This window comes from Glutamicibacter protophormiae (assembly GCF_014647495.1).
Lineage (GTDB): Bacteria > Actinomycetota > Actinomycetes > Actinomycetales > Micrococcaceae > Glutamicibacter > Glutamicibacter protophormiae.
On sequence record NZ_BMPH01000003.1, the window covers coordinates 339,623 to 383,299 of the forward strand.

A 43,677-nucleotide genomic window follows, 5' to 3' on the forward strand; every position below is an offset into this window, starting at 1 on the left:
GCCGCCCCTCGCGCACCAACGCTTCGAGCTATAACGTCGAAGACGTGGACCGCTTATGCGACCAGCTGATCGACTACTTCGAGAAGGACGTGCCGATGGCCGTGGACACCGTACGTCGTGTGGAGTTCCGCTCTGCCACCGGCACGGAGGGATACGAGGAATCCCAGGTCGACGCGTTCCTCGACCGCGTGGTTGAGCTGATGGCTTCGATCGACTAGCACGGCACAGTTTCACAGGCCGCCGCATGCCCGGTTCCTACCGGGCAGGCGGCGGCCTGTTGCATCGCTGCGTGGGCTGTGGGCAATGGTCCACGCCGGCGAAGCGGCTCAGAAGACCGAGTCGCGGTCCGGGACATGCAGCCGGGCCATGATGCGGTCCGTGTTGGATGGGATGCTGCGCGCGGTGGCCCGGGAGACCGCGATCATCACCACGAACGCCAGCGGGACGCTCCAGGCCGCCGGCTGGCGAAGCATGTGGAACCACAGCGCATCGACTTCCGACAGCAGGCTGGAGACGATCAGCGACAGGCCGCAGGCGATCGCACCGGCCAGCATGCCGGCAATGGCGCCGCGGGCGGTGAGCGAGCGCCACCAGATTCCCAGCAGCAGCAACGGGCAGATGGTCGAGGCAGTGAACGCGAAGACGTTGCCGATGGCTCCGGCCAGCGCCAGGGAACTGGTCACCACGGCGATGAACACCGGCAGTGCGGTGGCCAGCACGGTGGAGATGCGGAAGCCCCGCACGGTTCCGGCAAAGAATTCCTGGGACAGCGCCCCGGCCAGCGAGACCACCAGCCCGGAGGTGGTCGACAGGAACGCGGCGAAGGCGCCGCCGACCACGATCGCGGTCAGCGCGTCGCCGAGGAACCCGTCCAGCACCGCCGAGGGCAGCAGCAGCACCGTGGCGTCGCTCTCCGCGCTGCCGCCCAGCTGCGGGGTGTAGAGCAGTCCCAGCACGCCGAGGGTGGTGGGCAGCAGGTAGAACACCGAGAGCAAGCCCAGCACGATCACTGTCGTGGAACGCGCCGCCTGCCCGGTGGGATTGGTGTAGAAGCGCACCAGCACGTGGGGCAGTCCCAACGTGCCGAAGAGCAGGGCGAGGATGATGGAGATGGTCTCGTACAGGTTCAGCCCGGCCACCGCTTCGAGCTGCGTCGCGATGCTTTCAAGGCGCGCGGTGCTGGACTGTTCGGGAATCACCTGGATGAGCAGGAAGATCGTGGGAATCACGAGTGCGGCCAGCTTGAACCAGTACTGGAAGGCCTGGACAAAGGTCACCGAACGCATGCCGCCGGAGACCACCGTGATGCACACGACCGCAGCCACGATCACCGGGCCGAGCCAACCTGGCAGGCCGGTGGCGATCGAGAGGGTCAGCGCCGCCCCGTGCATCTGCGGAACGATATACAACCAGCAGATCACCACCACCAGGTAAGTGGTGATCTTGCGCAGCGACTTGGATTCCTCGAAACGGATCTGGGCGAAGTCGGGAATCGTGTAGGCCTGCGAGCGTCGCAGCGGCGCCGCGACGAACAGCAGCAGCATCAGATAGCCGGCGGTGTACCCGATGGGGAACCAGAGCCCCGACTGCCCGGAGAGCACAATCAGCCCGGCCACACCCAGGAACGAGGCGGCCGAAAGGTATTCGCCGCCGATGGCCGAGGCATTCCACCATGGGCGCACCGTGCGGCTGGCCACGTAGAAATCGCTGGTGGTGCGCGAAAGGCGCAGCCCGTGGAAGGCGATCAGCATGGTGGTCACGCACACCACGACCAGGGCCAGGGCGGAAAGCAGATTAATCACGGCTGATGCTCCGGTAGCGTTTCTCGTTGCGTGCCGCGGCGCCGTTGAACAGCATGCCGGCCACGATGATCAGCGGATAGATCCCCACTCCGAGAATCCACCAGGGCAAGGGGATATGCCACAGGGCGAATTCATAGACCGCCGGCCAGAAGGCGAGCAGCGCGCTGATCCCCACGAGCATGGTCAGCAGGCCGGCGGCCACGGCGCAGGCCAGCCGCAGCTGGGAGCGGATCAGCTGCTGGACGTAGAATTCCTGGGCCGTGTGCTCGGGCTTGGCCGTGGCAATGGTCAGCGAGGCATCCTGCGGAGCTTGGACGCGCACCCGCTGCGGGCGCTGCTCGGCAAATCGTCCGGGCAGGGGAGCCTCCGGGGAGTCGCGCTTCACGGAATCACGCCGTACCTAGAGCGGTCGGACGCGGTTGGCTGCCAGGCGTTCGCGCAGGTAGGGCAGTGCGCGCCGGGAGATGGGAAGCTCGGTCCCGTTGACCAGCACTGCCGCCTTTCCGGTCTGCAGCCGGACATTTTCGATCTTGTCCATGCTCACCAGGTAGGAGCGGTGGATGCGCACGTAGCCCGATTCCGCCCACTGCTGCTCCAGATCGTTCAGCGGGACGCGGATCAGGTAGCTGGATTCCTTGGTATGCAGGCGGGCGTAGTCGCCCTGCGCCTGGACATAGGCGATGTCGCCGCGGGGGATGAGCTTGGTGATGCCGCCCTGGTCCACGGTGATCATTTCGGGCTTGGACGGGGCTTCTTCCACCAGCTCGCACAGGCGCCGCACGGACTCGGCCAGGCGCTGCGGGCGGATGGGCTTCAGCACGTAGTCGACGGCGGCGAGTTCGAAGGCTTCCAACGCCTGGTCTTCGTCGGCGGTCACGAAGACCACCAAGGGCGGATTGGCGAAGCGGGAGATGACCCGGGCGATATCCAGGCCGGACAGCGCGGGCATGTGGATGTCGAGGAAGAGGGCGTCCACTTCGTTTTCCTCCAGCGCCTTCAACGCGGCGGCACCAGACGTTGCACGGTGGATTTTCCCGATTCGGGAGTCCTGGCTCAGAAGGAACGCGATTTCTTCCACCGCAGGAAGTTCGTCGTCGGCGACAACCACATTAATCATGAATTGATTCTATCGTTTTTGTTTCGTTTACCTTGGGGCATTTCAGATTTCATTCGTTTATCGAACCCTTGCCCGGGGCCAGGAACTTCGGGATGCGCAGGGTGATCTGGGTGCCGGCCCCCGGCGCGGTGTCGATGATCAGCCCGTTCGAATTGCCATAGAGCTGGCGAAGACGCACGTCAACGTTGCGCAGCCCCACATGCATGTTGACGGTGGTGCCTGCCAGCACGCTGGCCAGTTGCTCCGGATCCATGCCCACGCCGTCGTCCTCGACGCTGATGACCGCATGCATGCCGTCTTCGGTGGCGGTGATGGAGATAACCCCGCCGTCGGGCCTGGCCTCCAGCCCGTGGCGCACCGCGTTCTCCACCAGCGGCTGCAGCGAGAGGAACGGGATCTTGGTCGGGAGCACCTCCGGGGCGATCTGCAATGACACCCGGATGCGGTCGCCGAAGCGGGCCTTTTCAAGCAGCAGGTAGCGGTCGATGGCCTCCAACTCTTCGGCCAGGGTGGTGAATTCCCCGCGGCGGCGGAAGGAATAGCGGGTGAAATCCGCGAACTCGATCACCAGCTCACGGGCGCGGGCGGGATCCGTGTTGATGAAGGAAGCGATGGCGTTCAACGAGTTGTAGATGAAGTGGGGGGAAATCTGCGCCCGCAGCGCCCGCATCTGGGCTTCGAGCAGCATTGCCTTGTTTTCATCCAGCTGGGCGGTGGAGACCTGCGCGGAGACGAAGACGGCCACCTCGGAGACGGCGCGGACGAATCCGGCTCCGGCCCGCGGGCTCAGAGCGGTCACGGTTCCCACCGGCTGGTCTCCCACCATGATCGGAGCCGCCACGAAATCCTGGCCGGAGAGCCGTTTCACCTGGGTTTTGCCGGTAGCCAGGACGGTGGCGAAGGCTTCCGACGCCTGCTCTTCGAGGTCCGCGGTGAACTCGATGCCGGCGTCCGTGGCAAGAATGTGGCGGGTATCGGAGATCAGCAGGACCGGGCAGTTCAGCAGCTTGCGCAGCGCCTTGGTGCTCTTGGCGGCGCCTTCCACGGTCAGTCCGCGTTCCAGGTGCGGAACGGCGACGGACATGTGGTGAAGGGTGGTGAAGGTCGCTTCATCCGCGTCAGTCCCCATCTCCTTGGTCGAACGGGAGATCTTGAATCCGAAATACCCGATGACGGCAATGCCGACCGTCACGATGGTGACGATGAGGGTGATCTGCAGGGCTGGGGACATATATCAATCCTAAGGTCACGACCCGCAGGCCGACCGCTTGTCGCCGCCGAATGCGCCGTTGGGCGCAGGTTTTGCTCCGTTGAGCCATGCTCCGATCCAAACCCCTAGTCGGAGACGAAAGTTTCGCAGATAGTGAACTTAGTCACAGTAACGATGTGCCTTGCATCACATCAAGTTTCAATCATCCAACCACCCGCACAAGGAGGGCATCATGAGTGCCAATCCCCACCACAATGTCGAAGGCGACATTGATTTCGTGGCGGAGAGCAAGTCGGAGGAATTTCAGGAACTGCGCCGCACCCACCGCAGCTTCGTATTCCCAATGGCTATCTTCTTCCTGGTCTGGTATTTCGCCTACGTTCTTTTGGCTGACTACTTCCACGACTTCATGTCCATCAAGGTCCTGGGCAATATCAACATGGGTATCTTCCTGGGCCTGCTGCAGTTCGTGTCCACTTTCGCTATCACTGCGGCCTACGTGAGCTTCTCCAACAAGAAGCTCGACCCCAAGGCCACCAAGATCCGTGAGCGTCTGGAGAACCAGGGAGCAGATCAGTGAACAACCTAACCATCCTTGCGGCGGCGGCTGAGAAGACCACCGTCGGCAACCCGCTGGTGAATATCGCCATCTTCGTCGCCTTTGTCGGCGTCACCCTGGTGATCGTGCTGCGAGCCAGCAAGAACAACAAGACCGCCGCAGACTACTATGCCGGCGGGCGCTCCTTCACCGGGACCCAGAACGGCACCGCCATCGCCGGCGACTACCTGTCGGCGGCATCCTTCCTGGGCATTGTCGGCGCCATCGCCATCAACGGCTACGATGGCTTCCTGTACTCCATCGGCTTCCTCGTCGCCTGGCTGGTCGCTCTGCTGCTGGTGGCCGAGCTGCTGCGCAACACCGGCAAGTTCACCATGGCCGATGTGCTTTCCTTCCGCCTGCGGCAGCGTCCCGTGCGCATCGCCGCGGCGATCTCCACCCTCGCGGTGTGCGTGTTCTACCTGCTGGCGCAGATGGCCGGCGCCGGTGCGCTGGTGTCACTGCTGCTGGGCATCGACAGCCGTGCAGGCCAGTCACTGGTGATCGTCATCGTCGGCGCGCTGATGATCCTGTACGTACTGATCGGCGGAATGAAGGGCACCACCTGGGTGCAGATCATCAAGGCCTGCCTGCTCATCGCCGGCGCGCTGATCATGACCATCTGGACCCTGGCGATGTTCGGATTCAACTTCTCCGAGCTGCTGGGCAAGGCCGCCGAGGTGGCAGGCAACCCCGAGATCCTGAACCCGGGCATGCAGTACGGCAAGTCCGAAACCTCCAAGCTCGACTTCATCTCCCTGGCGCTGGCCCTGGTGCTCGGCACCGCCGGCCTGCCGCACGTGCTGATGCGCTTCTACACCGTGCCAACCGCCAAGGAAGCACGCAAGTCGGTCGTCTGGGCCATCTGGCTGATCGGTGCCTTCTACCTGTTCACCCTGGTCCTCGGCTTCGGCGCCGGTGCCCTGATCGGCCCGGACAAGATCAAGGCCGCCCCGGGCGGCGTGAACTCCGCGGCACCGCTGCTGGCCTACGAACTGGGCGGCACCCTGCTGCTGGGCCTGATTTCCGCAGTGGCCTTCGCAACCATCCTGGCCGTGGTGGCTGGCCTGACCATCACCGCAGCCGCATCCTTCGCCCACGATGTCTACGCATCGGTCATTTCCAAGGGCAAGAGCACCCCGGAGAAGGAAATGAAGGTTGCCCGCCGCACCGTCCTGGTCATCGGCGTCTTCGCAATCGCCGGCGGCATCGGCGCCCAGGGCCAGAACGTCGCCTTCCTGGTGGCGCTGGCCTTCGCGGTGGCCGCCTCGGCCAACCTGCCGACCATCCTCTACTCGCTGTTCTGGAAGGGCTTCAAGACCCGCGGTGCAGTCTGGTCGATGTACGGCGGCCTGGGCTCGGCCATCCTGCTGATCATCTTCTCGCCGGTCTTCTCCGGCGCGGAGACCTCCATGATCCCGAGCATCGACATCTCGATCTTCCCGCTGGCCAACCCCGGCATCGTCTCCATCCCGCTGGCATTCCTGCTCGGCTGGCTGGGCTCGATCACCGATCCGGGAACCGAGGATCCGAAGAAGGCGGCGGAAATGGAAGTTCGCTCGCTGACCGGTGTCGGTGCCGAGAAGGCAGTCGACCACTAGGAAAATTGAATAGCTGAACCAAGCAGCTGGGGACCGATTCGCGTGAATCGGTCCCCAGCTGCTTTTGCGGCGCCCGGATCAGGAGCTGCGCAGCGAATGCTCCAGCAGCCGGGTGGTGCGGTAGGGGACCAGCTCGGCCATCGACAGCGCCGAATCGGCGCGGTTGACCCCTTCTATATGCAGGAGCTGGCCATGGACCCTGAAAAGTTCTTCGGCGTCCTTGGCGGCAACCCGCACCAGGATGTCCGCCGAGCCGGTCAGGCCGTGCGCTTCGAGTACTTCCGGGATCTGTTCCAGCTTGGCGGCGATGTCTTCCAGATGGCGCTGGTCCACATGCAGTTCGACGAAGGACAGCAGCCCGTAGCCCAGGGACTGCGCGGGGATGCGCCGGTCGAGCGAATCCAGGACCTCGTTCTCCAGCCGGGTGATGCGTGTTTGCACAGTATTGCGGCCCAGGCCCAGCGTGGCTGCCACGGCCGAGGCGGTCCGCTTGGCCGCGGTGGACAGGGCAAGCAGGATGCGGCGGTCCGTTTGGTCTAGTAGCTGCATAATGAGCACGTTAGCACTGAAAGCGGAGGGCGAACAGTGCATTTTGCCCTAATTCGAATCTGGCCATTGTGCAATCTGCGTCGCGTGAGTAGCATCACATTAAGCCCGAAGTGTGAAACTACCTCGGGCGCCGACTACGCGAGAGTAAGGATGCTGATCGTGTCCACCAAGCACATCGATGTAGCCGCAGAGTGCATACCTACGCACCAGCTGCTGAACGTCGCCGGGGAACGAGTCCCGGATCGAGAACTAGACCATTACGTCGCCAAGCTGACCGAGTCGGACTTGGCGGATTTCCTGCGGGACATGGTTGTCCTGCGGAGGCTGGATAACGAAGCGACAGCCCTGCAGCGCCAGGGCGAGCTGGGCCTGTGGGCCCCGCTGCTCGGACAGGAAGCCGCGCAGATCGGTTCGGTGCGCGCCACCCGCGATTCCGATTTCATCTTCCCCTCCTACCGCGAGCACGGCGTGGCCTGGGCCCGTGGTGTGAAGGCCGAAGACCTCCTCAGCGTCTGGCGCGGAGCACAGTCCAGCGGATGGAACCCCAACGAGGTCAACATCGCCTGCCAGCAGATCGTCATCGGCGCGCAGACCCTGCACGCCGCCGGCTACGGCATGGGCATCAAGTTCGATGGAACCGACGACGTGGCCATCACCTACTTCGGCGACGGCGCCACCAGCCAGGGGGATGTCAGCGAGGCCATGGTCTTCGCCGCCAGCTACCAGGCGCCGGTGCTGTTCTTCTGCCAGAACAACCAGTGGGCCATTTCCGAGCCGGTGGCGCTGCAGAGCCGCACCCAGATCGCCGACCGTGCCCAGGGCTTCGGATTGAAGACCTGGCGCGTGGACGGCAACGACATCCTGGCCGTCTACGCCGCAACCCAGGCCGCTTTGGCCCACTGCCGCAACGGGCTGGGCCCGACATTCATCGAAGCCGTCACCTACCGCATGGGCTCGCACACCACCGCCGACGACCCGACCCGCTACCGCAAGCCCGACGAGCTGGAGCAGTGGAAAGCCAAGGATCCGATCGACCGCCTGGTGAAGTACCTGCACGTGATCGGCGCCGACGTCCAGTCCTATGAGCAGCGCGCGCAGAACGCCGCCGACGAGCTGGCCGCGCAGCTGCGCGCCGCCATCACCGCGATGCCTGACCCCGCCGTGGACGAACTATTCGACAACGTCTATTCCGAGGCGCATGAACCCAGCGTCCGGGCACGTGAGGGATACCTCGGCTACCTGGCGGAGTTCGAGGGGGAGGGACACTGATGGCCACCACCATGCTCAAGGCGCTGAACCAGTCGCTGCGCGATGCGTTGACCGAGGACGAGAAAGTGGTCCTGCTCGGCGAGGACATCGGAACCCTCGGCGGAGTGTTCCGCGTCACCGACGGACTGAAGAAGGAATTCGGCGAGCACCGGGTCGTCGACACCCCGCTGGCAGAGTCCGGCATCGTGGGCACCGCCATCGGCTTGGCCTACCGCGGCTACCGGCCGGTGGTGGAGATCCAGTTTGACGGTTTCACCTATCCTGCCTTCGACCAGCTGGTCTCCCAGCTGGCCAAGCTGCACTACCGTTCGCGCGGACGGGTGAAGATGCCCGTGACCGTGCGCATTCCCTATGGCGGCGGCATCGGTTCACCCGAGCACCACAGCGAATCCCCGGAAGCCTACTTCGCCCACACCGCGGGCCTGCGCGTTTTCGCACCCTCCAGCGTGCAGGATGCCTATACGATGCTGCGCCAAGCCATCGCGAGCGACGATCCGGTGATCTACTTCGAGCCCAAGCGCCGCTATCACGAGAAGGCAGAAGTCGAGCTGGCCACGCCGGAGAACGACTCCTCGCCGAAGGCCAAGGTCCTGCGCGCCGGCGACGACGTGACGGTCGTGGGGTACGGCCCGACCACCTACACGCTCATGGATGCGGCGCAGGCCGCAGAGGACGAAGGCGTCAGCCTGGAAGTCATCGACCTGCGCAGCCTGGACCCACTGGATATCGACACGGTCGCGGAATCGGTGAAGCGCACCGGCAAGCTCGTGGTGGTCCACGAGGCCAGCCGCACCAGCGGGCTGGGGGCGGAGATCTGCGCCCAGATCACCGAGACCTGCTTCGACTACCTGGAGCACGCCCCGCTGCGGGTCACGGGCTTCGACGTCCCCTACCCGCCGTCCCGGCTTGAAAGCCACCACCTGCCAGATCTCGACAGGGTGATGCATGCGGTCGACACCGTGATGCGCCACCACGAGGCAACCGAAGGAGCTGCCAAGTGATGACCGCCCAAACTTTCAAGCTGCCGGACCTCGGCGAAGGGCTGACTGAGTCCGAGGTGCTGAACTGGAAAATCAAGGTCGGCGAGCACGTCAGCCTGAACCAGATCATTGCCGAGGTGGAAACCGCCAAGGCGGTGGTTGAGCTTCCCTCGCCCTTCGCGGGCATCGTGCAGAAGCTGCATGCCGACGAGGGCCAGGTGGTCCCCGTGGGAGGTCCCCTGGTGACCTTCGACGACCATCCGGTAGATGCCCAGGGCCAGGACGGGACAGACCCCGGCGCCGGGTCCCCGGGGGAGAAAGGCGGCGCCGCCGAGCGGACACCGACGCTGGTGGGCTACGGTGCTCCGGCCGCCAGCGGAAAGCGTCCAGCACGCCGCGGCCGCGGCAAGTCGGTTGCCGCCGGCAGCGCTGCTGATGATGCAAACCCGGCCTCCGTGCCGGAAGCGGCGTGGTCCACCGTGGCGCGCAGCACGCCACCGGTCCGCAAGCTCGCCCGCGACCACGGCATCGACATTGCCGAGGTGAAGGGCAGCGGGCCCGACGGCCTGGTGCTGCGCCGCGATATCGAAGCCCTCTTCAGCTCTCCTGCGGAACCCGCGGCGGAACCACTGCCGATTGCCGGGAATGGTCAGACCCGGATCAAGATCAGCGCCATGCGAAGGGCTACCGCCAAGGCCATGGTGCAGTCGGCGTTCACCGCGCCGCATGCCACCGAGTTCTTGACGGTCGATGTCACGAAGTCGTTGGAGCTGATCGACAAGCTCCGCGCCCGACGCGAATTCAGGGACCTGAAGCTGAATATCACCTCGCTGACGGCCCTAGTGGTATCACGCCTGCTGCTGAACTTCCCCAGCGTCAATGCGCGCTGGGACGGCGAGAACGATGAAATCATCCAATTCGCGGACGTGAATCTCGGTATGGCGGTCGCCAGTGAGCGCGGACTACTTGTCCCCGTGCTCAAACAGGCGCAGAATAAGCCACTAACATTGCTGGCCGCTGAATTGACCGAGCTCATCGGTCATGCGAGGGCTGGAAGCCTGACCGCGTCACAGCTGTCCGGCGGTACTTTCTCGATTACCAACGTTGGGGTGTTCGGCGTCGATGCCGGTACACCTATTCTGCCTCCGGGGCAGACGGGGATTCTTGCCTTAGGCCAAGTCAAGCCTAGGCCTTGGGAATACCGAGGGGAAGTAGCACTACGGCATACCTCGACGCTGGCCTTGTCCTTCGACCACAGGGTCGTGGATGGCAAGGAAGCCAGCGAGTTACTTGCCGGTATCGGTGCCGTCCTTGAGGACCCTGGAATGATGAACTTTTTTCTTTGATCATCTCTAACAATTGACTTGTGATCATATTGTAAGTTCGAGTGACTAAAAGATTATCAAGCACTACTTTCACGATTATTCATTGGTTGTTTCGCAATCTTTGATGTAATCTCATTCACTAAGTGCTATAGCTCACGCTATACCGCACGGCTCCGCGAATTGCGGAAGCAGCAACGAACTGTTGAGGAGAAATAGGATGCGATTCTCGCACGCATCGAAGGCCGTGGCTCTGTCCGCTGCCCTGGCGTTGACCCTGTCGGCATGTGGCGGCGGCTCGTCTGAAACCCCTGAGGGTAGCGGCGACGCCCAGGCAGGCGACACTTCATACATTGTTTCGGCAAATACCACCGAACCACAGAACGGCCTGCTGCCGGCTAACACCAACGAAGTTGGTGGCGGCCGCGTCATGGATCTGATCTTCACCGGCCTGGTGAGCTACACCGCCGATGGTAAGACCCAGAATGAGCTGGCCGAGTCGATCGAAACCACCGACTCCCAGAACTACACCATCAAGATCAAGTCCGGCCAGACCTTCTCCGATGGTTCGCCGGTGACCGCTGCTTCGTTCGTGGATGCCTGGAACTTCGGTGCTGCCGCAAAGAACGCCCAGCTCAACGCATACTTCTTCGAGTCCATCAAGGGCTATGACAAGGTCAGCGCCGAGAAGGCGACCGAGGATAAGATGGAAGGCCTGAAGGTCGTGGATGACACTACCTTCACCGTCGAACTGTCCCAGCCCGAGTCCGACTTCCCGCTGCGTTTGGGATACACCGCCTTCATGCCACTGCCTGAGGCAGCATTCGAGGATCCCAAGGCCTTCGGCGAAAAGCCGGTTGGCAACGGTCCTTACACGCTGGCCGAGTGGAACCACGACGTCAACCTGAAGCTGGATGTCAACGAGAGCTACGACGGCCCTCGCAAGGCCCAGAACGGCGGTATCGATTTCAAGGTCTACCAGTCGACTGACTCGGCATACCAGGATCTAATTTCCGGCAACTTGGATGTCCTGGACCAGGTTCCGCCAAGCCAGCTGGCTTCTTACCAGAGCGACCTGGGTGACCGTTCAGTCAACTCGCCATACGCAGGCAACGCAACCATCACCATCCCAGGCTACTTGGATCACTTCAAGCAGGGCGAAGAGGGCAACCTCCGACGTGCCGCAATCTCGCAGGCTATCGACCGCCAGCTGATCATCGACAAGGTGTACCAGGGCGGCAAGGTTATCGCCAAGGACTTCACCGCACCGGTTATCGATGGCTACTCCGACAGCATTCCGGGTAGCGAGGTGCTGACTTTCAACGCCGAGGCCGCCAAGAAGGCTTGGGCCGACGCAGATGCCATCTCGAAGTGGGATGCAGATGCAGAACTGTCCATCGGCTACAACGTTGACGGCGCTGGCAACAAGGAATACGTCGAGGCTGTCGTCAACCAGCTGAAGAACAATCTGGGCATCAACGCTGTGGCCAAGCCATACAGCTCCTTCAAGGAACTGCGTGAGCAGGTCACCGAGCGCAAGATGACCGGCGGCTTCCGAACCGGCTGGCAGGCCGACTACCCATCGCTGTACAACTTCCTCGGCGCCCTCTACGGCACCGGCGCAGGCTCCAACGATGGCGACTACTCGAACAAAGAGTTCGACGCCAAGCTGAAGGAAGGCCTCGCCGCGACCGATCCTGCTGCAGGTGCCGAGATCTTCAACCAGGCCCAGGAAATCCTGATGAAGGACCTTCCTGCCATCCCGCTGTGGTACCAGGCTGTTCAGGGCGGCTGGAGCGAAAACGTCTCCAACGTCGAATTCGGCTGGAACGGTGTCCCGCTGTACAACGAGATCACCGGCAAGTAATTACGCTCGGCGTTTAGCCTGATCAAAGGCTAGATTAGCTGGCAACAACGTCAAGGGAGACCCGTAACAACCAGGGTCTCCCTTTGGCGTGTCTGTCCTGCCTCGCAAAAAAATAACGTCGGATAATCTCCGACGGAAAGAGGAAATAATGGCCAAGCGCCCTCTCGTGTCTCGAGGTGAGATGCAAGCATGTTAAGTTTTACCCTCAAGCGTATTGCGCAGCTGATTCCGGTATTCATCGGCGCAACGTTGCTGGTGTACTTCCTGGTCTTCGCGACCCCCGGCGACCCGATCGCGGCACTGTCCGGTGGCAAGCCGATGACCCCGGCGACCGAAGCAGCGCTTCGTGCACAATACAATCTCGACCAGCCATTTTGGATCCAGTACGGTTTGTATCTGAAGAACTTGGTCACTTTCGACCTCGGCATGTCGTTCTCGGGCCAGCCAGTGGCCGACCTTCTTGGACGAGCCTTCCCCGTAACTGCTCGTCTAGCGATACTCGCGTTGTTGATTGAAGGCGTATTCGGCATCATCTTCGGCGTGATTGCCGGTATGCGCAAGGGCAAGTTCTTTGACTCGACCATTCTGGTTGCTTCGCTGATTGTCATCGCCGTGCCTACCTTCGTGCTCGGCTTCGTCTTGCAGTTCGTCATCGGGGTGAAGCTTGAGTGGGCTAAGCCCACAGTTTCCGGCGCTGCCACGTGGAGTGAACTCATTCTTCCCGCCATGGTTCTGGGTTTGGTGTCGCTGGCCTATGTCATCCGCCTTACCCGTACCTCGGTCATCGAAAACAAGAGCGCGGACTACGTGCGCACCGCTACGGCCAAGGGCTTGAGCCGCAACCGTGTGGTGCGTGTCCACGTCCTGCGCAACTCGCTCATTCCCGTGGTGACCTTCCTTGGCGCTGACCTCGGATCGCTCATGGGCGGCGCCATCGTGACCGAGGGTATCTTCAACGTCCCCGGCGTCGGAAACCTTTTGTATCGAGCAATCCTCAAGGGCGAGACGCCAACCGTTGTCGCCGTGGTCGGTGTCCTGGTGATCGTGTTCGTGCTCGCCAACCTGATCGTGGATATGTTGTACGCCCTGCTTGACCCGAGGATCCGTTATGCCTGAGAACCAGAACTTTAATTCAGAGGCCGGCCTGCCCGTCAACCGCCGAGCTGGCAAGGTCTCCAAGTACAAGATGGAGCACTATGTGGCTCCGCTGGACGAGACTCCTTTGCAGGCAGTCGACTCCGTCAAGGAGACCGGCAAACCGCTGTCCATGTGGGCCGAGGCCTGGCGCTCGCTGCGCAAGCAGCCTTTGTTCATCATTTCCGCGATCCTGATTCTCGCGGTCATCATAGTTGCTGCGTTCCCTCAGTGGTTCACCTCGCAAGACCCCACGTACTGCGCGTTGGAGAATTCGAACGAGCCGGGGCGCGAAGGCCACATCATGGGCTTCAACCTCCAGGGCTGCGACATCTACTCGCGCGTCATTTACGGCACGCGGGCTTCGCTGCTCGTCGGCATCTTCACGACCTTGATCGTGATCATCGTCGGTGGCACCATCGGTGCACTGGCGGGCTTCTACGGCGGCTGGATCGATACCATCTTGGCCCGACTGGGTGACATCTTCTTCGCCCTGCCGCTGATCCTCGGCGCAATCATCGTTATGCAGCTGCCTGCGTTCCGAGAGAACAAGAGTGTCTGGACGGTCATCATTACGCTGGCCATCTTCGGTTGGCCGCAGCTGGCCCGCATCACCCGCGGTGCCGTGATCGAAGCGCGCAATGCGGACTTCGTCAAGGCTTCGCGCTCGCTGGGCCTGTCCAAGTTCAAGTCGCTGGTCAAGCACGTGCTGCCGAACTCGCTGGCCCCGATCATCGTGGTCGCGACCGTGAACCTCGGTGTGTACATCGTGGCCGAGGCAACCCTGTCCTTCCTGGGCGTCGGTCTGCCGCCGGAGATCATGAGCTGGGGCAACGATATTGCCTCGGCGCAGACCCAGCTTCGCAACAACCCGATGATGCTGATGTGGCCTGCACTGTTCCTTTCGGTGACGGTCTTGAGCTTCATCATGCTCGGCGATGCAGTGCGCGACGCACTGGATCCCAAGGCCCGGAAGGGAGCCTAGCCCGTGAGCGAGAACGCAACTCCCAAGCCGCTGCTTGAAGTCAAGGATCTGGCGATCACCTTCTCCACTCCTGACGGACCGGTGCATGCGGTGCGCGACGCCAACTTCACCGTGATGCCAGGAGAAACTGTGGCCATTGTGGGCGAGTCCGGATCCGGCAAGTCGACCTCGGCACTGGCCGCCATCGGCCTGCTGGCAGGCAACGGCCGCGTGTCCGCAGGACAGATCCTGTTCGACGGCGAAGACATTGCCAACGCCAGCGAAAAGCGATTCGTCGAGCTGCGCGGCAACCACATCGGCATGGTTCCGCAGGACCCGATGTCGAACCTCAACCCGGTGTGGAAGATCGGATTCCAGGTCAAGGAAACCCTGAAGGCCAACGGCTTGGCGGGGGACAACCCCAAGAAGCGTGTTGCCCAGGTGCTGGCCGACGCAGGCCTGCCCAACCCGGAAGCCCGTGCCAATCAGTACCCGCACGAGTTCTCCGGCGGCATGCGCCAGCGTGCGCTGATCGCCATTGGCCTGGCCTGCCGCCCTCGCCTGCTGATCGCGGACGAGCCGACCAGCGCGCTGGACGTGACGGTGCAGCAGCAGATCCTGGATCACTTGGACACCATGACCAGTGAACTGGGCACCGCCGTGCTGCTGATCACCCATGACCTGGGCCTGGCCGCGGAGCGTGCCGAGAAGGTCGTCGTCATGTACAAGGGCCGCGTGGTCGAGTACGGGCCGGCGCTGGAGATCCTGCGCAACCCGAAGCACCCGTACACGCAGCGCCTGATCAACTCGGCTCCTTCGCTCTCCGCTGTGCGCGGAGACAAGCATGAGGCCGCTGTTGAGGAGACCTCCCCGGCCAAGGCCGAGCCGCTGTTGACCGTCAGCAACCTGACCAAGGTCTTCGACATCCGCAAGGGCTTCGGCAAGAAGGAAAAGTTCACCGCGGTGGACAACGTCTCCTTCGAGATTCCGAAGGGCACCACGACTGCTGTCGTGGGCGAGTCGGGTTCCGGCAAGTCGACCATTGCGCAGATGGTGCTGAACCTGCTGGATTCGACCAGCGGCGAGATCACCTTCGACGGCCAGCAGATCGGCAACCTGAGCGAGAAGCAGCTGTTCAAGTACCGCCGCCGCGTGCAGCCGATTTTCCAGGATCCGTATGGTTCACTGGACCCGATGTATTCGATCTACCGCACGATCGAGGAGCCGCTGCGCATCCACGGCATCGGCAACTCGGCCTCGCGCCAGAAGAAGGTCAAGGAGCTGCTCAACCAGGTCTCGATGCCTGCGGCAACCATGCACCGCTTCCCGAACGAGCTCTCCGGCGGCCAGCGACAGCGCATCGCCATTGCGCGTGCACTGGCCCTGCAGCCGGAAATGATCGTCTGCGACGAGGCGGTTTCCGCACTGGACGTCCTGGTTCAGGCCCAGGTGCTGGAGCTCCTTGATGAGCTGCAGCGCGAAATGGATCTGACCTACCTGTTCATCACCCACGACCTTGCCGTCGTACGCCAGATCGCGGACAACGTCTGCGTGATGGAACGTGGAAAGATCGTCGAGCAGGGCTCTGTCGACGACATTTTCGAGGCGCCGAAGAGCGACTACACGCGCAATCTGCTGGCGGCTATCCCGGGGGCTACCCTGATCTAGCCGACGCTGAACACGCAGAAGAGAACGCCGCAACCGATACTGGTTGCGGCGTTCTTTTCTGTTTTGATGACATGCCCGCCTGCCTTGATGACGTGCGAGGACATCGATATTCAAGATTTGTTTGAGAATATTACGGGATTCATCGGGTGTTACCAAACTGTTATAAATGACTTGATGGCTAGGCTTGGGCTCAGCTGTGCATCTGGTTGATTTTTCCCAATCTGAAAGAAACCCTTGAAATCTCGCGGATGTGAGGCAACTCGCATTAACTCGCCGGTAACAAGCGAAATCCTGCATTAACTTTTCGTTGCCTTCTCGTGACTATCTGAAGCGAATCTTTCTATATCCAAGACCAGAAATTCCGGTTAGTCTATTGCTCATTGGATCGGGTGTGACTTGATCCACACTGATTCGGAAGTTTCAGAACTCGTATCAATCGAAGATCTCAAGGAGGCGAAATGCGGTTCCAACGCGTTTCGAAGGCAGTCGTCGTAGGCGCAGCGATGGCACTGGCGCTGTCTGCATGTGCGCCAGGCGGAAGCGAAACCAGCCCATCGGCCACCGAATCCGCGGGTTCGGGCAACGCCGGCGCCGAGGCGACCACCACCGGTCTGGCGGACCTGGGCGACATCACGACCAAGGATGGAACCATCAAAGTTTCCATCGGCGCCCCTGAATTCATCAGCTACAACGGATTCACTCCGCAGACCTACTCCACCTACAACTCCGGCATTACCGACCGCATGTTCGCCGGTTTCACCTACTTCGGTACCGACGGCAAGATCTACCCGAACGAAGATCTGGGAAGCTTCGAGAAGATCAGCGATGATCCGCTGACCATCAAGTACACCATCGCCGACAACGCCAAGTGGTCCGATGGCACCGACATCACCACCGCTGACGCGGTGCTGGCCTGGGCTGTGCAGAACCTCAACCTGAACACCGGGTCGAAGGACAAGCCACTGTTCTCCTCGGTCTCCACCGACCTTGGCGACACCGTCCCGAAGGGCCCCCAGGGCGATCCTGCGGGCAAGGAATTCACCGTTGAATTCAAGGCTCCGGATCCGGACTGGCAGATCCAGACCTGGATGCTGCACCCGGCGCATGTAGTGGCAGAGAAGGGTGGGCTGAGCACCGAGGAGTTCGTTGCGGCTGTCCGCGACGGGGACTCCAAGAAGCTTGAGAAGGCCGCCAAGTTCTGGAACACCGGCTGGACCACCAAGCCGGGCACCCTGCCGGATGAAGCAGACATGCCGGTGTCCGGACCGTACAAGCTCGGCTCATGGAAGGCTGGCGAGTCCGTCACCCTGACCGCCAATGAGAACTACTACGGTACCCCTGCAGCGACCAAGGAACTGAACTTCCGCTTCCTGGCCGATTCCGGCATGGTCCAGGCACTGCAGAACAAGGACCTCGACGTCATTGGCCCACAGCCGACCGTCGATACCCTGGAACAGCTCAAGGGGCTGGGCAGCGCCGTCAATATCCAGCAGGGCGACACCCTGACCTGGGAGCACCTGGACTTCAACTTCGTCAAGGGCAACGCGATGACCAACCTGGAACTGCGCAAAGCCTTCGCCATGTGCGTTCCACGCCAGGAAATCGTGGACAACCTGATCAAGCCGCTGAACCCTGACGCACAAGTCATGAACCTGCGCGAGGTCTTCCCATTCCAGGAGAACTACGCGGATACCGTGGCAGCTGCCTATGACGGACGCTACGACCAGGTCGACGTCGACGGGGCCAAGAAGATCCTCGAGGAGCAGGACGCTGTGGGCACCAAGGTGCGTATCGGCTACTCCGCACCGAATGAACGCCGCACCAACCAAGTCGCGCAGATCAAGTCCTCCTGCGACAAGGCAGGCTTCGATATCGTGGATGCAGGCGACCCGAAGTTCTTCGCACCGGGTGGAACCCAGGAGCGTGGCGACTACGAGGTAGCACTGTTCGCTTGGGCAGGTTCGGGCCAGATCTCCTCGGGCCAGAACATCTACGCGACCGGCAAGCCGCAGAACTACGGCAAGTACTCCAACGAACAGGTCGATGCCGAGTGGGAGACCCTGGCCACCTCGCTGGATCCGGCAGTCCACGCGGAGCAGACCAAGAAGATCGAGAAGCTGCTGTGGGATGACCTGTTCGGTATCCCGCTGTTCGCCCACCCGGGTCTGAGCGCTTCGGGCGCTGACATCCAGAATGTCCGCCACACGGCAACCCAGAACGGCATCGTCTGGAACGCCGAGCAGTGGGTACGCGCTGAGTAGGCCCTCGGCCTGATCAAACGCATACACCAGCTGTGAGCGCCCGCGGGGCCCGATCATCATCGGGCCCCGCGTCGTGTCCGGCTCCAACATCGCGGAGTCGGGAGCGCCACCAGGCGAAAAGAAAGAGGACGTTAGTACCGTGTTGAAATTCATCCTGAAGAGACTGGGATCGGCCGCCGGCGTGCTGTTAGCCGCATCGCTGCTGCTCTATATCCTGGTCATCAATTCCGGTGACCCGCTCGGCGATCTGCGTGAAAGCAACGCGGAAAACCGCGAATACCTGATGCAGCAGCGCACCGAATACATGAACCTGGAACAGCCCTGGTACCTGCGGTACCTGACCTGGCTGACCGGTGTCTCCAAGTGCTTCGTGGGCGCCTGCGACCTGGGCCGCAATATCAACGGCATCGAGGTCACCGACCTGCTGGCCAACGCCGCATCATCGACCCTGCGACTGGTGCTGCTGGCAACCGTCATCGCCGCCATCCTGGGTATCGCCATTGGCGTGCTCACCGCCGTGCGCCAGTACTCGGGTCTCGACTATCTCGTCACCTTCCTGACGTTCCTGTTTTTCTCCCTTCCGGTGTTCTGGGCAGCGGTGCTGCTCAAGGAGTACATGGCGATCGGCTACAACAACTGGCTGGAGAACCCCCAGATATCCCTGGGCACCAGCATCCTGATCGGCCTGGTCGCTGGCCTGGTCCTGCAGATGCTGATGGCCGGTTCGCTCAAACGCCGCGGCATCACCTTTTTGGCCACCGCCGTCTTCGTGCCGCTGCTGCTGCAGTACAGCGTGTGGCTGAACTTCTACCGATTCCCGCAAATGGGTCCAGCAGTCATCATCGTGCTGACCGTGCTGCTGGCGCTGTCCGCCACCGCCATGAGCGTCGGGCTCAAGGAGAAGCGCGTGCTGTACCCGGCATTGATCACCGCGGCGCTCGTGTTGGGAATGTATTACGCGACCTTCTGGCTGCTGGCTGATCCCAGCGGATGGCTGCTGCTGGGCGGTGCCATCCTGGCCGTGGTCATTCCGGGCCTGATCGGCAAGCTCATGGGAGGCCGTTTGTCCAAGTCCGCCATGGGCGTCTCGGTGACCGTAGGCCTGGTCGGCGCCGGCTTGACCGTGCTGGACCACATCTTCCGTGCGTGGCCGGGTTTCCTGGATCTGAAGGGGCGGCCCATCGCAACCATCGGGTCCTCCACCGCGAACCTTGGCGGCGGCTTCTGGGACCACTTCCTGGACAACGCCACCCAGCTGCTGCTGCCAACCATCGTGCTGGCCATCATTTCGCTGGCCAGCTATTCGCGCTACACCCGCTCATCGATGCTCGAGGTGCAGCAGCAGGACTACATCCGCACCGCGCGCTCCAAGGGCTTGAGCGAACGCACCGTGATCTTCCGCCACGCCTTCCGCAACGCGCTGATCCCGATCGCCACCATCGCGGCCTTCGACTTCGCCGGCCTGATCGGAGGCGCGGTGGTCACCGAGACGGTGTTCGGCTGGAAGGGCATGGGAGATATGTTCATCACCGGCCTGCATGCGGTGGACCCCGCACCGGTCATGGCATTCTTCCTGGTCACCGGCACCGCGGCGGTACTCTTCAACCTCCTGGCAGACATTGTGTACGCAATTCTCGATCCGCGGATCCGGGTCTAGGAAACTAAGGACATTCGATGAGTAACACGAACAAGAAGATGCCAAAGAACCTGACATCCATTGCAGAAGTCGAGGACGCGAAACTCGCGGTCGCGAGCGAGACTTCCAAGAGCCAGTCGCGGATCGTCCTGGAACGGTTCCTGCATCACAAACCCGCCATGATCTCCGCGATCATCCTCGTGCTGATCACCCTGCTGGCATTCACCTCGATCGGCTACGGGCCCATTCCCGGCTGGTGGAAGCAGAGCTACCTCGATGCCGGCGCCGTGGTCAACGGCGGCAAGCCCACCATGTCGCTGCTGCCCACCTGGCTTGGCGGTTCGGGCATCCAGATCGGCGAGCACCCCTTCGGCCAGGACTCCATCGGCAAGGACTACTTCGCCCTGGTCATGAACGGGACGCAGAAGTCCATCATCATCGGCGTGGTGGTCGGCCTGGTGGCCACGGTGATCGGCGCTATCATCGGCGCGCTGGCCGGGTACTTCCGCGGCTGGGTCGACGAGGCACTGATGCGCATTACCGATCTGTTCATCGTCATCCCGCTGCTGGTGCTGGCCGCGGTGTTGGGCCAGATTGCCGGGCGCGGCTCCAGCTCCATCATCCTTCTCGCGGTGGCCCTTGGCTTGGTTACCTGGACCGGCCTGGCGCGCCTGGTGCGCGGGGAGATCCTTTCGCTGCGCGAGCGCGAATACGTGTCCGCCGCCCAGGCCATGGGCTCCAAGACCTCGCGGGTGATTTTCAAGCACCTGCTGCCGAACACCATCGGCGTGATCGTGGTGAACGCAACGTTCGCGATTGCCGGCGCGATCCTGCTGGAATCCTCGTTGTCCTTCCTGGGCTTCGGCGTCCAGCCGCCGGAATCCTCGCTGGGCCTGCTGATCAGCCAGTACCAGAACGCGTTCACCACCCGACCCTGGCTGTTCTGGTGGCCGGGCATGACCATCGTGGCCATCGCCCTGTCAGTGAACTTCCTGGGCGACGGCCTGCGCGATGCCTTCGACCCACGCCATAGTGGCAAGCGCCGCCGCCGCGCCGGCCTGTTTGCCATGCCAACCCGCAAGGAGAAGCCATGAGCCACGCCGCACCAACCAATGACGCCACCGAGGGCTACGCGCTGAGCTTCGACAACCTGCAGGTCACCTTCGAAACCGCGGGCCCGGACGTGCACGCGGTCAAGGGACTCTCGCTGGCCGTCAAGCCCGGTGAAGTGGTCGCGCTGGTCGGCGAGTCCGGGTCCGGCAAGTCCGTGACTTCCACCGCCGCCATGGGACTGCTGCCGGGCAACGCCAACGTCTCGGGCGTGGCGAAGGTCGGCAATGTGAACGTGGTGGGCCTCGACGCCGGGAAGATGCGCAAGATGCGCGCCACCGACATCGCCATGGTCTTCCAGGAACCGATGACCGCGCTGAACCCGGTGCTGACCATCGAACGCCAGCTGACCGAGGCGCTGGAGCTGCACGGCATCGCCTACGGCAAGGAAGCCACAGCCCGCGCCGTGGAGCTGCTGGCCCTGGTCGGCATCCCCGAACCGGCCAAGCGCATCAAGCAGTACCCGCACCAGTTTTCCGGCGGCCAGCGCCAGCGCATCGTGATCGCCATGGCGATCTCCTGCGATCCCAAGGTCATCATCGCCGACGAGCCGACCACCGCGCTGGACGTGACGGTGCAGGCCGAAATCCTGGACCTCCTGCGCGAGCTCAAGGACCGGCTGAACACCGGCATCCTGCTGATCACCCACAACATGGGTGTCGTGGCGGACATGGCGGACCAGGTGGCGGTGATGTTCCAGGGCAACCTGGTGGAGACCGGCACCGTGGACCAGGTGCTGCTGCACCCGAAACACGAATACACCCAGCGGCTGCTGTCGGCGGTGCCGAAGCTCTCGCCCGTGGTGATCGACGCGAACGCCGCCCATGCCGAACAGACTGCCTCCAAGGGGCGCGAGCTGGTGCTGGAAGCCAAGGACCTGGTGCTGGAATACGACATGCGCGGCACCAAGTTCCGGGCCGTGGAGGGCGTGAGCTTCGACGTGGCCAAGGGGGAGGTGCTGGGCATCGTGGGCGAATCCGGGTCCGGCAAGTCGACCATCGCCAAGGCGGTCATCGGCCTGCTTCCGGTCGCCGAAGGCTCGCTGTCGGTGAAGGGGCACAACCTGCCCAAGCTCTCGCCGCGCGAAGCGCGCAAGGTGCGCAAGTCGATCGGCGTGATCTTCCAGGATCCAGCGGCCTCGCTGAACCCGAGGTTCCCCATCGGCGAATGCATCACCGAGCCGATGGTGGTGCACAAGGAAGGCACCAAGGCCAGCCGCATCCAGCGCGCCATGGAGCTGCTGGACGCGGTGAAGCTGCCGCGCAGCGTGGTCAACCGCTATCCGCATGAGCTCTCCGGAGGCCAGCGCCAGCGTGTGTGCATCGCCCGCGCGCTGACGATGAACCCGGAACTGCTGATTGCCGACGAGCCCACCAGTGCGCTGGACGTCTCGGTGCAGGCGGTGGTGCTGGAAATGCTCCAGGACCTGCAGCGCGACTTCAACTTCGCCTGCCTGTTCGTCAGCCACGACCTGGCAGTGGTGGACATGCTCGCCGACTACGTGGTGGTCATGCAGTCTGGCCGCGCGGTGGAGCAGGGCAAGGTCAAGACCGTGCTGCACGCGCCGCAGCACGACTACACCCGACGCCTGCTGGCCGCCGCGCCGGTGCCCGACCCGCATGAGCAGGCGGTGCGCCGCGAGGCCTGGCGGACGCTGAACGCCACCAAGTAGCGCCAGCCGCCGGGGAGCGGCGATTCGCCCCGGAAATGCATCGAGCCGGTTCCCGCAAGGGGAACCGGCTCGAGGCGTTAAAGCCTGCCGCTGCTAGTCCAGCTGCATGACGTTTTCGGTGACGACTTCTGCCCGGGCATTGGAGAAGATCTGCTCGGTGCCCACGATCTTGAAGCCGCGGCGCTCCAGGACCTTGATGGAGCCGAGGTTGTCCTGCACCACGTGGGCCATCAGCGGGCGCTTGGTGAACTCGGCCAGGAACGCATCCACCGCGCTGGTGGTAATGCCCTTGCCCCAGAACTTGGTCGAGGTCCAGAAATTGATCTCGGGAGCTTCGCCGTCGAAGACCAGGATCGAGCCGGCGACTTCGCCGTCGTGCTCGATGGTGCGCACCAGCACCTTGGGGTCGTTGAGGATCTGGTTCCAGTGGTGGTCGAACACCGCACGATCCGCAGGGTTGCGCGCCTGGTAGGCGGCCATCAGATTCGCTTCTGGTTCCTGCTGGTGAGCGAAGAATGCGTCTAAATCGGAAGCGCGGACCTCACGTAGCTGCACGGCAAAGGCCTTTCGATCGTGTGGGAAGCGTACCGGTTGGCAGGCTTCAAAGAGCAAGGGCTTAAAACTAGGTTACCGGTGAAGTCAGCGCTGCAAGCGCCATATTGGACAGCAGCGGCTTTAATCCCGACTTTTTGGTGCGCGGATTATGCGCCGAATGGGCGGTGGAGTTCAGCAGGCCGAACACCGCGTGGGCGCGGAACCGCTGGGACTGCACCGAGTCCTTGGGATGCAGCTTGGCCAGCTGCGCTGTCCACAGCGCAATATAGGAGTTCTGCAGCTTGCGCACCAGCGCCAGCTCCGCCTTGGGCAGCGACTTCAAGTCCCGGTCCTGCACCTGCAGGATGTCGGGGCGGGAGAGCGAAAAATCTGTGTGGAAATCCACCAGCCGGGAGAGCACCTCGATTGGCTCGCCGCCGGCCTCGGCCGCCGCCTGTCCTCCCTCGTAGATGTCCTTCGACATGTCCACGAGCAGCGCGATGAGCACCGCCTGTTTCCCGGCGAAGTGGCGGTAGACCGCGGGGCCCGAGATGCCGCACGCGGCGCCCAGGTCTTCCAGGGACACCCCGGCGTAGCCGTGCTGGGCGAACAGGCGGGTTGCCTCGCGCAGCAGCGCCTCGCGGCGTTCGGCCTTGGCGCGCTCGCGGTCCGTTGGCTCATGCAGTGGCTGGTACCTTGCCACAGGCATCATCTCCTTGCGAATACCGACCCCGACTATGGACAACTGTGACGCCTGCCACTAGTGTCAAAAATGTGGCTGATACCAAAAAATATCGGCGATCAGTTAACGAATATTAACCATACGCGCCTTGGGTGTGAGCGGCCAAGTAATGCTGACCTCAGGGCGACACGACCCGTCATCCGGTGCCGGCACACCGCGCAGCCGGATGGGGAACCCCAATGGAGAGAGAGCCCCATGCTTGATCTGGAACTCGATGAGCAATACCAGGACCTGGTCAACCTCGTTCGTGACTTCGCCCAGCAGGTCGTGGCCCCGCAGAGCGCGGCCAACGACGCCAACAAGTCCTTCCCCTACGACATCGTGAAGCAGATGGGCGAGCTGGGCCTGTTCGGGTTGCCGATTTCCGAGGAATACGGGGGCTCGGGAGGCGACTACTTCCACCTGGCCCTCGCGCTGGAGGAACTGGGCAAGGTCGACCAGTCGGTGGCCATCACCCTGGAAGCTGGGGTGTCGCTGGGCGCCATGCCGCTGTACCGCTTCGGCAGTCAGGAGCAGAAACTGACCTGGCTTCCCGAACTGGCGGCAGGGGAGAAGCTGGCGGGCTTCGGCCTGACCGAGCCCGGTGCCGGGTCCGACGCCTCGGCAGCGCTGACCCGCGCCCGGCTTGATGCGGGCGAATGGGTCATCGACGGAGGCAAGGAATTCATCACGAACTCCGGCACGGACATCACCTCCCTGGTCACGGTCACCGCGGTGACCGGGCTGGACGAAGCCACCGGGGGCAAGCAGATCTCGGCCATCATCCTCCCTTCGGGAACCCCGGGGTTCACCGTCGCCCCCGCCTACGACAAGGTCGGTTGGAGGGCCAGTGACACCCATGCGCTGCACTTCGACGGCGCCCGGGTGCCGCAGGAGAACCTGCTCGGCGAGCAGGGCCGCGGTTATTCCTACTTCCTGGAAATCCTCGACGAGGGGCGCATCGCCATTGCCGCCCTGGCCACTGGCGCAGCCCAGGGATGCCTTGACGAGGCGGTGGCCTACGCGAAGACCCGCACGACCTTCGGCACCCCGATCGGGAAGAACCAGGGGATCTCGTTCATGCTGGCCCGCATGGCCACCCGGGTGCACCTGGCGCGGCTGGCCTACTATGCGGCGGCGGCCAAGATGCTGGCGGGCAAGGATTTCAAGGTGGAAGCGGCGCACGCCAAGCTGGTGGGCAGCGAGGCGGCCATGGACAACGCGCGGGACGCCACGCAGATTTTCGGCGGCTACGGTTTCATGAATGAAACCCTGGTGGCCCGGCACTACCGGGACTCCAAGATCCTGGAAATCGGCGAGGGAACCACCCAGGTGCAGCAGCTGCTGATCGCCCGCAGCCTGGGGCTGTGAGCACCGTCGCGGACCCGGCGCTGCTCTTTGGGACCTCACAGTTAGAGGAACCATAATGGACGGGTGAGCACCAAAGATTTTTCTCCCGAGCCAGGGCGGCCGCGCCGCGTCACGTTGATCGGTTCCACGGGGTCCATCGGCACTCAGGGGCTTGATGTCATCGACAACGCCCCGGAGCAGTTCAGCGTCGCCGCGCTCAGCGGCGGCTACAACCTGGAGCTGCTGGCGCGCCAGGCGGTGAAGTACCGGCCGGCCGTGGTGGGCAGCGCCGTGGAATCCACCCAGGCGCTCGCCGACGCGATCGCCGCGGCCGCGCAGGAGGCGTCGGTGCGCGGTTATGCGCCCGAGCTGTTCGCCGGCCCGCGGGCCGCCACCGAGGTCGCCGCGTTCGCGGAGGCCGACGTGGTGCTCAACGGGATCACCGGCGCCATCGGCTTGGAGCCGACCGTCGCCGCGCTGAAGGCGGGACACCTGCTGGCGCTGGCCAACAAGGAATCGCTGATCATCGGCGGCCAGGTGGTCAAGCAGTTCGCCGCCCCCGGACAGATCGCCCCGGTCGATTCCGAGCACTCGGCACTGGCCCAGGCGCTGCGCTCGGGCACCGCGGAGGAAGTGGCCAAGCTCATCGTCACCGCTTCCGGCGGACCGTTCTTCGGCTACAGCTACGAAAAGCTGCGCGACGTCACCCCGCAGCAGGCCATGGCCCACCCGACCTGGGACATGGGCCGCATGGTGACCACCAATTCCGCGACCATGGTCAACAAGGCGCTGGAAGTCGTCGAGGCGCATCTGCTCTTCGACGTGCCGCTGGACCGGATCGAGCCGGTGGTGCACCGCCAGTCGATCGTCCATTCCATGGTCGAGTTCATTGACGGGTCGGTCATCGCCCAGGCCTCGCCCCCGGACATGCGCCTGCCCATTGCGCTGGGCATCAACTGGCCGCATCGCGTGGCCGGCGCCGCCGCGTCCTGCGACTTCTCCACCGCCGCCAGCTGGACCTTCGACCCGCTGGACGAATCGGTGTTCACCGCGGTGAAGATCGCCAAGCAGGCCGCCGCGGCCTCCGGAACCCACATGGCCGTGTACAACGCGGCGAACGAGGTGGCGGTGGACGCATTCCACGACGGAAAGATCCGCTTCACCGACATCGTGGAGACCATCGAGCGCGCGCTGGACGACTACACCCCGGTCAACGCGGAGCCCAGCGTGGAAGTGGTGCTTGAAACCGACAAGTGGGCCCGCGCCCACGCATCCAGGATCCTGGGGGTCAGCGCATGAGCGCAGTGCTGTTCATCCTCGGAGTGCTCTTCATGGTGCTGGCCATCGGAGCCTCCATCGCGTTGCACGAGGTCGGGCACCTGGTGCCGGCCAAGCTCTTCGGTCTGCGTGTGCCGCAGTACATGATCGGTTTCGGCAAGACCCTGTTCTCCTTCAAGCGCGGGGAAACCCAGTACGGCATCAAGATGCTGCCGCTGGGCGGCTACATCTCGATGGTCGGCATGTACCCGCCGCGCCCGGCCGCGGAGGGGGGACCGGGGGCGCCGCGGAAGAAGCCGAACCTGTTCCAGCGGGTGTTCGGCCAGATGGTGGACGACGCGCGCTCGCAGGCCAATGAGAACGTCAGGCCCGAGGACGAAGGGCGGATGTTCTACCAGCTGCCCACCTACAAACGCATCATCATCATGCTCGGCGGTCCGTTCATGAACCTGATCCTGGGCTTCGTGCTGATCGGCATCGTGCTCACCAGCTTCGGCGTCGCCACCACCACGACCACGGTTTCCGAGGTCTACAAGTGCATCGCCACGGCCGAGAACGCCGACCAGACCGAATGCTCGGCCTCGGACCCGGCCGCTCCCGCCTACGAAGCCGGACTGCTGCCCGGCGACACCATCACCTCGGTGAACGGCATGGCCGTGGCACAGGGGGAGTGGAACAAGCTCACCGACGTCATCCGCGAGAATCCGGGCCAGCCGGTGTCGCTTCAGTACACCCGCGACGGCGCCAGCCACAGCACCACCATGACCCCGTACCTGACCGACCGGCCGGTCACGGACGCGAACGGCTACCCGGTGAAGGGAGCCGACGGCGAGTACGAAATGGCGAAGGTCGGTTTCGTGGGCATGAGCTCCACCGTGGAGAACCTGCCCCAGCCGATCAGCGAGGTGCCCGGCGTGGTCGGCACCCAGCTGGCCAACATCGGCACCGTGATCCTGCATCTGCCCGAACGCATGGCCGATGTCGCACGGGCAGCCTTCGGCAACGAGGAACGCGACCCGAACGGCCCGGTGTCCATTGTCGGCGTGGGCCGGATCGCCGGCGAAATCAGTGCGGAGGACTCGATCTCCGTGGGCGACAAGTTCGCGACCCTGCTCTCGCTGGCCGGCGGACTGAACCTTGCATTGTTCGCCTTCAACCTGATCCCGCTGCTGCCGCTGGACGGCGGCCACGTGGTCGGCGCCCTCTACGATGGATTGAAGCGCACGGTCGCCAGGATCTTCAGTCTCAAGAACGTGAAGCCGGTGGACACCATCAAGATGCTTCCGCTGACCTATGTGGTGGTCGTGGCCATGCTGGCGATGGGCGGCCTCTTAATATACGCGGACATCTTCAAGCCGATTCAGTTGTTCTGAGCCCGAGCATTTAAGCTGAACCCATGACTGTTTTTGCTGTTGAGTACGTATACGCCGAGAACTCCGCGCAGCTGCGCGACGAGCACCGCCCGGCGCACCGCGAGTTCCTCGGGGGATTTGTCGGCCAGGGGCCGGTGCAGCTGCTGGCTTCCGGTCCGACCCCGGTCAATGACGGCGCCCTGCTGATCCTGGCCGCGGAATCCGAAACGGCGCTCGTGGAGGTGCTGGACCAGGACCCATTCAGCACCACCGGTGCCCTGGAGCAGCGAATCATCACCGAATGGAACCCGGTGACCGGCCTGCTCAAGGACTTCGCCTCGTAGGCTTCCGCCTCTCTGCGTCCAGCCGGCGCCCGCACCCCGCAGCTCGGGGAGCGGGCGCCGGCTTGCTTCTCCTGCCGTGGGAAACTGGGAGCATGGACCTGCACATTTCCCGTTCGCTGGTGATCCCTGCCTCCGAGCTGTCCTGGAATTTCACCCGTTCCTCGGGACCGGGTGGCCAGCACGTGAACACCTCGGACAGCCGGGTGCAATTGTCGTGGTCCATCGCGGGATCAAAGGCGCTCTCGCCGTGGCAGCGCCAGCGGCTTCTGGACAAGCTGTCTTCCCGGCTGGCCGGCGGGCTGCTCGTGGTCACCTCGGCCCAGGAGCGCTCGCAGTGGCGCAACCGGCAGGATGCCCAGCAGAAGCTGGCGCAGCTGGTCGCCGCCGCGCTGCGCCCCGATCCGCCGCAGCGCCGGGCCACCCAACCCACTCGGGGCTCGCAGCGCCGGCGGCTGGCCTCCAAGGCGAATCGTTCCGCGACCAAGCAGCTGCGCCGCCGCCCTCCGGTGGACTAGACAACGCCATCTGCCGCACGCGGTGAGTCAGATCACCGGAAATCGGGGAATGGATCCGGGACGACTGGCGGTTGAATCTAGATGAAGCGTCAGCTTTTCTAATTTTCCATTGTTCTAGGAGTATTGCCCATGGCAACCAAAGTCCTCACTCTCGTAGGTTCCCTGCGCAGCGGTTCGACCAACCAGCAGCTGGCCGAGGCCACCGTCGTCAACGCGCCGGAAGGCGTTGAGGTCGAACTGTTCTCCGGCCTGGAGAACATTCCCTTCTACAACGAGGACAACGACGTTGCAGGCAGCGTTCCTGCCGCGGCACAGGCGCTGCGCGATGCAGCCACCGCAGCCGACGCGCTGATGCTGGTCACCCCCGAATACAACGGCACCATGCCGGCCGTGCTGAAGAACGCCATCGACTGGCTGTCGCGTCCGTTCGGCACCGGCGCCGTCAAGGACATGCCATCGGTGGTCGTGGGCACCGCCTTCGGCCAGTACGGCGGTGTGTGGGCGCAGGACGAGGCCCGCAAGGCCCTGGGCATCGCCGGCGCCAAGGTCCTGGACGACGTCAAGATGGCCATCCCGAACTCGGTGGTCCGCTTCGCCGAGCTGGACCCGAAGGATGACGCCGAGGTTGTCGAGCAGGTTGCCGGCGTGCTGAACAGCATCAAGGCTGTCGCAGAAGCCAACTAGGTTTCCCTCCGCCGCGGCACCTGGCGCGGCAAAGGGCGGAAAGGCCACGGTTCTCCGTGGCCTTTCTCGCATAGATCACCGCTTTGAACGAGTCGGTGACATACTTGGATAGAGAGTATTACCCACAATCCATTCGGAGGCATCCATTGACTTCGGTCAGCCTAGGCATGCCGGCAGCCCCACCGCCGGTTCTCGCTCCACGTCGTAAGACCCGCCAGATTCAAGTCGGGTCGGTTGGCGTGGGGTCTGACTCGCCGATTTCGGTTCAGTCGATGACCACCACCAAGACCCACGACATCAACGCCACCCTGCAGCAGATCGCCGAACTGACCGCTTCCGGCTGCGACATCGTGCGTGTCGCCTGCCCGACGGACAAGGATGCCGAGGCGCTGAAGATCGTTGCGATGAAGTCGCAGATCCCGGTGATCGCCGATATCCACTTCCAGCCGAAGTACGTCTACGCGGCCATTGAAGCCGGCTGCGGCGCCGTGCGCGTGAACCCGGGCAATATCCGCCAGTTCGACGACCAGGTCAAGGAAATCGCCCAGGCCGCCAAGGACCACGGCACCTCGATCCGCATCGGCGTCAACGCCGGTTCATTGGATCGCCGCCTGCTGGCCAAGTACGGCAAGGCAACCCCCGAAGCGCTGGTTGAATCCGCCATCTGGGAAGCTTCGCTGTTCGAGGAGCATGGATTCCACGACTTCAAGATCTCGGTCAAGCACAACGACCCGGTGATCATGGTCCGCGCCTACGAGCTGCTGGCAGAAAGCGGCGACTGGCCCCTGCACCTGGGTGTCACCGAGGCAGGCCCCGCCTTCCAGGGAACCATCAAGTCCGCGACGGCCTTCGGCGCGCTGCTGTCCAAGGGCATCGGCGACACCATCCGCGTTTCGCTCTCGGCCCCGCCGGTCGAGGAAGTCAAGGTCGGCAACCAGATCCTCGAATCGCTGAACCTGCGCCCGCGCAAGCTGGAAATCGTTTCCTGCCCGTCGTGCGGCCGTGCACAGGTCGATGTCTACACGCTGGCCGACGAGGTCACCGCCGGCCTTGAAGGCATGACTGTTCCGTTGCGCGTCGCCGTGATGGGCTGCGTCGTCAATGGCCCGGGCGAAGCCCGCGACGCTGACCTTGGCGTAGCCTCCGGCAACGGCAAGGGCCAGATCTTCGTCAAGGGCGAGGTCATCAAGACCGTGCCCGAGGACCAGATCGTGGAAACCCTGATTGCAGAAGCCAACCGCTTGGCTGAGGAAATGGACTTGGGCGATGACGAGAATCCTGCCGCGGGTTCTCCAGTGGTCTCCGTCAGCTAAAACTGGCCGACGGGTAGACGAGGGACAACCGCGCATCTTGGGCCGCAGGGACACTGCGGCCCTCATCGAGCTGCTCGACCGCGACCCCGTCGCCAACATCTTCACCAGGTCCCAGGTGGACCTGCACCGTTCGGCCGTGCCGGACGGGTTCGCCCACGTGCTGGGAGTCGACGGTGAAGAAGGCCTGCTGTCCGCATGCTGGGTGGGTGCCAACATGGCGCCCACCGCCATGCCGGACGAGCACGCCCACGAATACGCATTGATGGCTCTGGCAACACGCCAGCGCTTCGCCTCCATCTTCGGCCCGGCATCCACCGTCCTTGCCATGCACGAGGTGCTGCTCGACGGCCCGCAGTCGATATTCGACGTGCGCCGCAACCAGCCGCTGATGGAGATCCGCACCAGCCCCGAAGGCATCGCGCGCCGCAGGCTGCGGGTCGCCCACCCCTCCGATTTCGACAAGGTCCTGCCGGCCAGTGCAGCCATGTTCGAAGAGGAGCTCGGTTACTCGCCGCTGGAAAACGGCGGCAGCTTCTACCGGGGGCGCGTCCGCCAGCTCATCCGACAGGGCCATACCGTGATCGACACGGACGAGATGGGGAACGTCGTTTTCAAGGCGGACCTTGGGACCGTCACCGAACAGGTAGCCCAGATCCAGGGCGTCTGGATCAACCCGATGTACCGGGGCCACTCGCTGGCCGCGGGTTATATGGCCTCGACCGTCGACTACGCCCTCCAGCAAGCGCCGATTGCCAGCCTGTACGTGAACGACTTCAACGAGGCCGCCGTGCGCACCTACCTGAGGGTCGGTTTCACTCAGGTAGGAACCTTCGCGACGGTCCTGTTCTAGGCAGAACCGGGCACGGTGCCGGTGCCAGAGATCCCGCACTTGCCTTGGCCCATCCCATAGACTCGATAGCAGTCTCTGCAAACGACGGGAAGTGACGTGCTGGCGAATCGACCACAATTTCTGCGGACGGCCGGCTTGGCCGTCGCCGCGCTCATGATGTCTTCGTGCAGCGCACCGGCACCGTCAGATACCAATGATTCCCTGGGGCCCGCCATTGAGCGCAATGCCCAGCAGCTGGAAGAAGCGCTGAACCAGTTCGCCGGCGACCAGCCGGGAGCCACCGTCATCACCGACGCCCAATTGCGCTCGATGATTCCCAAAGCGCAGCAATGGCTTGAAGACGTCGAAGTGAACCCCAGCAAATGCGGAATCACCTTCGCCGCGCCGATCGCCGAGCAGCTGCAGAACTCCGTGATGGGCGCAGTTGAAGTGGGGGACCGGCTGATTACCGTCGCGGTGTATCAGGATTCCGAAACCCTGAAATCCCAATGGGATGCGCAGGCGGCCGCCAGCGCCGACTGCTCGCGCTACTCGGTCAAGGTCGATGGCGAATCCCGTGCCTTCCATCTGGCCAAGCAGCCGGTCCAAAGCACCGCGAAACTCACCGAAGCGTACGTGGTCACCGGCAGCGACGGCAAGAAGACCTCCCAGCAACTGGTGGTCCGCGCCGCCACCGCGAATATCCTGTTGGGCATCCAGCAGGACACCAGCGGCGCCGCCACGCCTGAACACCTTGCAGCCGCCTCTGAAACGGTAGACACCCTCATCGACCAACTCGACTGATACAACGCTGAAACTCGTCCCCTGCACCGCTACACAAAGGAAAATACTTCATGTCACAACGGTTCCTCTGGTTCCTCCCCCTGGCCGCGGCGCTTGCCTTGACCGGCTGTTCATCCGCCGGCGAGCCGCAGCCGGAACCCGAGCAGAGCCAAACCCAGCAGCAGGGCGGGAATCTGGATGCAGGACAGGTCGAAACGGTGGTCAGGAACCTGTTGGGGGATGATCCCTCGCTGACCGTTGTCGGTAACGAAACGATGCAGCAGCAGCTCCAGATGGCCAAGGGCGTGGGCTCGGCCTCCGGAATCACCCCGGAAGAATGCGCCAAGCAGATGGAGCAGTACACCGTTACCGACCTGACCGCTTCCGTTTCCGCGAGTGGAAGCATCCCGGATGAAAGCCTCGGCAAAGTTGTCGAGGTGTACTCCATCACGGACGAAGCGACCCGCAAGAAAATTTCCGATGCGCTCACGCTGGATGACATTTCCGGATGCGAGAAAGTGTCCGTGGAGCAGAGCGGTGAAAAGGTCAGCACCAAGCGTCAGATCCTGCCGCTGAAGGTGGAAGCCGACCAGGCTCTGACGATGTCCACCCAGATCGATGTCGGTGCCGGGCAAAAGCTGAGCTCGGTCGCAGTGCAGGCTCTGAAGGGCAACAATTTCGTCATTGTCACCTTCCATACCGGGTTGGCCGAACCAGCAACAATGGCCGCAGAAGCCGTCGAATTGACTAACAAGGCCTTCGCTGAGATGGAAGGGGCTAACTAACAGGCCAAGAAGCTGATCGAGCAGATGGAAATCAGCCCCGAGAAGTGCGCCGAGTTCGTCAGCCAGCAGGCAGCATGGGATATCGAAGGCATCAACATGGCCGTTGCCGTGCTGATGGATGATTCTACGATGGAGTCCACCAGCTACAGCGTGGCCGGTTACGAAGATACCGCGAAGCTGGACCAGATCACCAAGCAGGTTAAAAACAAGGACCTGCAGGGGTGCGACAAGATCGGCATGACGGTCCAGGGCCAGAATGCAGAAGTTGGAGTCAAGATTCTCGATGCCTCATCGGAAGCGGATCTGACCTACGCCACCAGCAATACCACCAAGCTGAATGGCACTGATGTTCCCGGCGGCGGCAGCTACCAGATGCAGGGGCTGGTTGGAAAACAACGCAGTCTCGGTATCCATGACCGGAACCGACGCGGAGTCCGAAGCCGACGTGCTCAAGAAGCTCACCGAAGAGCTCAACAAGGCCGTCGCCGAGGTCAAGGCGACAGCCAAGTAGCGAGACTGGAAACTCCCTGAAACGGGGGTCGGATTCCGGGGATACCCGGTTCCGGCCCCCGTTTTTCCGTGCGCCGCGGGGTAGGGGAGAATACCCTGATTTCTTTTTGGGAAGCCAGTGACGCGAGGGCAATCTAGGCGTACAGTTCACATTCGTGAATACGAATATTGGGACGCTGAACGTCTCTCAGTCTTCGAATTCGGACTCGGCCCGCCTCCGCCTCTACCGGTGGTTGAATGACCAATCCGTGGGCCACGAAGACCTCGGCGATGACAAGAAACACGCCGGAAAATGGTGGCAGGTCATGTGCCTTTCGGGCCTGGACTACTTCTCCACCCTGGGATACCAGCCAGCCATCGCCGCCCTGGCCGCCGGCGCCCTGGCTCCGTTCGCCACTTTGATCCTGGTTGCCGTGACCCTGGGCGCAGCCTTGCCCGTATACCGCCGGGTCGCCGGGGAATCCCCGCATGGACAGGGATCAATCGCCATGCTCGAACACCTGCTGCCGCATTGGAAGGGCAAAATGCTGGTGCTGATCCTGCTGGGCTTCGCGGCCACCGACTTCATGATCACCGCGACGCTTTCGGCGGCGGATGCCTCCGCGCACCTCATCGAGAACCCCTTCACCCCCGCATGGTTCACGGGCAAGCAGATCCCCCTGACGGTGATCCTGCTGCTCCTGCTCGGCGCCTTGTTCATGCGCGGGTTCAACGAGGTCACCTGGATCGCCGTGACGTTGGTCGGCACGTTCCTGGCCCTGAACCTGGTCGTCATCGCGGTCTCCTTCGCCAATATCGCCGAGCACCCGGCCAGCCTCGGCAACTGGATGGATTCCCTGCTGGCCGCACACGGCAACCCGGTGATGATGCTGCTGGTCTGCCTCATCGTCTTCCCGAAGCTCGCCCTGGGCCTGTCCGGCTTTGAAACGGGTGTGGCCGTCATGCCCCAGATCAGCCTGAAGCCCGGAGAATCGGCCGCGGATCCAGTAAGCCGCATCCGCGGCGCCCGCAAGCTGCTGACCACTGCCGCGCTGATCATGAGCAGCTTTCTGGTGCTGTCGTCGGTGGTCACCACGGTACTGATCCCCGCTCCGGAGTTCCAGGAAGGCGGAACCGCCAACGGCCGCGCCCTGTCGTGGCTTGCCCACCGGCTGATGGGGGACGGCTTCGGGACGGTCTATGACATCTCGACCATCTTGATCCTGTGGTTCGCCGGCGCCTCGGCCATCGCCGGGCTGCTGAACTTGATCCCGCGCTACCTGCCGCGCTTCGGCATGGCGCCGGAATGGGCCCGTGCCGTGCGCCCACTGGTGCTCGTGGTCATTCTGGTGGCGCTGGCCATCACCTGGCACTTCGATGCAGACGTCAATGCCCAGGGTGCCGCATATGCAACGGGTGTGCTGGTGCTGATGAGCTCGGCCGCCATCGCGGTGACGATCTCCGCCCGGCGGCACCACGAACGCGGCAGGAGCATCCTGTACATGTTCGTCACGCTGGTTTTCCTGTACACCACGGTGGTCAACTGCTTTGAAAGGCCCGAGGGCCTGAAAATCGCCGCGTTCTTCATCGGCGCGGTGCTCCTGGTATCGCTCTCCTCGCGGTTCCACCGCTCGACCGAGCTGCGTGCGACATCGGTGCGTTTCGACGCGGCCGCCGAACACCTGATCTCCGGATCCGCGCGTCGGGGGATCGTGCAGCTGATCGCCCACGAACCGGCCAACACCACCAAGGCGCGCTACCGCCGCAAGCTGCACCATGCGGTGCTGGCCAGCCATATTTCCGACAAGGCCCCGGTCATCTTCCTGGAGGTCAAGGTCTCGGACTACTCGGATTTCGCCGAGGACATCGAGGTGCGCGGCATCACCCGGCATGGATTCTGGATCCTGGAGTCGACCGCGTCCTCGGTACCCACCGCCATCGCCGCGATCTGCCTGGCGATCAGGGACAACTACGACGTCATGCCGCACATCTACTTCCGCTGGACGGAGGGAAACCCGCTGAGCAACCTGGTTCGCTTCCTGCTCTTGGGCCAAGGCGAAATCGCGCCGCTGACCCGCGAGGTGCTGCGTGAAGCCGAACCGGACCTGCAGCGCCGGCCCTGGGTGCATGTGGGCTAGGAGTATCAGGTCCGCGCTGCGTGTCGGTTCCGTTCCCGGATTGCCCGGGCGCAGAGCCGAACCCGGTAGGATTGGACGTGGCTGCCTCGACGGCAGCTCACAACAGATTTTGCCTAGCACGGCGGCAGTCGCGCATCACTGCGCCTGCCGTCATACGGAAAAGGACACCACGCGTGGTTTTGAAGCTTTCCACAACGTTCCTGCGCACCCTGCGCGAAGATCCGGTTGACGCCGAGGTTGCCAGCCACAAACTCTTGGTTCGCGCCGGCTACATCCGCCGTGCCGCGCCTGGCATCTACACCTGGCTGCCGCTGGGTCTGCGGGTCCTGGCACGCGTGGAAGCCATCGTTCGTGAAGAGATGAACGCCATCGGCGCCCAGGAAGTCCACTTCCCGGCGCTGCTGCCGCGCGAGCCGTACGAGCAGACCGGCCGCTGGACCGAATACGGCGAGGGCTTGTTCCGCCTCAAGGACCGCAAGGATGCCGACTACCTGCTGGCCCCGACCCATGAGGAAATGTTCACCCTGCTGGTCAAGGATCTGTACAACTCGTACAAGGATCTGCCGGTCTACCTGTACCAGATCCAGAACAAGTACCGCGACGAGGCGCGTCCTCGCGCGGGCCTGCTGCGCGGCCGCGAATTCATCATGAAGGACTCCTACTCCTTCAACATCGACGACGAGGGCCTGGACGAGGCCTACATGGCCCACCGCGGCGCCTACCTGAAGATCTTCGAACGCCTGGGTCTGGAAGTTGTTCCGGTCTTCGCCCAGGCCGGAGCCATGGGCGGATCGAAGTCCGAGGAGTTCCTGCACCCGACCGCGATCGGCGAGGACACCTTCGTGCGCTCGCCGGGCGGCTACGCGGCCAACGTCGAGGCAGTGACCACCGTGGTCCCGGACGCCATCGACTTCGCCGACGCCCCGGCCTTCGAGATTGTCGACACCCCCGACACCCCGACCATCGACACCCTGGTCGCCGCCGCCAACGAGCTGCGCCCGCGCACCGACCGTGCCTGGGAAGCCAAGGACACCCTGAAGAACGTGGTGCTGGCGATCACCGATCCAGAAGGCAACCGCCACTTGGTGGTGCTGGGTGTGCCCGGCGACCGCCAGGTCGACGAGAAGCGGCTTGAGGCTACCATCGGCACCGCCTTGGGCATCAGCGGCGAGGTCGAGGTCGGACAGGCGACCGCCGAAGACCTGAAGAGCCATCCGGAGATCGTCACCGGCTACCTGGGCCCTGCCCTGGGACTTGACCAGCAGCTGCTGGGCAGCGAAACCGAGAACGGCATCACCTACCTGGTCGACCCGCGTGTGGTCTCCGGCACCACGTGGATCACCGGGGCCAACGAAAAGGGCAAGCACGTCTTCGGCCTGGTCGCCGGCCGAGATTTCACCTTCGACGGCACCATTGAAGCGGTCAACGTGCTGGAAGGCGACCCGGCACCGGACGGCTCCGGTCCGCTGCGCACCGAGCGCGGCATCGAGATGGGCCACATCTTCCAGCTCGGCCGCAAATACGCCGAAGCACTGGAGCTGAAGGTCCTGGACCAGAACGGCAAGCTGCAGGTTGTCACCATGGGCTCCTACGGCATCGGCGTCACCCGCGCCGTGGCCGCCCTGGCCGAGGCCTACCACGACGACAACGGCCTGACCTGGCCCAAGCAGATCGCCCCGGCGGACATCCACATCGTGGTCACCGGCAAGGGCGCCGAACTGCTGGAAGCCGGCGACAAGCTGGCCAAGGAATTCGAGGCTGCCGGCAAGGAAGTCATCTTCGATGACCGTCCGAAGGTCTCGGCCGGCGTGAAGTTCTCCGACGCCGAGCTGATCGGTGTGCCGACCATTGTGGTGGTCGGCCGCGGTCTGGCTGACGGCCTGGTCGAGGTCAAGGACCGTGCCACCGGCGAACGCCGCGATGTGCAGCTGAGTGACGTGGTGGCCGAGCTGTCCGCCTAGGACATCAATCGGCGAAGCCATGACAACTGCATAGGAGAGCAGCGCGGTGCAAGAGGTTCTCGATTTCCTGTCCGTCAACGGCGAACCAATCTCCCTGTGGCCCCTTCTCCTGCTGTTAATGGCAGGGTTCGGGGCTGGGTGGATTGACGCGGTGGTTGGCGGCGGGGGATTGATCCAATTGCCCGCGCTGCTGCTCTTTCCAGGCATTACCCCGGTCCAGGCGCTGGCAACCAACAAGATGGCATCCATCTTCGGAACCTCCACCAGCGCCGTGACCTACTACCGCCGGACCAGCCCCGACCTGAAAACCGCCATCCCGATGGCGGTCACCGCCATGTTCGGAGCCTTCGGCGGAGCGGCCTTGGCCACGATGCTTCCTGCCGCGGCGATCAAGCCGATCATCATCGCGGCGTTGGTGGCGGTTTTGCTGTTCACGATTCTCAAGCCCAAGGCCGGCGAGCTTTCCCGCTTGCGCTATAGCGGCAGGCAGCACTATTCCCGTGCGGTGCTCATCGGCCTGGTGATCGGCGGCTACGATGGGATGATCGGGCCGGGCACCGGATCCTTTTTGATCATTGCCATGGTAACGGTGCTCGGCTACAACTTCCTGCAGTCGTCGGCCAAGGCGAAGATTGTCAACCTGTTTACCAACTTGGGTGCGCTGGCTCTGTTCCTGCCCACCGGCCACGTGTTGCTGGGCGTGGGCCTGGCCATGGGCGTGATGAACATGCTCGGCGGTTACCTCGGTGCCCGCATGGCCATTTCCAAGGGCAGCAAATTCATCCGCGTCGTTTTCGTGGTGGTGGTTGCCGCGCTGATCCTGAAGCTCGGCTCCGACCTGCTCCTGGGACGCTGACTCGGCCCGGCCATTGGAAAGCCGCGCAAAAGGATAATGCCCATTGTGTGCCCGGCGAAGACCCGGGAACACAATGGGCTTGCGGTTATCCTCCCCCAAGGAACACCACAATCGATTCCGTTGAGTGACGCATTGTTCGTTACGCCGAACAGAATGCGGTGAAGACCGCTCAACCGACTAGGAATCTTTATCTCTATAACGCGAGGTGGACAACCTGCGCGTATTTCAAAATGCCTCTCCAAGGTGCCCGAAGAGATCCATTTCCCTTAAAGTATGGCTCATTATTCGAGACAAAGCGTCATACCAGGACGGTATGTTCAGGCGGGTAGCGGGTCGTCGGGGCGGACGAAACCCGATCGGTAGGCCAAGGCCACGGCGGCGGCGCGGTCCCGGGCTCCCGTCTTGAACAGGATCCTGGCTACGTGGGTTTTCACCGTCGCCTCGCTGAGCACCAGCGACTCGCGGATCTGCTGGTTCGACCGCCCCGCGGCGACGTGCCGCAGGACCTCCTGCTCGCGGCGGGTGAGCACTTGGTGGATGTCAACATGTTCGTCGCTGCGTTCACGCAACTTGGCCACGAGCCGCGTGGCGGCGGTGGCATCCAGCCAGGTGTCGCCGCCGGCCACGCGGCGCAGCGCGTCGGCAATTTCGGTGGGTGAGGCATGTTTGAGCAGGTAGCCGCTGGCGCCGGCCTGGAGGGAGGCGACAACGATGTCTTCGTCGTCAAAAGTTGTCATGATCAGTACCCTGATCAGATGGTCCGGGTCGCTGCCGTTTTGCCTGATCAGCTCGCTGGTTGCGGTGACTCCGTCCATGCCGGGCATGCGCACATCCATTAGCACCACATCGGGAGCGAGCTTCTGGGCAAGCACCAGGGCCTCGGCCCCGGATCCGGCCTCGCCGATAATTTCTATGTCGTCTTCGGCGGAGAGGATCATGCTGATCCCGGCTCGTACCTGCGGTTGGTCATCGACTATTAGTACGCGAATCATGAGACCTCCTTTGCCGTTGGAGTATTCGTGCCGCGCTGGACGGCGCCGGGAAGTTCCTCTGGTGCATCGACCGGCAGAGATGCCTTGAGCAGATAACCACCGGGCGTGGGCCCGTGGCTCAGAGAACCCCCGGCGACACCGATTCGCTCGCGCAATCCCAGCAGCCCGAATCCGCCGGACACAGCAGGCCTTTTCCCGACCCCGGAAATTGACGTTACGGAGATGGCCAGCTGGGTCGCTGTCCAACGCGTGGAGATTTCCACCCGGCAGCCCTCGCCTCCATGCTTCATCGCGTTGGCCAGTCCTTCCTGAACCACTCGGTAGCCGGCATGGCTGATGCTGGGGTCCAGCATTTGAGCTTCTCCATTGGATGTCAGTACGACGTCGAGACCGGAGTCCTGGGCTGATGAAATCAGCGAGGCAATCTCCTCAAAGGTATGCGACTGCCCGATCTGAGATTCTTCCTCGCTGCGCAGCATGCCCAGTAAGCGGTGCAGTTCGCGCATGCTCTGTTCGGCGGTCACCTGAATATCGGCGAGCACCGGGTCGACCTTCTCGAACTCTGCGCCTTTTTGCAATATCGCGCGGACACCAGCCACCTGAAGCACCACGGCAGTCATGGAATGAGCAACGGAATCATGCAGGTCGCGGCTGATTCGCAGGCGTTCCCCGGCGCGAGCTTCTTCCAGCGCCGCTTCGGCCCAGCTCCGTTCGGTCGTCAACCGATTTTCGGTTCTCCGCAGAGTCCGGGCGGCGAAGTAGCAGAGCAACGTAACGGCGGCGTAGAAGCCGATATTCCACGACATCAGGACCAGCAGACCCTCGGACTGGCCCTCGTAAGTCACGGAACTGTAAGTTGCCACCGAAATAGGCAAAATCATTCCCGCTAGCGCGGTGTTCGCAACCTTCGTGCTCGAATGCCGAACCATGAGAAATAACGCCATATAGGATCCGACGATTCCAACAATGGAGGAGATTGCGAGACCCAGCAGCGATACGAGGAGGAAAGCAGTGAACCCCAGCCAAATCCTGCGCTGGGTCAGAAGTACCGCATACGCACCGGCCAGTGCGGCGGGGATCAACCACATGGGCATCTCCATACCGCCCGGCGTGGTGACGGCCCCTTGCCACAGGAACAGGTCAAACACGAAGGCTAATAGCGCGGCCACCACACGCAGAACGTGACGACGTTTTAGCATTCCGGCAACCATGGAAAGAACCTGCACCAAGGGGAATCCCCGAGTTCATCGTCATGATCAAAACCTTCGAAACCGGGCGGGAAGGCATCATGCCCGACATGCAGGATGCCTGTTTCCAGAACCAGAAGGGTCCAAGGCTCCCACCCGTTGAGCTGTTGGCCAACATCGCGGATCTTTGCGGGATTGACGCGATTGCCGTGGATGTCTACGAGGACGGACCCGCCCATTCCGCCCGCCTGGACCAGGAGTGCATCGGAGCGGATTGCCCAGCCAACCAGCAGCAGATTGTCGACGTGGACCGGAAACGAGCGGGCAACAGGAAGCAGGGGACCGCGGTTCCCCGATGTTGCCCCTTCAGATGTCTCTGACATGGTGTTCTCCTCAAACGAGTACCCTTAGAAGAATCGTGGCACATTCGCTACCCGCGTGCATCATCCGTGCACTGTATGTCTGTCCGGTACCGTCGCAAACAGCGACTAGCTGGTGTGCGAAGCATCGATGCCGAGAATCCGTTGCCCGCACGCAAGCTGGCTTCCTACTGTGTATTGGGGAAAGTATGTTGAGCTGATGCGCTAACCCTGTTTGAATGGCCGGGATGAGTACGTTCAGATCACGCAGACTTCGGGGTGGGCAGATGTCCGAGAATAACCAGACAAATCCACTGAGCGCAGAAGAGCGACCGGGGACCAGCATGGCCGGCCTTGCCGGAGTCGACCGCGAGTTTGAAACTGCGGTCAAGACAGAGCTGGACAAGTCGCATAGGCTGCGCGCAGATTCATGGAAATACGTTGCTAAACGCTCTTTGCATGAGTTTTCTAGAAACAAATGCACCGACCTGGCCGCGGCGCTGACCTATTACACCATGCTGTCGATTTTCCCGGGGTTGCTGGCAGTGGTCTCATTGCTTGGTGTTGTGGGGCAGGCGGAGACCACCACCAAATCGATGCTGTCGCTGCTGGAAGAGTTCGCCAGCCCCCAGGTGGTCGAAACACTACGCCAGCCCATAGAACAGCTGACGTCGACTCCTGCCGCCGGATTGGCCTTGGCGGCAGGTCTTCTGGGTGCGATCTGGAGTGCCTCGGGTTATGTCGGGGCATTCGGACGAGCCATGAACCAGATATATTCCGTGGACGAAGGCCGGCCATTCTACAAGCTCAAGCCGATGATGCTTCTGGTGACGCTGTTCCTGCTGGTTGCCGCCGCAGTCATGGGCGCGCTGTTTGTGCTCTCCGGCCCGATTGCGCAGACACTCGGCAACTTCATCGGGCTGGGCGAATCGGCCTTGCTGATATGGAACATCGCCAAATGGCCGGTGATGGCGGTATTCGCGGTCATGCTGGTCGCAGTGCTCTATTACGGAACCCCGAACGTCAAGCATGCAAAGTTCAGGGTGCTCAGCATGGGAGCCTTCGTCGCCCTCATCGTCCTGGCACTGTCCACGGCCGGCTTTTTCTACTACGTCTCTAATTTCGGCAACTACAACAAGACCTATGGCGCGATCGGTGGCGTCATCGTGCTTCTGCTGTGGATCTGGATCGCGAACTTGTCGCTGCTCTTTGGAGCCGTGCTGGATGCGGAACTCGAACGTGGCCGCGAACTTCAGGCCGGACTCAGCGCCGAGCGCTCGTTGCAGCTGCCCCCGCGAGATGTTGCCGGATTGCAGAAGCAACAACAGCAGAGGGAACAGGACATCCGAGAGGGCGAACACATCAGGATTGTGAGTGAAATCGCCGCGGTCGATACTGTCGAGCGGGACGTCGAGAAGGAGAAGCGGGACTAGACGGCAAAACGCCAGCCGCTTCGAACTGCCGGCGATGGGCAGATCCGGGAAGCAGTGCTGGCGCAGCGGTCAGTAGTTAGGCGTGGCGGACGTCGGCGACGCTGGTGATCCCTGGATATTTCGCGCCTGCGGTCTTCTGCAACGGAGGAATCGCATGGGCGATTGCGCTGTGTGTCAGCTGTTCGACCCGAAAGGTCAGGAAAGGCGTGGATTGCGCGTCACGGTACAGATCAAGGATGGAATCGTTGGCGTTGCGCGAGGAGACAACTTCCAGATCGGCGCATCCAATCACCACATAGGTGAAACAGAGGTCGTTGGTTTGCGGGGAGAGCGTGGCGATCAGCACCGGAGGCCGGTGCATCACGGCAAGGGCGATGACATCGCTGAGCTTCTCGTCATGCTGGGCAATCACGACCGGCATTCCCTCGGTCCAGCCATGTTCTCTCAATACTTCTCGACCGTGGCGCGACCCGATGGTCTCCGCCGCGAGCTCTGCGATTTTCGATCGGACGATGCGACCTGCCATGGGATTCTACCTTTGTTTGAAGCGAGCAAAACGAGGGACAGCATCGGATAATGCATAGCACTCGAAGCGGAAAATTCCTTTCCGGAAAATGTCGGATTCGATGATTTAGAATATCGAATTTAAAACTTCTAATAATTCGACCCTAACCTGATTGGGCGAAAATAGCGAGGTTGAACTAGTTGGTTCTGGTGAAGTCGCGGTTCGCTTTTCCTAGTGTCAGCGCATATGGGAATCGACAAAATATCTGGTCGGACTGCATGTTGCCGGGTGCTGCAGGTGCGGGGGGACCGTTGGGATTAAGCCACATTCAAATTTTCTGAAACTGCGGAATTCATCTTGTGGAAAGCTGCGGGCATCCTTTGGCGGAGCAACGCGTCCCATGAGAAAACTTGTCATTTAAATGCTGGATTTTTGTTTTCTGCTGTGATGTCTCGATACATGGGTAACAGTTCTGTATCACCACATCGGTAACACTTGATGTATCGAGA

40 protein-coding genes (1 of these 40 running past the window's edge) are annotated in these 43,677 nt (G+C 62.8%); 29 read left to right on the forward strand and 11 right to left on the reverse strand.

From position 1 onward, the window contains the following. Positions 1–218: the end of a DivIVA domain-containing protein gene (locus tag IEY43_RS06000; protein ID WP_188947694.1), read on the forward strand. It extends 355 nt beyond the left edge of the window; only the last 218 of its 573 coding nucleotides appear in the window; its start codon lies off the left edge, out of view; it ends in the stop codon at positions 216–218. 108 nt (positions 219–326) lie between these two features. On the opposite strand, the gene IEY43_RS06005 is transcribed toward IEY43_RS06000, so the two are convergent. The 4 genes from IEY43_RS06005 to IEY43_RS06020 are packed head-to-tail and all read right to left on the reverse strand — an operon-like array spanning position 327 to position 4,150. Next, positions 327–1,751, reverse strand: coding sequence for a sodium/solute symporter (locus tag IEY43_RS06005; RefSeq protein WP_188947746.1), 1,425 nt, complete (start codon positions 1,749–1,751; stop codon positions 327–329). 43 nt (positions 1,752–1,794) lie between these two features. Next, positions 1,795–2,187: a hypothetical protein gene (locus IEY43_RS06010; protein WP_188947695.1), complete on the reverse strand. Its 393-nt coding sequence runs from the start codon at positions 2,185–2,187 to the stop codon at positions 1,795–1,797. A 15-nt stretch (positions 2,188–2,202) separates the two neighbouring features. Then, complete coding sequence (locus IEY43_RS06015; RefSeq protein WP_188947696.1) at positions 2,203–2,919, reverse strand: LytR/AlgR family response regulator transcription factor; 717 nt, start codon at positions 2,917–2,919, stop codon at positions 2,203–2,205. Positions 2,920–2,968: 49 nt separating this feature from the next. Next, the gene (locus IEY43_RS06020) at positions 2,969–4,150 is read right to left on the reverse strand and encodes a sensor histidine kinase (RefSeq protein WP_188947697.1); all 1,182 of its coding nucleotides are present in this window, start codon (positions 4,148–4,150) and stop codon (positions 2,969–2,971) included. A 211-nt stretch (positions 4,151–4,361) separates the two neighbouring features. On the opposite strand from IEY43_RS06020, the gene IEY43_RS06025 reads away from it, so the two are divergent. Continuing rightward, positions 4,362–4,709 (forward strand): DUF485 domain-containing protein, encoded by a 348-nt coding sequence (locus tag IEY43_RS06025; protein WP_188947698.1) that lies wholly within the window; start codon positions 4,362–4,364, stop codon positions 4,707–4,709. 11 nt (positions 4,710–4,720) lie between these two features. Further along, the gene (locus IEY43_RS06030) at positions 4,721–6,328 is read left to right on the forward strand and encodes a monocarboxylic acid transporter (RefSeq protein WP_374189855.1); all 1,608 of its coding nucleotides are present in this window, start codon (positions 4,721–4,723) and stop codon (positions 6,326–6,328) included. A gap of 78 nt (positions 6,329–6,406) precedes the next feature. Here IEY43_RS06030 and IEY43_RS06035 read toward each other — a convergent pair whose 3' ends face one another. Then, positions 6,407–6,877: an Lrp/AsnC family transcriptional regulator gene (locus IEY43_RS06035; RefSeq protein ID WP_188947700.1), complete on the reverse strand. Its 471-nt coding sequence runs from the start codon at positions 6,875–6,877 to the stop codon at positions 6,407–6,409. Positions 6,878–7,027: 150 nt separating this feature from the next. Here IEY43_RS06035 and pdhA point away from each other — a divergent pair, with 150 nt between their 5' ends. The 11 genes from pdhA to IEY43_RS06090 all read left to right on the forward strand — a co-directional run bounded on the left by pdhA (position 7,028) and on the right by IEY43_RS06090 (position 22,760). Further along, on the forward strand, positions 7,028–8,146 hold the full coding sequence (gene pdhA / locus IEY43_RS06040) for a pyruvate dehydrogenase (acetyl-transferring) E1 component subunit alpha (RefSeq protein ID WP_188947701.1): 1,119 nt from the start codon (positions 7,028–7,030) through the stop codon (positions 8,144–8,146). Then, positions 8,146–9,147: an alpha-ketoacid dehydrogenase subunit beta gene (locus tag IEY43_RS06045; RefSeq protein ID WP_188947702.1), complete on the forward strand. Its 1,002-nt coding sequence runs from the start codon at positions 8,146–8,148 to the stop codon at positions 9,145–9,147. The genes pdhA and IEY43_RS06045 overlap by 1 nt, the downstream gene beginning before the upstream one ends. Further along, positions 9,147–10,472, forward strand: coding sequence for a dihydrolipoamide acetyltransferase family protein (locus IEY43_RS06050; protein WP_188947703.1), 1,326 nt, complete (start codon positions 9,147–9,149; stop codon positions 10,470–10,472). The genes IEY43_RS06045 and IEY43_RS06050 overlap by 1 nt, the downstream gene beginning before the upstream one ends. A gap of 196 nt (positions 10,473–10,668) precedes the next feature. Next, positions 10,669–12,315 (forward strand): peptide ABC transporter substrate-binding protein, encoded by a 1,647-nt coding sequence (locus IEY43_RS06055; RefSeq protein ID WP_188947704.1) that lies wholly within the window; start codon positions 10,669–10,671, stop codon positions 12,313–12,315. Between the two features lie 189 nt (positions 12,316–12,504). Beyond that, the gene (locus IEY43_RS06060) at positions 12,505–13,431 is read left to right on the forward strand and encodes an ABC transporter permease (RefSeq protein WP_188947705.1); all 927 of its coding nucleotides are present in this window, start codon (positions 12,505–12,507) and stop codon (positions 13,429–13,431) included. A gap of 70 nt (positions 13,432–13,501) precedes the next feature. After that, entirely contained in the window at positions 13,502–14,434 is a 933-nt protein-coding gene (locus IEY43_RS06065) for an ABC transporter permease (protein ID WP_229777300.1), read from the forward strand. A gap of 3 nt (positions 14,435–14,437) precedes the next feature. Next, on the forward strand, positions 14,438–16,081 hold the full coding sequence (locus IEY43_RS06070) for an ABC transporter ATP-binding protein (RefSeq protein WP_188947707.1): 1,644 nt from the start codon (positions 14,438–14,440) through the stop codon (positions 16,079–16,081). A gap of 458 nt (positions 16,082–16,539) precedes the next feature. Beyond that, entirely contained in the window at positions 16,540–18,342 is a 1,803-nt protein-coding gene (locus IEY43_RS06075) for an ABC transporter family substrate-binding protein (protein WP_188947708.1), read from the forward strand. A gap of 139 nt (positions 18,343–18,481) precedes the next feature. Then, the gene (locus IEY43_RS06080; RefSeq protein WP_188947709.1) at positions 18,482–19,999 is read left to right on the forward strand and encodes an ABC transporter permease; all 1,518 of its coding nucleotides are present in this window, start codon (positions 18,482–18,484) and stop codon (positions 19,997–19,999) included. A 17-nt stretch (positions 20,000–20,016) separates the two neighbouring features. Continuing rightward, positions 20,017–21,072, forward strand: coding sequence for an ABC transporter permease (locus IEY43_RS06085; protein ID WP_188947710.1), 1,056 nt, complete (start codon positions 20,017–20,019; stop codon positions 21,070–21,072). Further along, complete coding sequence (locus IEY43_RS06090; RefSeq protein WP_188947711.1) at positions 21,069–22,760, forward strand: ABC transporter ATP-binding protein; 1,692 nt, start codon at positions 21,069–21,071, stop codon at positions 22,758–22,760. The genes IEY43_RS06085 and IEY43_RS06090 overlap by 4 nt, the downstream gene beginning before the upstream one ends. Before the next feature lie 93 nt (positions 22,761–22,853). Here the strand turns inward: IEY43_RS06090 and IEY43_RS06095 are convergent, their stop codons facing one another. Together IEY43_RS06095 and IEY43_RS06100 are read right to left on the reverse strand one after the other, a co-directional pair. Beyond that, a complete protein-coding gene (locus IEY43_RS06095; RefSeq protein WP_188947712.1) occupies positions 22,854–23,315 on the reverse strand; it encodes a GNAT family N-acetyltransferase in 462 nt (153 codons plus the stop codon). Between the two features lie 67 nt (positions 23,316–23,382). Further along, positions 23,383–23,997 (reverse strand): TetR/AcrR family transcriptional regulator, encoded by a 615-nt coding sequence (locus IEY43_RS06100; protein ID WP_374189848.1) that lies wholly within the window; start codon positions 23,995–23,997, stop codon positions 23,383–23,385. Positions 23,998–24,231: 234 nt separating this feature from the next. Here IEY43_RS06100 and IEY43_RS06105 point away from each other — a divergent pair, with 234 nt between their 5' ends. The 14 genes from IEY43_RS06105 (at position 24,232) to IEY43_RS06170 (ending at position 38,692) form a co-directional block, all read left to right on the forward strand. After that, the gene (locus IEY43_RS06105; protein WP_188947714.1) at positions 24,232–25,386 is read left to right on the forward strand and encodes an acyl-CoA dehydrogenase family protein; all 1,155 of its coding nucleotides are present in this window, start codon (positions 24,232–24,234) and stop codon (positions 25,384–25,386) included. 63 nt (positions 25,387–25,449) lie between these two features. Further along, on the forward strand, positions 25,450–26,664 hold the full coding sequence (gene dxr / locus IEY43_RS06110) for a 1-deoxy-D-xylulose-5-phosphate reductoisomerase (protein ID WP_188947715.1): 1,215 nt from the start codon (positions 25,450–25,452) through the stop codon (positions 26,662–26,664). Then, positions 26,661–28,016: a M50 family metallopeptidase gene (locus IEY43_RS06115; protein WP_188947716.1), complete on the forward strand. Its 1,356-nt coding sequence runs from the start codon at positions 26,661–26,663 to the stop codon at positions 28,014–28,016. The genes dxr and IEY43_RS06115 overlap by 4 nt, the downstream gene beginning before the upstream one ends. 23 nt (positions 28,017–28,039) lie before the next feature. Continuing rightward, positions 28,040–28,339, forward strand: coding sequence for a YciI family protein (locus tag IEY43_RS06120; protein WP_188947717.1), 300 nt, complete (start codon positions 28,040–28,042; stop codon positions 28,337–28,339). Positions 28,340–28,431: 92 nt separating this feature from the next. Continuing rightward, a complete protein-coding gene (gene arfB / locus IEY43_RS06125) occupies positions 28,432–28,854 on the forward strand; it encodes an alternative ribosome rescue aminoacyl-tRNA hydrolase ArfB (protein WP_188947718.1) in 423 nt (140 codons plus the stop codon). A 129-nt stretch (positions 28,855–28,983) separates the two neighbouring features. Continuing rightward, on the forward strand, positions 28,984–29,538 hold the full coding sequence (locus IEY43_RS06130; RefSeq protein WP_188947719.1) for an NAD(P)H-dependent oxidoreductase: 555 nt from the start codon (positions 28,984–28,986) through the stop codon (positions 29,536–29,538). A gap of 146 nt (positions 29,539–29,684) precedes the next feature. After that, the gene (gene ispG, locus IEY43_RS06135) at positions 29,685–30,851 is read left to right on the forward strand and encodes a flavodoxin-dependent (E)-4-hydroxy-3-methylbut-2-enyl-diphosphate synthase (RefSeq protein WP_188947720.1); all 1,167 of its coding nucleotides are present in this window, start codon (positions 29,685–29,687) and stop codon (positions 30,849–30,851) included. A 37-nt stretch (positions 30,852–30,888) separates the two neighbouring features. Beyond that, entirely contained in the window at positions 30,889–31,701 is an 813-nt protein-coding gene (locus tag IEY43_RS06140; RefSeq protein WP_188947721.1) for a GNAT family N-acetyltransferase, read from the forward strand. 153 nt (positions 31,702–31,854) lie between these two features. Then, a complete protein-coding gene (locus tag IEY43_RS06145) occupies positions 31,855–32,484 on the forward strand; it encodes a hypothetical protein (protein ID WP_188947722.1) in 630 nt (209 codons plus the stop codon). Positions 32,485–32,534: 50 nt separating this feature from the next. Then, complete coding sequence (locus IEY43_RS06150) at positions 32,535–33,248, forward strand: hypothetical protein (RefSeq protein ID WP_188947723.1); 714 nt, start codon at positions 32,535–32,537, stop codon at positions 33,246–33,248. A gap of 24 nt (positions 33,249–33,272) precedes the next feature. After that, a complete protein-coding gene (locus IEY43_RS06155; RefSeq protein ID WP_188947724.1) occupies positions 33,273–33,779 on the forward strand; it encodes a hypothetical protein in 507 nt (168 codons plus the stop codon). A gap of 284 nt (positions 33,780–34,063) precedes the next feature. Next, positions 34,064–35,875 (forward strand): APC family permease, encoded by a 1,812-nt coding sequence (locus IEY43_RS06160; RefSeq protein ID WP_188947747.1) that lies wholly within the window; start codon positions 34,064–34,066, stop codon positions 35,873–35,875. Between the two features lie 173 nt (positions 35,876–36,048). Then, the gene (locus tag IEY43_RS06165) at positions 36,049–37,836 is read left to right on the forward strand and encodes a proline--tRNA ligase (RefSeq protein WP_188947725.1); all 1,788 of its coding nucleotides are present in this window, start codon (positions 36,049–36,051) and stop codon (positions 37,834–37,836) included. A gap of 118 nt (positions 37,837–37,954) precedes the next feature. After that, a complete protein-coding gene (locus IEY43_RS06170) occupies positions 37,955–38,692 on the forward strand; it encodes a TSUP family transporter (RefSeq protein ID WP_188947748.1) in 738 nt (245 codons plus the stop codon). Between the two features lie 317 nt (positions 38,693–39,009). Here the strand turns inward: IEY43_RS06170 and IEY43_RS06175 are convergent, their stop codons facing one another. The 3 genes from IEY43_RS06175 to IEY43_RS06185 are packed head-to-tail and all read right to left on the reverse strand — an operon-like array spanning position 39,010 to position 41,254. Then, positions 39,010–39,684, reverse strand: coding sequence for a response regulator (locus IEY43_RS06175; RefSeq protein ID WP_188947726.1), 675 nt, complete (start codon positions 39,682–39,684; stop codon positions 39,010–39,012). Next, positions 39,681–40,910, reverse strand: coding sequence for a sensor histidine kinase (locus IEY43_RS06180; RefSeq protein ID WP_229777301.1), 1,230 nt, complete (start codon positions 40,908–40,910; stop codon positions 39,681–39,683). The genes IEY43_RS06175 and IEY43_RS06180 overlap by 4 nt, the downstream gene beginning before the upstream one ends. Next, positions 40,877–41,254, reverse strand: a complete 378-nt coding sequence (locus IEY43_RS06185) for a hypothetical protein (RefSeq protein ID WP_188947728.1) — start codon at positions 41,252–41,254, stop codon at positions 40,877–40,879. Before IEY43_RS06185 ends, IEY43_RS06180 begins: the two co-directional genes overlap by 34 nt. A 263-nt stretch (positions 41,255–41,517) precedes the next feature. On the opposite strand from IEY43_RS06185, the gene IEY43_RS06190 reads away from it, so the two are divergent. Continuing rightward, the gene (locus IEY43_RS06190) at positions 41,518–42,663 is read left to right on the forward strand and encodes a YihY/virulence factor BrkB family protein (protein WP_229777292.1); all 1,146 of its coding nucleotides are present in this window, start codon (positions 41,518–41,520) and stop codon (positions 42,661–42,663) included. A 76-nt stretch (positions 42,664–42,739) separates the two neighbouring features. On the opposite strand, the gene IEY43_RS06195 is transcribed toward IEY43_RS06190, so the two are convergent. Continuing rightward, complete coding sequence (locus tag IEY43_RS06195) at positions 42,740–43,189, reverse strand: hypothetical protein (protein ID WP_188947729.1); 450 nt, start codon at positions 43,187–43,189, stop codon at positions 42,740–42,742. Positions 43,190–43,677: the final 488 nt, after the last annotated feature.

Bases quoted from the DNA above. Each gene is read 5' to 3' on its own strand.
- IEY43_RS06160 (WP_188947747.1), top strand. From the start codon at position 34,064: ATGTGCCTTTCGGGCCTGGACTACTTCTCCACCCTGGGATACCAGCCA.
- IEY43_RS06050 (WP_188947703.1), top strand. From the start codon at position 9,147: ATGACCGCCCAAACTTTCAAGCTGCCGGACCTCGGCGAAGGGCTGACT.
- IEY43_RS06185 (WP_188947728.1), bottom strand. From the start codon at position 41,254: ATGTCAGAGACATCTGAAGGGGCAACATCGGGGAACCGCGGTCCCCTG.
- IEY43_RS06025 (WP_188947698.1), top strand. From the start codon at position 4,362: ATGAGTGCCAATCCCCACCACAATGTCGAAGGCGACATTGATTTCGTG.
- IEY43_RS06035 (WP_188947700.1), bottom strand. From the start codon at position 6,877: ATGCAGCTACTAGACCAAACGGACCGCCGCATCCTGCTTGCCCTGTCC.
- IEY43_RS06170 (WP_188947748.1), top strand. From the start codon at position 37,955: ATGGCAGGGTTCGGGGCTGGGTGGATTGACGCGGTGGTTGGCGGCGGG.
- IEY43_RS06155 (WP_188947724.1), top strand. From the start codon at position 33,273: ATGGAAATCAGCCCCGAGAAGTGCGCCGAGTTCGTCAGCCAGCAGGCA.
- IEY43_RS06175 (WP_188947726.1), bottom strand. From the start codon at position 39,684: ATGATTCGCGTACTAATAGTCGATGACCAACCGCAGGTACGAGCCGGG.
- IEY43_RS06120 (WP_188947717.1), top strand. From the start codon at position 28,040: ATGACTGTTTTTGCTGTTGAGTACGTATACGCCGAGAACTCCGCGCAG.
- IEY43_RS06195 (WP_188947729.1), bottom strand. From the start codon at position 43,189: ATGGCAGGTCGCATCGTCCGATCGAAAATCGCAGAGCTCGCGGCGGAG.
- pdhA (WP_188947701.1), top strand. From the start codon at position 7,028: ATGCTGATCGTGTCCACCAAGCACATCGATGTAGCCGCAGAGTGCATA.
- IEY43_RS06105 (WP_188947714.1), top strand. From the start codon at position 24,232: ATGCTTGATCTGGAACTCGATGAGCAATACCAGGACCTGGTCAACCTC.
- IEY43_RS06015 (WP_188947696.1), bottom strand. From the start codon at position 2,919: ATGATTAATGTGGTTGTCGCCGACGACGAACTTCCTGCGGTGGAAGAA.
- arfB (WP_188947718.1), top strand. From the start codon at position 28,432: ATGGACCTGCACATTTCCCGTTCGCTGGTGATCCCTGCCTCCGAGCTG.
- IEY43_RS06190 (WP_229777292.1), top strand. From the start codon at position 41,518: ATGTCCGAGAATAACCAGACAAATCCACTGAGCGCAGAAGAGCGACCG.
- IEY43_RS06020 (WP_188947697.1), bottom strand. From the start codon at position 4,150: ATGTCCCCAGCCCTGCAGATCACCCTCATCGTCACCATCGTGACGGTC.
- IEY43_RS06115 (WP_188947716.1), top strand. From the start codon at position 26,661: ATGAGCGCAGTGCTGTTCATCCTCGGAGTGCTCTTCATGGTGCTGGCC.
- IEY43_RS06075 (WP_188947708.1), top strand. From the start codon at position 16,540: ATGCGGTTCCAACGCGTTTCGAAGGCAGTCGTCGTAGGCGCAGCGATG.
- IEY43_RS06130 (WP_188947719.1), top strand. From the start codon at position 28,984: ATGGCAACCAAAGTCCTCACTCTCGTAGGTTCCCTGCGCAGCGGTTCG.
- IEY43_RS06055 (WP_188947704.1), top strand. From the start codon at position 10,669: ATGCGATTCTCGCACGCATCGAAGGCCGTGGCTCTGTCCGCTGCCCTG.
- IEY43_RS06145 (WP_188947722.1), top strand. From the start codon at position 31,855: ATGATGTCTTCGTGCAGCGCACCGGCACCGTCAGATACCAATGATTCC.
- IEY43_RS06085 (WP_188947710.1), top strand. From the start codon at position 20,017: ATGAGTAACACGAACAAGAAGATGCCAAAGAACCTGACATCCATTGCA.
- IEY43_RS06090 (WP_188947711.1), top strand. From the start codon at position 21,069: ATGAGCCACGCCGCACCAACCAATGACGCCACCGAGGGCTACGCGCTG.
- IEY43_RS06005 (WP_188947746.1), bottom strand. From the start codon at position 1,751: ATGCTGATCGCCTTCCACGGGCTGCGCCTTTCGCGCACCACCAGCGAT.
- IEY43_RS06060 (WP_188947705.1), top strand. From the start codon at position 12,505: ATGTTAAGTTTTACCCTCAAGCGTATTGCGCAGCTGATTCCGGTATTC.
- IEY43_RS06045 (WP_188947702.1), top strand. From the start codon at position 8,146: ATGGCCACCACCATGCTCAAGGCGCTGAACCAGTCGCTGCGCGATGCG.
- IEY43_RS06065 (WP_229777300.1), top strand. From the start codon at position 13,502: ATGGAGCACTATGTGGCTCCGCTGGACGAGACTCCTTTGCAGGCAGTC.
- IEY43_RS06150 (WP_188947723.1), top strand. From the start codon at position 32,535: ATGTCACAACGGTTCCTCTGGTTCCTCCCCCTGGCCGCGGCGCTTGCC.